The organism is Tamilnaduibacter salinus, from assembly GCF_003096655.1.
Taxonomy (GTDB): Bacteria; Pseudomonadota; Gammaproteobacteria; order Pseudomonadales; family Oleiphilaceae; genus Tamilnaduibacter; species Tamilnaduibacter salinus.
Genome location: NZ_QEKQ01000003.1, coordinates 57,672 through 113,186, shown reverse-complemented (window position 1 = coordinate 113,186; position 55,515 = coordinate 57,672). Strand labels below are relative to the sequence as shown.

The 55,515-nt window shown below is 62.4% G+C and carries 55 protein-coding genes (2 of these 55 running past the window's edge); 25 read left to right on the top strand and 30 right to left on the bottom strand.

Features of this window, described 5'->3' with window-relative positions; all coding sequences use genetic code 11:
• Positions 1-1,437, bottom strand: partial view of a flavin-containing monooxygenase gene (locus C8D92_RS05580; protein WP_116918688.1) — the 5' portion only. 60 nt of this gene lie to the left of the window's left edge; the window shows 1,437 of its 1,497 coding nt (coding positions 1-1,437); it begins with the start codon at positions 1,435-1,437; the stop codon falls past the left edge of the window.
• An 82-nt stretch (positions 1,438-1,519) separates the two neighbouring features.
• Positions 1,520-1,687, bottom strand: coding sequence for a hypothetical protein (locus C8D92_RS15650; protein ID WP_165819236.1), 168 nt, complete (start codon positions 1,685-1,687; stop codon positions 1,520-1,522).
• On the opposite strand from C8D92_RS15650, the gene C8D92_RS05575 reads away from it, so the two are divergent.
• Positions 1,676-1,855: a hypothetical protein gene (locus tag C8D92_RS05575; RefSeq protein ID WP_116918687.1), complete on the top strand. Its 180-nt coding sequence runs from the start codon at positions 1,676-1,678 to the stop codon at positions 1,853-1,855. The two genes, C8D92_RS15650 and C8D92_RS05575, sit on opposite strands and share 12 nt — an antisense overlap.
• Here the strand turns inward: C8D92_RS05575 and C8D92_RS05570 are convergent.
• The 6 genes from C8D92_RS05570 to C8D92_RS05545 all read right to left on the bottom strand — a co-directional run bounded on the left by C8D92_RS05570 (position 1,849) and on the right by C8D92_RS05545 (position 7,540).
• Positions 1,849-3,039: an MFS transporter gene (locus C8D92_RS05570; protein WP_116918686.1), complete on the bottom strand. Its 1,191-nt coding sequence runs from the start codon at positions 3,037-3,039 to the stop codon at positions 1,849-1,851. The genes C8D92_RS05575 and C8D92_RS05570 overlap by 7 nt on opposite strands.
• The gene (locus C8D92_RS05565; RefSeq protein ID WP_095611896.1) at positions 3,029-3,421 is read right to left on the bottom strand and encodes an ectoine synthase; all 393 of its coding nucleotides are present in this window, start codon (positions 3,419-3,421) and stop codon (positions 3,029-3,031) included. Before C8D92_RS05565 ends, C8D92_RS05570 begins: the two co-directional genes overlap by 11 nt.
• 73 nt (positions 3,422-3,494) lie before the next feature.
• Positions 3,495-4,379, bottom strand: a complete 885-nt coding sequence (locus C8D92_RS05560; RefSeq protein ID WP_116918685.1) for an alpha/beta hydrolase — start codon at positions 4,377-4,379, stop codon at positions 3,495-3,497.
• 166 nt (positions 4,380-4,545) lie between these two features.
• Positions 4,546-5,820: a DSD1 family PLP-dependent enzyme gene (locus C8D92_RS05555; RefSeq protein WP_116918684.1), complete on the bottom strand. Its 1,275-nt coding sequence runs from the start codon at positions 5,818-5,820 to the stop codon at positions 4,546-4,548.
• Positions 5,817-7,199, bottom strand: coding sequence for a D-arabinono-1,4-lactone oxidase (locus C8D92_RS05550; RefSeq protein WP_116918683.1), 1,383 nt, complete (start codon positions 7,197-7,199; stop codon positions 5,817-5,819). Before C8D92_RS05550 ends, C8D92_RS05555 begins: the two co-directional genes overlap by 4 nt.
• On the bottom strand, positions 7,196-7,540 hold the full coding sequence (locus tag C8D92_RS05545; protein WP_165819235.1) for a c-type cytochrome: 345 nt from the start codon (positions 7,538-7,540) through the stop codon (positions 7,196-7,198). The genes C8D92_RS05550 and C8D92_RS05545 overlap by 4 nt, the downstream gene beginning before the upstream one ends.
• A 145-nt stretch (positions 7,541-7,685) precedes the next feature.
• Here C8D92_RS05545 and C8D92_RS05540 point away from each other — a divergent pair, with 145 nt between their 5' ends.
• Both C8D92_RS05540 and C8D92_RS05535 read left to right on the top strand, forming a co-directional pair.
• Complete coding sequence (locus C8D92_RS05540) at positions 7,686-9,269, top strand: sensor domain-containing diguanylate cyclase (protein ID WP_243402373.1); 1,584 nt, start codon at positions 7,686-7,688, stop codon at positions 9,267-9,269.
• 98 nt (positions 9,270-9,367) lie between these two features.
• Positions 9,368-10,651, top strand: a complete 1,284-nt coding sequence (locus C8D92_RS05535) for a serine hydrolase domain-containing protein (protein WP_095611885.1) — start codon at positions 9,368-9,370, stop codon at positions 10,649-10,651.
• Between the two features lie 45 nt (positions 10,652-10,696).
• Here C8D92_RS05535 and C8D92_RS05530 read toward each other — a convergent pair whose 3' ends face one another.
• Positions 10,697-11,041: a hypothetical protein gene (locus C8D92_RS05530; RefSeq protein WP_095611884.1), complete on the bottom strand. Its 345-nt coding sequence runs from the start codon at positions 11,039-11,041 to the stop codon at positions 10,697-10,699.
• Between the two features lie 281 nt (positions 11,042-11,322).
• On the opposite strand from C8D92_RS05530, the gene C8D92_RS05525 reads away from it, so the two are divergent.
• On the top strand, positions 11,323-11,577 hold the full coding sequence (locus C8D92_RS05525; protein WP_095611883.1) for a hypothetical protein: 255 nt from the start codon (positions 11,323-11,325) through the stop codon (positions 11,575-11,577).
• A 143-nt stretch (positions 11,578-11,720) separates the two neighbouring features.
• On the opposite strand, the gene C8D92_RS05520 is transcribed toward C8D92_RS05525, so the two are convergent.
• Entirely contained in the window at positions 11,721-12,722 is a 1,002-nt protein-coding gene (locus C8D92_RS05520) for a hypothetical protein (protein ID WP_095611882.1), read from the bottom strand.
• A gap of 155 nt (positions 12,723-12,877) precedes the next feature.
• Here C8D92_RS05520 and C8D92_RS05515 point away from each other — a divergent pair, with 155 nt between their 5' ends.
• The 3 genes from C8D92_RS05515 (at position 12,878) to C8D92_RS05505 (ending at position 17,467) form a co-directional block, all read left to right on the top strand.
• Positions 12,878-16,423: a response regulator gene (locus C8D92_RS05515; protein ID WP_322852826.1), complete on the top strand. Its 3,546-nt coding sequence runs from the start codon at positions 12,878-12,880 to the stop codon at positions 16,421-16,423.
• An 18-nt stretch (positions 16,424-16,441) separates the two neighbouring features.
• A complete protein-coding gene (locus C8D92_RS05510) occupies positions 16,442-16,990 on the top strand; it encodes a hypothetical protein (RefSeq protein ID WP_243402372.1) in 549 nt (182 codons plus the stop codon).
• 63 nt (positions 16,991-17,053) lie between these two features.
• Entirely contained in the window at positions 17,054-17,467 is a 414-nt protein-coding gene (locus C8D92_RS05505; protein ID WP_116918680.1) for a response regulator, read from the top strand.
• 42 nt (positions 17,468-17,509) lie between these two features.
• Here the strand turns inward: C8D92_RS05505 and C8D92_RS05500 are convergent, their stop codons facing one another.
• Positions 17,510-17,770, bottom strand: coding sequence for a hypothetical protein (locus C8D92_RS05500; protein WP_095611880.1), 261 nt, complete (start codon positions 17,768-17,770; stop codon positions 17,510-17,512).
• 706 nt (positions 17,771-18,476) lie between these two features.
• Here C8D92_RS05500 and C8D92_RS05495 point away from each other — a divergent pair.
• Positions 18,477-18,710: a hypothetical protein gene (locus C8D92_RS05495; RefSeq protein ID WP_095611879.1), complete on the top strand. Its 234-nt coding sequence runs from the start codon at positions 18,477-18,479 to the stop codon at positions 18,708-18,710.
• Position 18,711: 1 nt separating this feature from the next.
• Here C8D92_RS05495 and C8D92_RS05490 read toward each other — a convergent pair whose 3' ends face one another.
• Complete coding sequence (locus C8D92_RS05490) at positions 18,712-19,227, bottom strand: 3'-5' exonuclease (RefSeq protein WP_095611878.1); 516 nt, start codon at positions 19,225-19,227, stop codon at positions 18,712-18,714.
• A gap of 156 nt (positions 19,228-19,383) precedes the next feature.
• Between C8D92_RS05490 and queC the strand changes: the two genes are divergently transcribed.
• Entirely contained in the window at positions 19,384-20,061 is a 678-nt protein-coding gene (gene queC / locus C8D92_RS05485; protein WP_095611877.1) for a 7-cyano-7-deazaguanine synthase QueC, read from the top strand.
• Positions 20,061-20,717 carry a 7-carboxy-7-deazaguanine synthase gene (queE, locus tag C8D92_RS05480; protein WP_116918679.1) on the top strand — a complete coding sequence of 219 codons (657 nt, stop codon included), beginning with the start codon at positions 20,061-20,063 and terminating at the stop codon, positions 20,715-20,717. Before queC ends, queE begins: the two co-directional genes overlap by 1 nt.
• Before the next feature lie 69 nt (positions 20,718-20,786).
• On the opposite strand, the gene C8D92_RS05475 is transcribed toward queE, so the two are convergent.
• A complete protein-coding gene (locus C8D92_RS05475) occupies positions 20,787-22,748 on the bottom strand; it encodes a methyl-accepting chemotaxis protein (protein WP_116918678.1) in 1,962 nt (653 codons plus the stop codon).
• Between the two features lie 72 nt (positions 22,749-22,820).
• On the bottom strand, positions 22,821-23,417 hold the full coding sequence (yfbR, locus tag C8D92_RS05470; RefSeq protein WP_116918677.1) for a 5'-deoxynucleotidase: 597 nt from the start codon (positions 23,415-23,417) through the stop codon (positions 22,821-22,823).
• Positions 23,418-23,520: 103 nt separating this feature from the next.
• On the opposite strand from yfbR, the gene C8D92_RS05465 reads away from it, so the two are divergent.
• The gene (locus C8D92_RS05465; protein ID WP_133243107.1) at positions 23,521-24,324 is read left to right on the top strand and encodes a substrate-binding periplasmic protein; all 804 of its coding nucleotides are present in this window, start codon (positions 23,521-23,523) and stop codon (positions 24,322-24,324) included.
• On the opposite strand, the gene C8D92_RS05460 is transcribed toward C8D92_RS05465, so the two are convergent.
• The gene (locus C8D92_RS05460) at positions 24,286-27,228 is read right to left on the bottom strand and encodes a DUF748 domain-containing protein (protein WP_116918675.1); all 2,943 of its coding nucleotides are present in this window, start codon (positions 27,226-27,228) and stop codon (positions 24,286-24,288) included. The genes C8D92_RS05465 and C8D92_RS05460 overlap by 39 nt on opposite strands.
• Before the next feature lie 145 nt (positions 27,229-27,373).
• On the opposite strand from C8D92_RS05460, the gene pdxH reads away from it, so the two are divergent.
• From pdxH to C8D92_RS05440, 4 genes are all read left to right on the top strand, one after another.
• Positions 27,374-28,015, top strand: a complete 642-nt coding sequence (pdxH, locus tag C8D92_RS05455; RefSeq protein ID WP_243402383.1) for a pyridoxamine 5'-phosphate oxidase — start codon at positions 27,374-27,376, stop codon at positions 28,013-28,015.
• Positions 28,012-28,620 carry a DNA-3-methyladenine glycosylase I gene (locus tag C8D92_RS05450; RefSeq protein ID WP_116918673.1) on the top strand — a complete coding sequence of 203 codons (609 nt, stop codon included), beginning with the start codon at positions 28,012-28,014 and terminating at the stop codon, positions 28,618-28,620. Before pdxH ends, C8D92_RS05450 begins: the two co-directional genes overlap by 4 nt.
• A gap of 94 nt (positions 28,621-28,714) precedes the next feature.
• On the top strand, positions 28,715-29,020 hold the full coding sequence (locus C8D92_RS05445; RefSeq protein ID WP_095612376.1) for a DUF6482 family protein: 306 nt from the start codon (positions 28,715-28,717) through the stop codon (positions 29,018-29,020).
• Entirely contained in the window at positions 29,017-29,466 is a 450-nt protein-coding gene (locus C8D92_RS05440) for a DUF3429 domain-containing protein (RefSeq protein ID WP_095612375.1), read from the top strand. The genes C8D92_RS05445 and C8D92_RS05440 overlap by 4 nt, the downstream gene beginning before the upstream one ends.
• Before the next feature lie 118 nt (positions 29,467-29,584).
• On the opposite strand, the gene C8D92_RS05435 is transcribed toward C8D92_RS05440, so the two are convergent.
• From C8D92_RS05435 to C8D92_RS05385, 11 genes are all read right to left on the bottom strand, one after another.
• Positions 29,585-30,634 carry a sigma-70 family RNA polymerase sigma factor gene (locus tag C8D92_RS05435; protein WP_116918672.1) on the bottom strand — a complete coding sequence of 350 codons (1,050 nt, stop codon included), beginning with the start codon at positions 30,632-30,634 and terminating at the stop codon, positions 29,585-29,587.
• Between the two features lie 192 nt (positions 30,635-30,826).
• Positions 30,827-32,269 carry an aspartate kinase gene (locus C8D92_RS05430; protein ID WP_116918671.1) on the bottom strand — a complete coding sequence of 481 codons (1,443 nt, stop codon included), beginning with the start codon at positions 32,267-32,269 and terminating at the stop codon, positions 30,827-30,829.
• Positions 32,270-32,377: 108 nt separating this feature from the next.
• Complete coding sequence (gene ectB / locus C8D92_RS05425; RefSeq protein WP_116918670.1) at positions 32,378-33,649, bottom strand: diaminobutyrate--2-oxoglutarate transaminase; 1,272 nt, start codon at positions 33,647-33,649, stop codon at positions 32,378-32,380.
• Between the two features lie 123 nt (positions 33,650-33,772).
• Entirely contained in the window at positions 33,773-34,294 is a 522-nt protein-coding gene (ectA, locus tag C8D92_RS05420) for a diaminobutyrate acetyltransferase (protein WP_095610606.1), read from the bottom strand.
• Between the two features lie 255 nt (positions 34,295-34,549).
• The gene (locus C8D92_RS05415; protein ID WP_243402371.1) at positions 34,550-35,503 is read right to left on the bottom strand and encodes a metallophosphoesterase family protein; all 954 of its coding nucleotides are present in this window, start codon (positions 35,501-35,503) and stop codon (positions 34,550-34,552) included.
• Positions 35,493-35,906 carry a hypothetical protein gene (locus tag C8D92_RS05410; RefSeq protein WP_133243106.1) on the bottom strand — a complete coding sequence of 138 codons (414 nt, stop codon included), beginning with the start codon at positions 35,904-35,906 and terminating at the stop codon, positions 35,493-35,495. Before C8D92_RS05410 ends, C8D92_RS05415 begins: the two co-directional genes overlap by 11 nt.
• Positions 35,907-35,909: 3 nt before the next feature.
• Positions 35,910-37,322 (bottom strand): sodium:solute symporter family transporter, encoded by a 1,413-nt coding sequence (locus C8D92_RS05405; RefSeq protein ID WP_116918667.1) that lies wholly within the window; start codon positions 37,320-37,322, stop codon positions 35,910-35,912.
• 26 nt (positions 37,323-37,348) lie between these two features.
• Entirely contained in the window at positions 37,349-38,311 is a 963-nt protein-coding gene (locus tag C8D92_RS05400; protein ID WP_095612203.1) for a radical SAM protein, read from the bottom strand.
• A gap of 12 nt (positions 38,312-38,323) precedes the next feature.
• Entirely contained in the window at positions 38,324-39,121 is a 798-nt protein-coding gene (locus tag C8D92_RS05395) for a DUF547 domain-containing protein (protein ID WP_095612204.1), read from the bottom strand.
• The gene (locus C8D92_RS05390; protein ID WP_116918666.1) at positions 39,118-41,313 is read right to left on the bottom strand and encodes an FAD-dependent oxidoreductase; all 2,196 of its coding nucleotides are present in this window, start codon (positions 41,311-41,313) and stop codon (positions 39,118-39,120) included. Before C8D92_RS05390 ends, C8D92_RS05395 begins: the two co-directional genes overlap by 4 nt.
• 229 nt (positions 41,314-41,542) lie before the next feature.
• Positions 41,543-41,836: an ArsR/SmtB family transcription factor gene (locus tag C8D92_RS05385; protein WP_095610818.1), complete on the bottom strand. Its 294-nt coding sequence runs from the start codon at positions 41,834-41,836 to the stop codon at positions 41,543-41,545.
• A gap of 105 nt (positions 41,837-41,941) precedes the next feature.
• Here C8D92_RS05385 and C8D92_RS05380 point away from each other — a divergent pair, with 105 nt between their 5' ends.
• The 4 genes from C8D92_RS05380 (at position 41,942) to C8D92_RS05365 (ending at position 44,841) form a co-directional block, all read left to right on the top strand.
• On the top strand, positions 41,942-43,177 hold the full coding sequence (locus C8D92_RS05380; protein WP_095610819.1) for an NADH:flavin oxidoreductase/NADH oxidase family protein: 1,236 nt from the start codon (positions 41,942-41,944) through the stop codon (positions 43,175-43,177).
• A 134-nt stretch (positions 43,178-43,311) separates the two neighbouring features.
• Positions 43,312-43,935, top strand: coding sequence for an RNA polymerase sigma factor (locus tag C8D92_RS05375; protein WP_228151156.1), 624 nt, complete (start codon positions 43,312-43,314; stop codon positions 43,933-43,935).
• Positions 43,929-44,174, top strand: a complete 246-nt coding sequence (locus C8D92_RS05370; protein WP_116918664.1) for an anti-sigma factor family protein — start codon at positions 43,929-43,931, stop codon at positions 44,172-44,174. The genes C8D92_RS05375 and C8D92_RS05370 overlap by 7 nt, the downstream gene beginning before the upstream one ends.
• Before the next feature lie 91 nt (positions 44,175-44,265).
• Complete coding sequence (locus tag C8D92_RS05365) at positions 44,266-44,841, top strand: manganese efflux pump MntP (protein ID WP_116918663.1); 576 nt, start codon at positions 44,266-44,268, stop codon at positions 44,839-44,841.
• 11 nt (positions 44,842-44,852) lie between these two features.
• Here C8D92_RS05365 and C8D92_RS05360 read toward each other — a convergent pair whose 3' ends face one another.
• From C8D92_RS05360 to C8D92_RS05350, 3 genes are all read right to left on the bottom strand, one after another.
• Positions 44,853-45,806: a DUF3179 domain-containing protein gene (locus C8D92_RS05360; protein ID WP_116918662.1), complete on the bottom strand. Its 954-nt coding sequence runs from the start codon at positions 45,804-45,806 to the stop codon at positions 44,853-44,855.
• 117 nt (positions 45,807-45,923) lie between these two features.
• Entirely contained in the window at positions 45,924-46,547 is a 624-nt protein-coding gene (locus C8D92_RS05355) for a YbhB/YbcL family Raf kinase inhibitor-like protein (RefSeq protein ID WP_095610826.1), read from the bottom strand.
• Between the two features lie 195 nt (positions 46,548-46,742).
• A complete protein-coding gene (locus tag C8D92_RS05350; RefSeq protein ID WP_116918661.1) occupies positions 46,743-47,198 on the bottom strand; it encodes a hypothetical protein in 456 nt (151 codons plus the stop codon).
• Between the two features lie 258 nt (positions 47,199-47,456).
• On the opposite strand from C8D92_RS05350, the gene C8D92_RS05345 reads away from it, so the two are divergent.
• Positions 47,457-47,924: a hypothetical protein gene (locus C8D92_RS05345; RefSeq protein WP_116918660.1), complete on the top strand. Its 468-nt coding sequence runs from the start codon at positions 47,457-47,459 to the stop codon at positions 47,922-47,924.
• A gap of 49 nt (positions 47,925-47,973) precedes the next feature.
• On the opposite strand, the gene C8D92_RS05340 is transcribed toward C8D92_RS05345, so the two are convergent.
• Positions 47,974-48,528, bottom strand: a complete 555-nt coding sequence (locus C8D92_RS05340) for a carboxymuconolactone decarboxylase family protein (protein ID WP_116918659.1) — start codon at positions 48,526-48,528, stop codon at positions 47,974-47,976.
• 107 nt (positions 48,529-48,635) lie between these two features.
• Between C8D92_RS05340 and C8D92_RS05335 the strand changes: the two genes are divergently transcribed.
• From C8D92_RS05335 to C8D92_RS05315, 5 genes are all read left to right on the top strand, one after another.
• The gene (locus tag C8D92_RS05335; protein WP_095610836.1) at positions 48,636-49,238 is read left to right on the top strand and encodes a TetR/AcrR family transcriptional regulator; all 603 of its coding nucleotides are present in this window, start codon (positions 48,636-48,638) and stop codon (positions 49,236-49,238) included.
• A gap of 282 nt (positions 49,239-49,520) precedes the next feature.
• Positions 49,521-52,610: a TonB-dependent receptor gene (locus tag C8D92_RS05330; protein WP_116918658.1), complete on the top strand. Its 3,090-nt coding sequence runs from the start codon at positions 49,521-49,523 to the stop codon at positions 52,608-52,610.
• Positions 52,611-52,673: 63 nt separating this feature from the next.
• Positions 52,674-54,083 carry a hypothetical protein gene (locus tag C8D92_RS05325; protein WP_116918657.1) on the top strand — a complete coding sequence of 470 codons (1,410 nt, stop codon included), beginning with the start codon at positions 52,674-52,676 and terminating at the stop codon, positions 54,081-54,083.
• A 228-nt stretch (positions 54,084-54,311) separates the two neighbouring features.
• Positions 54,312-55,106, top strand: a complete 795-nt coding sequence (locus C8D92_RS05320) for a DUF3450 domain-containing protein (RefSeq protein WP_116918656.1) — start codon at positions 54,312-54,314, stop codon at positions 55,104-55,106.
• Positions 55,103-55,515, top strand: partial view of a MotA/TolQ/ExbB proton channel family protein gene (locus C8D92_RS05315; RefSeq protein WP_095610840.1) — the beginning only. The gene runs 967 nt beyond the window's last position; the window shows 413 of its 1,380 coding nt (coding positions 1-413); the start codon lies at positions 55,103-55,105; its stop codon lies off the right edge, out of view. The genes C8D92_RS05320 and C8D92_RS05315 overlap by 4 nt, the downstream gene beginning before the upstream one ends.

Genomic DNA, 55,515 nt, shown 5'->3' with positions numbered 1-55,515 from the left:
CTGCATCGCCTTGTCCTTCAGTGGCCCGAAGCGCAGGTTGATCAGGTCCAGCGGGTAGTTCTGGTACAGCTTCCATGGCGCACGATCACCCTGCTTGGGCAGGTGGTCCAGCGCCCGCAACACGTAGTTGGCTTCCAGGTCGAGGAACGGCGCCTCTTTCACATCGTCGCCCACCACCGGCACGCAGTAGTCAACACCCTGTCGGTCCATATGGTTCAGCAGCCGACAGGTGTACTCGCTGGCCAGATCGGCCTTGAGCGTCCAGGAGGCGTTGGTGTACCCGACAATCATGGACATATTGGGCACATCGCTGAGCATCATGCCTTTGTAGCTCATGGTGTCGCTGGGGCGGATGTGCTGTCCATCCACGGAGATTTCCGCGCCCCCCAGCGTGACCAGGTTCAGCCCGGTGGCGCTGATGATGATGTCCGCTTCGAGCTCTTCCCCGGATTTGAGTCGGATACCGTTCTCGGTGAAGGTATCGATGTGGTCCGTCACGATGGACGCCTCGCCGCGGCGCAGCACCTTGAACAGATCGCCGTTCGGTACCAGGCAAAGGCGTTGATCCCACGGGTTGTAGCTCGGATTGAAGTGGGTATCGATGTCGAAGTCCTTGCCGAGCTGCTGTCGCAGGTGCAGACGCAGGATGCGTCGCATGGCCTTCGGGTAACGGCGACAGGCCTGATAGAACAGCGTCTGCAGGGAGACGTTTTTCCAGCGGGTGATCTGGTACGCGAGCCGCTTGGGAAGCAGCCGGTTCAGCGCGTTGGCGATCACGTCCGCATCCGGCTGGGAGATGATGTAGGTTGGCGACCGCTGCAGCATGGTGACGTGCGCGGCCTTGTCCGTCATGGACGGAATCAGAGTGACCGCTGTCGCGCCACTGCCGATCACCACGACCTTCTTCCCGGTGTAATCCAGGTCTTCCGGCCAGTGCTGCGGATGGATCAGTTGCCCCTGGAACTGGTCTTTCCCGGGGAAGTCCGGCATATAGCCCTGATCGTAGCGGTAGTAACCGCTGCAGTTCAGCAGGTAGTTGGCTGTGACGGTCTTCGTTTTTCCCGAAGGCAGCTTCGCCGTCACCGTCCAGGTAGCGTCCTCACTCGACCAGTCCATCTTCTCGACCCAGTGGTTGTAGTGGATCTTCTGGTCGATGTGGTTCTGTTCTGCGGTGTTGTGGATGTAGTTGAGGATCGACGGGCCGTCCGCAATGGCCTTGCCGTCGGTCCAGGGGCGGAAGTTGTAGCCCAGCGTGTACATGTCGGAGTCGGAGCGGATGCCCGGGTACCGGAACAGATCCCAGGTGCCGCCCATGGCGTCGCGCCCTTCCAGAATGGCAAAGGTCTTGCCCGGGCATTCGTTCAGCAGGTGCCATGCGGCACCCACGCCCGACAGACCGGCGCCCACAATCAACACATCATAGTCAGGCCTTGCCATAACACATCTCTCCCACCGGGTTGCCTGTTCTGGGAACCCGACCATCGGGCTCCTTTTCTGGACTCTATTGGACGGGTTTTGATCACACCCGGCAAGGGTCCGACAGGCCAGACCCTTTTTCACGAGGGTCAACTGTCGCGATGAGGAACACGAGCTGCAAGATGGACGTGCCCGGCTCCAGCCGTTTGATGAACACATCGTAGGCCAGTGCCATGGCATTGCCCTGACCAACGACTACATGCTCAGCCATCAGGACGACCGCGAATCGTTCGTGCGGTTGCCGGGACCTGTTCTGATCACTGGTGATCGTTTCTACATTGCCCACAAGACCAGTCGTCGGAATGAAAGCACCATCCGCCGACTTCGCCATTGGCTGATACAGGAAGCGACGGCCAGTGGCCTGATGTCCCCTCAGTGATTCCGGGAGGGCAGCTGCAGCGTCCAGGCGATGGGCATCACCAGCAGTCCGTAAATCAGCATCGCGAGTACCGCGTGATTGGCCTGGCCAGTCAGGTCCGCTACCAGCCCGCCCAGCATGGGCACGCCAAACGACAGCGTATAGCCGATGGTGAAGTTACCGGCGGCGAGTCGACCGGTCTCGCCCGCACGGGCCACCTGTGGCGGCAGCGCCACCAGCAGGATCAGCATGATGCCGGCGGTGAAACTCATCATGAACACGAAAACGATACTGGTAAGGCCCTCAGTCAGCAGGAACAGCGCCAGCGTGACGATGGCGATCATCAGCATGAGGAAAATCACCCGCGGCCGGCCGACCCACTGACGGGCCATTTTCAGCATTATCAGCGACGAGGCGACCTGGGCCAGGTTGAGCCAGAAAAGGGCCGAGTCCAACGCGTCCAGTGAACCGCGCTGCTCGAGGACATTGCCCATGTAGGCATTGGTACCGAAGAACAGGCCACCGGAGGCGCCCAGCAGGACGCCGAGCCGCCAGGTCAGTGGGTTCTTCCAGTCCGGTAACCACGGATCCGCCTCCGCGGTCCCGCCCGAGACCCGTTCACGGGGCAGGAACAGCGCGGCGGCGACCAGAAACGCCGGAACGGACCAGCCGATGAGCGTCCAGCGCCAGCTGTCGTCCATCAGCGGCATCATGACCGGCAGGGTCACCCCGGCGCCGATGAATTCGCCCATGAGCATGCCGTTCATGTACACGGCCGTGCCGAGTGCCAGACGATCCGGCGTCAGCCAGACGCGAAGCAGCGCGGGCAGGGCCGGCTGCATGGCGGCGATGCCCAGGCCCATGAGGGTGCTGGCTGCCATCAGCGTCATGGCTTCGGGGGCAAGGCCCCGCAGTGCGGACCCCAGCGCAGTCACCACCAGCGCAATGGCCAGGGTGGCCCGCGGTCCGATCCGGGAAATGGCCAGCGATCCGGGCATGGCGCCGACGGCCAGCATGAATACGGGAAGGGTGGTGAGGGCCCCGGTGAGTGCCTGGGAGAGGCCCAGGTCCTCCGCGACAAACGGGGCAAGGGCCGGCGCGACCAGCACCGGCACCCGCAGGTAGAGTCCGGCCAGCCAGAGCAGTGCCAGTAACGCGAGTCCGGATCGGGCCGTCGGGGTGGAGGGCGAGGCCTTACTCGTCATCCGGGATGTTGTAGGAGCCGTCCTCGTCGTGGGTCTCGCGGCCGGAAACCGGCGGATTGAACGTGCAGATCAGACGCATGTCCTCAGTACCACCACGCAGGGTGTGCCGATCGTTGTTGTCGAGCGCGTAGAGGATGCCATCGTAGATCTCGTGAACTTCGCCGGTGGCCTTGTCTTCGATAGACCCGTTGCCGGCCACACAGTAGACCGCTTCCAGATGGTTCTTGTACCACAGGTTCAGCTCGGCGCCCGCCGGAATGATGGTCTCGTGCATGGAGAAGCCCATGCCATCCTTTTTCAGCAGCATTCGGCGGCTGTTCCAGCCCGGTCCGTGCACGTCCTGGTCGGTTCCGATGATCTTGTTGACGTCGACAATCTTCATGGCGGTCTCCATTTCCGGGGTGACAGAAGCGGAAGTATAAACACGCTCTCTAAGCCCAGTTCAATTGTTTCTGCTATTGGTTCGACGGGGAGAGAGTGCGCCTGAGAAACCGCGCTCCGGCCTCGATCGCGCTTCCGCTGGTGAGGAAGCTGGCGATGTGGCCCCGCCCTCGCATCCGGTAGAGTTCGCTGTGCACGCCATGGGCCTGTAACGTGGCGTGGAAATCCGTGGCCTGATCGATCGGCACGAGCATGTCCCAGGTGCCGTGGAACAGGAAGAAAGGCGGATCATCGGAGTCCACGTGCACGACGGGGGAGGCCTGGTGGTAGGCGTCGGGCACCTCGTCGATGGTGCCGCCGAGCAGCTGCTCCACCAGCCTGCCGTCGCCGAACTTGCGCAGATCACTGGGTGTGCCCCCCGAGACCACCGCCGCCAGCCGGGTTTCGGGACCGCCCCAGGGCTGGTCCAGTGCCCCGTCGTCACCGGCGACCACGCCCAGCAGACTCACCAGATGTCCGCCGGATGAAAATCCCAGTGCGCCAATACGTTCCCGATCAATCGACAGCGCCTGCCGTCGGTCATGCAGCCAGTGCATGGCCACCTGAAGATCATGAAGCTGCGCAGGAAACCGGTGGGCTGGTGCGAACCGGTAATCGATATTCATCACGACGAAACCGACACTGGCGAGTGTTTCAGCGATGTCACTCATGTCGCCCCGGGAGCGCCGGGTCCAGCCACCCCCATGGGCCACCAGAACCGCCGGATGGGGACCGGCGGTGGTTGGCGTGTACACGTCAGCGTAAAGCGGTTCCGGCCAGCCGGACGGAGAATACCGTTGGTCGTACTGAGCGTTCCAGCCGGTCTCCGGCAGCGGTGTTGGCGCGGTCGGTGCGTTCTGATGGTGAGCGCATCCTGTCGATAGCCCGAGCAGGGAAAGGAACACAATGGATCGGATCACGTCAGCCTCGCAGGTTGGTCCGGTCCGGGTCAGTACGCACCTGGAAGGGGAACGGATGCCTCGTTCTGGTTGCGGTTTGACCAACTCGACAGCGCCCCCGGAAGGGCCCGGTCAGCCTGCCGCTGCGAGGTCCGCACGGGGAGCAGGCGGTGTCGTTCTGAGCGATCTAACCGCGCAGCACTGGCCAGCGGTCGGTCAGAGCCTGGCGGTCGGGGTCATAGAGCGCCAGGTCTCCGAATTGCAGGAAGACCGATTCGCTCTGGTGGGGGCGCAGGAACACCCAGTCGCCCGGAGCGATTGGGACGGCATCCGACCCATTGAGCATTTCCTGATTGGACGAGCGCCCGAAGACCGGGTTCGGGGACAGTCCGGGCGGAGAAACGGGCCGGGCTTTCCAATGACCGCCGTAGATGAAGAACGCCTGTTGGCGGTTGGGGTTCCACAGACGCATCAATGAAGCGAGCGCCTCGGGTCCCGGTAGCCTCGCCGGGGCCATCGTCTTGAGCACCGGCGTGGCGATGACACAGGCCGGGCGATGGCCGGACAATGTCGGGACATCAAAATTCGTTGGCATGACCAGTCCGGACCCCAGTGCGATTTCGTTGGCCGGCGTGTCCTGTCCCGGGTACAGCGTGTAGGTGCTGCTGCCGCCGGTATTGAACGTCAGGCCCGCCGGCAGCGTGCCGAATACGGCCCGCGCGGTGTGCACGGCCTCACGGTAGCGCGCCATGGCCTCGTCACGCAGCGCGTGATCGTCGCCGGGGACTTTCACGATATGGGGCTCATACCCCATGAACCCGCGGAATCGCAGGCGCTTGTCATCGCGTATCCGGGTCAGCATGGCGGCCAACCGGTCGCGGTCGGCCACGCCGCCGCGATGGAGGCCGATGTCCAGCTCCACGTTGATGCCAAGTGGCTGATCCCGCTCGGCGGCCAACTGCTGGTAGTCCAGCAGCCGTTGCGGGCTGTCGATCAGCCACTGGAGTTGTGTTTCCGGCTGAAAGCCGCCTGCCGGCTGCCACTCCTGGTAGAAGAGTCGGGCCTCATCAACCGGCATGGGTTTTCCCAGAAGGATGTCCGCATCCGGTCGGTGGGCGGCCACCTGGCTGACAAAGGGCCGATGGAACAGCATCAGCCGCCGGGTTCCGGCATGGTCCATCAGGTGGTCCAGTAAGGACAGTGAAGGGAGCGATTTGGCTACCAGCCGCAGGGCGTACTGATCACCAAGCCGCCGGGTGACGAGGTTGAGGTTGTGATGGAGCCGATCGCGGTCGATCACCATGGTCGGCCGGGCAAGCGGTTGCTCACTCAGACACCGCTGCAGGGACTGGAAATAGCGGTCGTGCGGTCCCCCCTGATCCGAGGGCCGCAGTAGGCCGAGTCCGACGGCGCCGGCCGTGGCGGCGCCGCCGATCAGGAGCTGGCGTCGGCTCAGGCTCATGAGGTCCCCTCTGCGAACAGACGCCGGAGGTGCTCGTTCAGAAATCGTCCCTCGGGGTCCATGGTCCGGCGCACGGCCTGGAAGTCCTCCCAGCGTGGATAGAGCGCGCGGGCCTCGGCGGCGGTCAGCGAGTGCATCTTGCCCCAGTGCGGTCGGCCGCCATGTTGGCGCAGGATGGGCTCGACCGCCCGGAACAGCGCGTCGTGGGGTTCGTCGTGAACCCGGTGGACGGCGATGGACATCGAGTCCTGACGGTAGAAGGGACTGAGCCAGGCATTGTCGCCCTTCACGTAGCGCACTTCGAACGGGAAGAAGACGTCCGGGAAGTCCTTTTCGACTTTCCGGCGTACGGCCCGTAACGCCGGCAGCCCCGCTTCCCGGGGCAGGTGATACTCCATTTCGTTGAACCGGACCTGGCGGCTGCTGGCGTAGTTGCGCCAGGCTGGCGCCACCCGTTCGGACCGGTCAATGGTTTTCATGTAGGTGCCCAGGGCCAGCTCCCGCAACCGGGGCGACCAGCCGAGCATGTCCCGGACGGTGCGCAGGGTTCGGGCGCCCTCGTTCTGGTCCAGCGATTCGGTGCTCGAGAGCGGCTCCTCCGTGATGTCCTGCCAGTCCATGAACCCCATGCCGGAGAAGGGAATGTAGAAGAATTCGAAGTTGCGGTGGCGATCGGCCATCTGCTCCGCCTGGTCCAGGATGGCCTCAATGGGATGCCACTCGGTGACCCGGCGCAGTCGGTAGGGGCGCCGGTTTTGGAGTGTGACTGACGTCACCAGGCCGAGGGCACCCAGTCCCACCCGGGCGGCGTCGAACAGATCCCGGTTGTGGTCGGCACTGCACCGATGCACCTCCCCGCGCCCGTCCACCAGTGTCAGGGCTGTGACCTGGTCCGACAGGCACGGCAGCCCGGCGCCGGTGCCGTGGGTGGCGGTGGCAATGGTGCCGGCCAGGGACTGCTCGTCGATGTCCGGCATGTTGACCAGTGCCTGACCGGCGTCGGCCAGTGGCTGACCGATCTGTTCCAGCCGGGTGCCGGCGCCGATGGTGGCCCGCATTTGTGGTTCGTCCACAGACTGGAGTCGGTTGAAGTGCGAGAGCGAGACAAGGGTGCCGTCCGTGGGTACCAGTGGCGCAAAGGAGTGGCCGGAACCGACCGGCCGGATGGTGTCACGACTGTCCCGCACCAGAGCCTGAAGGGCTTCGATCGTTTTTGGAGCAGCCCGGTGGCGAGGCTTGGCCTTGAGCGCGCCGGACCAGTTGTACCAGGCCATGGGTTCGCCATCGGTGTTCGTTGTGGTGGCGGCCGACACATCGGGGAGCCAGGGCGTCGCGGAGGCTGCCAGCAGCATCTGCAGGAAGTCACGTCGGCTGCTCATGCGTCGCCCCCAGATCCGCTCATGAAGCGGATCAACGCGCGGTGGTCGGAGCGATCACACTCGAGGCACTGACCGCCGGGGGGCATGGCCCCGTAGCCACGAACGACGCTCTCTACCAGTCGGTCCATGCCCTTGTTCAGGCGGGCAGCCCATTGGGACGGATGGGCGGTCAACGGTGCTCCGGTCCCGGGCCGGGCGTGACAGCCCTGGCAGGACTGCTGGTAGAGCGTCTGCAGGCGCTCGCTCTCGGGCAGCACGCTGCGGGCGCGTTCCGGGTCTGGCGGATCACTGCAACCGGTCAGCAACAGTGTGAGGCTCAGGAGTGCGACGGTCGGGCGCATAAAGACACTCATAACATAACAATGTGTCACGTATTGTGCGTCAAAGGGGGTTTCTCTGCAAGATGGTCGTTAAATGCTGCAATAATGAGCATTGCGATGGAATGCCTGCTCGACGCCGCCCGCTTCCCCGGCTAATGTGGAGTTGATGACGACTGGACAGGAACGTTTCCGCAGCATGGAGCCATTCGAGGAACTGCCGTCCCCCCTGCGGCGGGCGCTGACCATCAGCGGGGTCTATGCCCTTGTGGGGGTCCTCTGGATTCTCGGTAGTGACCAGCTCCTGCTTGTGTTCACCCGGGATGTGGATGCCGTGGCCGGACTCCAGACGTGGAAGGGGTGGGCCTTTGTGCTGATGACGTCGTGTCTGTTCTTCGGCCTGACCTTTCGGCAGTTCCGCCGCTATCAGGAGGTGATGGAAATCAATCGCCAGCAGGCGGAGCAGATACTGGATCTGAGCCAATTCCGAGAAAGCATCATCGACAATGCCAGCACCTGGATCAACGTTCTCGACACCGACGCCCGCGTCGTCGTCTGGAACAAGGCAGCAGAGCAGATCAGTGGTTATCCACGCGAGGAGATCGTCGGGCGCGACGATCTCTGGGAATGGCTGTATCCGGATGATGCCTATCGCCAGTCCATCGTTGAGCGGGCCCAGGAGATTCTGGACCACGGCCTGGAGCTGGAGGCATTCGAAACCTGTATCCGGACCCGGGAGGGCGGCTATCGACGCCTGTCCTGGAATTCCCGTCGTTTCTTTGATGGCGAGGGCCGCGTCAACGGCTCAATCGCGATCGCAACGGATGTGACTGAACAGCGTGCCGCGGAGCGGGAGCTGCAACAGCGCGAGCGCCAGCTGGCCAATCTTATGGACAATCTGCCGGGTATGGCCTATCGCAGCCTGTTCGACGAGCACTGGACGATGCGATTTGTCTCCAGCGGGTGCCGGGCTTTGACCGGCTACGAGCCGTCGGATCTGCTGGACAATCGGACCGTCAGCTGGGCGCAGTTGATTAACCCGGACGACAGTGCGCGCGTGACTCGGGAGGTTGAGGATGCCATCGGTCTTGGCGAGCCGTTTGCCGTTGAGTACCCCATCCGGCGCCGGGACGGTACGACAATCTGGGTCTGGGAAAAGGGCCGGGGGGTCGACGACAGCGGTCGTCTGGCCCTGGAAGGGCTGATACTGGACATCAACAGTCGCAAGCATCTGGAGGAGGAGCTGTCCGAGCTGGCGACCCATGATGCGCTCACCGGGCTGCTGAATCGTCGGGAGATGGAAGTGCGCCTGAAGGAAGAAGTCCAGCGGGCTGAACGGTATGGCCATTCCCTTGCTATGCTCTGGATTGACCTGGACCACTTCAAGGCCGTGAATGACGAGCACGGCCATGCGGCGGGCGATCACGTGTTGCGACGGTTGAGTGAGATGCTGGAAACGTCCGTCCGGGCGGTGGATCGGGTGGCCCGGTACGGTGGCGAGGAGTTCATCGTGCTGCTGCCCGAACGCAACCGCCTGGAGGCCTGGGAGACGGCCGAGCGCCTTCGTGAGCGGGTGTGTTCCCAGACCATCCGGGTGCCGGGCTCCGGTTCCGTGTCCCTGTCCATCAGTATCGGTCTGGCGGTCTTCCCGGAACACGGTACCAGTGGTGAGGCGCTGTGCGATGCCGCTGACCGCGCCATGTACCGGGCCAAGGACGCCGGTCGCAACCGTGTGTGCGTGGCGGGTGAATGACTCCAGCGACGCCGCTGTCCGGTCCCCGCGGTCGTGCGATGGTCAGGGCGAGTCGGTAGCATGATCGCCCTTACGGTATGATGGAGGAGTGTACGTCCATGAATGCAGTGGCGCGTCGTTTGCTCAATGCATCCCGGATTTCCCGGGACCTGGCCTCGGTCACTCACTATGCCGGGGACGAGGTGGCGCCGTCGTCGGTGGGGATGAGCCCGACATCAGTGGAGACCATCTGGCGCAGCGTGGAGCGTCTGTATCAGACGGGGACGCACCCGGGGATGCAGCTTCACGTCCGGCACCGGGGTGAAACCGTGATTCACCGGGCGATCGGTCACGCCAGCGGTAACGGACCCCATGACCCGAAAGGCACGCCGGTGGTTCCGATGACGACGGAAACGCCGATCTGCTACTTCTCCGCGTCCAAGGCGGTGACGGCACTGCTGATCCACATCCTGGCCGAACAGGGCCGGATCAACCTGCTGGATCCGGTGAGTGTCTATTGCCCTGAATTCGGCCGTAAGGGCAAGCGGACCATCACCATTCACCAGATCCTGTCCCACCGTGGCGGCATTCCGGCCATTCCACGGGACACCCCGCTGGATACCCTCTGGGACAGTGACGCCATCTGGGAGCTGCTGTGCGACCAGGTGCCGGTCGAGGTGGACGGCGCCAAAGTGGCCTATCACGCCATCACGGGGGGTTATGTGCTGCAGCGGGTACTGGAGACAGTGACCGGCGACAGCATCGAGGCGTTCCTCGACAGGCACATTCGCCAGCCGATGGGAATGACCTGGTTCACTTACGGCATCCAGCCCGACCGGCTGAATCAGCTCGCGACCAACTACGCCACCGGGCCGACGCCCGTATTCCCGGTATCCTGGGTGATCAAGCGGGCACTGGGCGGCGACATGGCGACCATCGAGGACGTCGTCAACGATCCGCGTTTCCAGGAAGCGGTGATACCGGCCGGCAATCTGTGTGGCACGGCCGAGGAAATGGGCCGATTCTTCCAGATGATGTTGAATGGCGGTGTCTGGGAGGGGCGGCGGATCTGCGATCCGGTCACCGTGCGTCGTGCCATTCAGCAGTACGGTTCCCTGCAGATCGACCGGACCATGATGGTACCCATGCGTTTCAGTGCCGGGTTCATGCTGGGAGGCGATCCGGTGGGGCTGTTCGGCCCCAACAGCCGGGAAGCGTTCGGTCACATCGGCTTGATCAATAAACTGTGCTGGGCGGATGCCTCGCGGGATATTGCGGTGAGTCTGGTGAATACCGGTATTCCCATCGTGGGCCATCATCTGCCGGCGCTGGCGCGGTTTGTGATGGCCACCTGTCGGGAGTTTCCCCGCCTTCCCGAAGAGCGCCGCCCGCTGGCGGCCTGACCCGTCCTCCGTGTGACGGCCGGCGCGTCGGGGACGCGTCGGTCGTCAGCAATCCCCGAGCTGTGCCTCCAGAATCGCGAATACAGAGGACTGTACCTCTTTCAGGTCAGTGAGCGTGGTGGTTCGCTGCACCGCCTCCTCATGTTCTTGCTCGAGCCGCTGCAATTTGGGCATCACACGCCGTATGCCCTCGGTGATCACTTCATAGGGGTAGTGATGATCGAGGATGCTGAGCTTGTTCAGCTCGGCGACCTCCTGATTAAAGATGCTGATGATGTCGTACAGCATGTCCTTGTGGCGGATGCTGCCTGCCTCCCAATAGGCATCATCCAGCAGGTCCAGCAGCGATAGATATTCTCGCAGGGTGTCAGCGACAGATGGAGCGGTCATGCCTTGGGCTCTCCTGATTCGGTGTCGTGCTAGTCAGCATAGCAGCTGCCCGACGTGGTCCGGATCACATTGGTCCGTCCTGTTTGTGAATGCGCGTTCATTTTTTGTTGAAGTGACTGATTCGAATCGGCACACTGTATTGGCTAGAATAACAATGCGTAATATCCGAGATCTGTCGTACGGTGGCCATACGCAGAATGGATAACAAAGGAACGGGCCTTCCCTGCCGGGGGATCAATGAAGATCCTGCACTCAGGGAAACGAGCACCAGGGAGAGAGACATGGCAGCCCTTGCCGGACATACCAAGGAACTGGACGATCCGATCGCGGCCCCATCACAGCCCGATCTGAATGAATACGAGAGCGTGCGCGACCATTTGCGTGAACGTCTGAGGCAGGAAGTGTCTGATCTGGAAGCGCGGGTCCGGCACCTTCACGCCCAGAACGCTCCCCATACGGCCATCATGCTCAACAGCTACCAGCGTGTGATCGAACGCAAGAAAGCGTTTCTCGACCGCTGGTGCGCCGACACCTGATCACGGGAACCGCGTATCACCCGTAGTCGATGTCTCCGACTTCGGAGTCGCCCGTGCGGGCGACCGGTGAACAGACGGTTAGCGCTGTACCTGGAAGCCGCTGGCCTGCGATCGCCCGCTCGGTGTCATGAGCCACTTTATCGCTATTGCTTCCGTTCACTGACGGGCTGGGTTGGGTAGTCATTGTCCGACTCGTCCATCGCCCGATTGCCACAGTACGCTGGACTGTCCGAAGGTTCGTCTGACGAGGTGAAGACGTACGCTTTCTGCATGTCGTAGTCGACAAGTACCCGCGCGCAGTCCACATCTGTCGCTCCGGCGAAGTCGAAGGTGGTACCGGTTGTGTCCGAGTACAGCCATTCGTCCTGACGGTCGTCTGGCTGATCGGGGTCGACGAATCGCTGGACGATAATCAGGCTCTGTTGGGAGTCTTCATCGTTGCTGTCAGCTGCAAAAGACGCTTCCACCCGCTGCGGCGCATTGTAGCCGGTGGTGGAGAAGGTACTGCTGGCAAAACTGCTGCCCACCGTCAGCCCATCTAAGAAGTCGCCCCCCTGATACCGGACGACCCGCTGTACAGTGTTGGTGGTCGCGGGCGTATAGACCCAGCGCAGTTGCGGATACCGGAACTGTTCGGTGGTGTTCTCGTTCTGTACCTCGTTGAACTGGATGGTGACGTTGTTGGCGCTGTTGCTGTACTCGGCCGGATTGCCGGCATCGATGCAGTCACTGATGTAGCCTCGTCCGGCGTTGAAGTTGTCCACCTCGCCAGAGGCGATCACTTTGTTCATGAGATCATAGGGGTTTCGAGCCTGGTTGTAGTCCTCATCACTGGTGGACCCGATAAACGGCTGGGACTGGGTTAGCAGATCGCTGTGGACCTGGTTTCCATAGTCCTGCTTGGCGGGTGTGGCGCTGCTGTTCGGTTGCGTGCCCTGCGCCAGGTCCGACAACAGTGTTTCCGACAACGGTTCGGGATCGCTGATGGTGAAATTGCCCAGGGACAGGCGCACCGTTGCCGCCGGATTGAACGCCGCGCCGCAGGAGCCACCGCTGCCGGTATCCAGGTTTTGACTCCCCCCGCCACAGGCGCTCAGCAGCGTCAGGGTGGTGATACAGGCCAGAACGGGAATGGTACGCGGCATGGCGACTCCTCCGGGATGCGAAACGCTTCAGTACAGGCTACAGTAACCGTTCGGGGATCGCGCGCCGGGGAACGGGCCGGGCCGCGATTGCTGATCGCCTGAAACCCCCAACAATACGTTAAACATCAGGCACACGCCCTCTCGGAGATCACATTTTGCATCGACTGTCCCTGTCCGGTTGCTGCTGGTTAACCGCCCTGACCCTGTTGCTCGGCCTGTGGTGCCTGCCGGCGTCTGCCGCGACCGACGATAGCGGTTGTCATGGTATGCCTCTGACAGTGGACCCGGGCAGCGACCGCGTCGATCTGGGCTCCTGTCTCTGGTTTCTTGAAGACCCGGAAGACACGCTGACGTTCGAGGCGATCCAGCAACGGGATGCCGATGGCGCGTTCCGCCGTCACGACGGCGGCATTCTCAATCTCGGCTACACGGAGTCCGTCTACTGGACGCGGCTGGATCTGGCGCTCGGCGAGGCGGACGCACCCGTCGGCCGGTTGCTGGAGCTCAGTCTGCCGCTGGTGGATGAGGCCACCCTGTACATTCTCCGGGATGGCGAGCTGACCGATACCCGGCGCATGGGGTATGACAGCCTCTGGAGCGACCGGGAGCTGAAGGTTCCGAATCCGGTCTACCAACTGACGCTGCGCCCCGAGGAGACCTTGCGCCTGTACCTTCGGGTGGAGACGGCCAACACCTTCCGCTTACCGTTAGTGCTCTGGAAGCCGTCGGCGTATCTCGAGCAGGTGGCGGTTGATGAACTGATTCAGGGTCTGTTCCTGGGCGCCATGCTGGCGATGATGGCCTACAACCTGTTCGTGGCAGTGTCGGTTCGCGAGCCGAGCAACGTCAACTACGTCCTCTTCCTGGTGTTCGGCACCCTTTTCTTGGTCACCGAACAGGTGCATGGGCTGCAGCTGTTCGAGTCCCGGCCCTGGTTTCTGGACAAACAGCTGCTGCATTACCAGATATTGCTCGCGTGGCTGTTCGGTTTGCAGATGGCCCGTCAGCTGCTCGAGCTTCCCGAGCGGGCACCTGGAATCGACAAGGCCGTGCGGGTCGGTATGGTCGGGGTGGGCGTTACCCTGCTCATGAGTCCGTTCATGCCATATCACACCGCCATGGAATGGACGGTGCTTGGTTCGATGCTGTTGGCGCTGTTCATGCTGGTGGTCAGCTTCTGGTTCTGGCGTAATGTGGATGGCAGCGCACGGAGCTACTTTCTGGCGTGGACATCCATTCATGTGGGTATCGGTGTCTACGCCCTCACCGTCACCGGCCACATCCCGCTCAACAGCGTCTCGGCTCATGCCCCTCACATCGGTTTTGCGCTCCAGGCCGTGCTGTTCTCCTTTGCGCTGGCCGACCGCATCAAGCTGATCCAGGCCGAGGCACTGGACTGGAATCGCCGTGCGCTTGCCAATCTGGGGCGCTACCAGTCCCTGTTCAACAACGCTGTCGAAGGGATTTTCCAGATGTCGCTGGAGCGGCGTTTCATCACCGTTAATCCGGCGCTGGCGCGAATGGTGGGGTATGCTTCGTCGAAACGTCTGCGGCGCGAGGTGCCGGATGTGCTGTCGCTGTTCTTCGCCGACCCGGAGCGCCGCGCCCAGGTGGTGGCGGCGCTCGAGCGTGATGGGGGCATCAAGGGCGTGGAGGCGCCCTGCCAGGTGGGTAACGGGAAAGAGCGATGGCTGAGCCTGTCGATCAATACCGTTTACGACGCCGAGGGCGAGCCGAGTCACCTGGAAGGAACCTGCATCGACATCACCGAGCGTAAGCAGCGTGAGCAGATGGAGCGTGAGCGGGAGAACGAGCGCCTGGAAAAGGACGTTGCCCGCAATGCCGCTGAAGCCAAGAGCCAGTTCCTGGCGAACATGAGTCATGAGATCCGCACGCCGCTTGCCGCGATCATCGGTTACGGTGAGAGCCTGCTCGACCCGGCACTGGATCGCGATGCCAAGGAAGCGAGTGCGGAAACCGTGGTGCGCAGCGGCCGGCACCTGCTGGATCTGGTCAACGATATTCTGGATCATTCGAAAATCGATGCCAACAAGCTCTCGGTGGACATCGTCACCGTTGACCTGCCGGAACTGCTGGACGAGGTCCGTGCCTTCTTCACGCCTCGTGCCCGCGAGAAGGGCATCGAATTCAGCGTCAACTGCGATTTCCCGCTGCCGGAGACCATCCAGACGGATCCCACGCGGCTGCGCCAGATCATCATCAACCTGTGTGGCAATGCCCTCAAATTCACGGAAAAGGGCGCGATTTCGGTCAGCATCCGTTGCCACCGCCCGACCGAAGAGTTGCTGATCCGCGTGGCCGACACCGGAATCGGTATGACGCCGGATCAGCTGAACCGGCTTTTTGACCCGTTTGCCCAGGGAGGAGCGGAAGTGACCCGCCAGTACGGCGGTACCGGCCTGGGGCTGAGCATCTCACGCCGGCTGGCGGAACTGCTCGGCGGGCGCATCAGCGTCAGCAGCACCTACGGTGAGGGCAGCGAGTTCGAGGTCCATGTCGCCACCGGTTCGCTCGAAGGCGTTCACCTGCTGCGTGACAGTTCGGAACTGACCCAGCGCAACCGGCTGCTGCCGGTGGTCAGTGCGCCCCAGCTGAAGGGTCGGATCCTCTGCGCGGAAGACAATGACGTGAATCGCCGGCTGGTGGGCCTGCTGATTGAGCGGACGGGCGCGGATGTGACCTATGTGGAGAACGGCGCCGAAGCCTTCGAGAAAGCGACCCGTGAGGATTGGGACCTGATCCTCATGGACATCCAGATGCCGGTGATGAACGGTCGGGATGCGGCCGCCGCCATCCGTAAGGCCGGCGTCAACACCCCCATCATCGCCCTGACGGCCAACGTCATGGGCGAAGATATCGAGGACTACCGGCGTGCCGGCTGCACGGACCACATCGCCAAGCCCATCGATCGCCGGCGGTTCTACGAGATGCTGGCCCGCTACCTGACGCTCGAGGACTGGCCAACGGCCGCGGAGGAGCAGCAGTATCAGGCGACGGTACTGGTGGTAGAGGATAATGAGGACAACCGGCGACTGGTCGAGCGGCTGCTGGCCCGCTTCGGCATTACCGTCATGGCCGTGACCAACGGCCGTGAGGCGGTCCAGAGGGCCCTGTCCGACACGGTGCACCTGGTTCTGATGGACCGGCACCTGCCGGAAATGGATGGGCCGGAGGCGACCCGTACGCTGCGCCAGACCGGTTTCCGGCGGCCGATTATCGCTTTCACGGCCGGGGATCAACAGGAGATTGATGCGCTGACCGATGCCGGCTGTGAGGGCGTGCTGACCAAGCCCATCGATACCGGCCATCTGGCATCCCTGCTGGATCGTTATCTTGCCGACTACCAGAGCAATACGTCCGCCCGGCAGACCGAATCCAGTGGTCTGGAGGCGTTGGTGGAACGATTCCGGCAAGGGCTGCCCGAGCGGCTTGAGGCACTGGAGGCGGCGTGGTCAGCGCAGGACTGGGTCGCGCTCCAGCGCCACGCCCATCAGGTCAAGGGGACAGCGGGCGCAATGGGCTATCCCGACATGACCGAACAGGCGGCCACTCTGGAGCGGCAATGCCGGCAGGAGGAGCCGGAGGCGATTGGCGCGGCTCTGGCTGCATTACGACCGATGCTTGAGGCGGCGAGCCGGGATCACGAGTTCCGGTCGTCGGGAGCAACATTCGATTCATAGTCTGGGAGACGGGGTATCATGGACCAGTCATCATCCAATGAAACGGCAACCCTGAACCGCATGTTCGGGACCTACGCGGACATTCTGTTCGTGCTGTTCCCGTTCCTGGTCATCATTATGCAGCACCTTTGGGACGGGAATATGGCGCAGGTCCTGCTGCGGCCCGATCTGAGTATCGCCTCGGCGATTCTGGCGGGGCTGGCGATTGGCAAGTTCGTGCTGGGGCTGGTGACCGATCCGGGGCTGGGCGACTACAAGGAACGGATCGTGTTCTTCATCGCTCTGACGTTGTTTCTGGTCATGGGTCCGGCACTGATACTGATCCTGAGTATCGAGGGGAATGAGGCGGTGCCGGGGTTCGTTGCGTTTCTGCAGCCGGTGCTGCTGATTGTTGCCATTTCCCTCTACACCACCGCCATCAGCATCAGTAACATGTTGAGTCGTCCGGGACGGGCCCTGGACGAACCGGATGCCGGGGAAACCGGGCATGAGATGGAGCAGGCGCCGGCCAGGCTGGTTGTTCCGCGCCGTGGTGGAGCGGACAATCGAGGGGCTGGGGCCGAGTAAACGCGATCACGTCCCGCGAGCTGTCATGGGTCCAGGGCCGGCCCTGAATGACCGGAGATCAACATGGAAAAGCTGAAAGTACTGGTAGTGGAAGACGAGGCCACGATGCGTGACCTGCTCCACGATATGCTGCTGGATGCCGGAGTCACCTGGGTGGATACCTGCGAGAATGGCCAGCAGGCCGAAGAACGGTATGCCCCGGGGTGTTATCACATTGTCATGCTGGATCTGGGGTTGCCGGATCTGGATGGCCATGACCTGATGAGGCGGATCAAGCGGCAGGACGAGCAGCAACACATTGTGCTGGTGACGGCCGATGATTCCATTGAGAGCATCCAGCGTGCCATCAGCGCCGGAGCCAATGGCTATGTGGTCAAGCCCTACTCCCGGGAGAAAATCCTGGATGTCGTCAATAACTACCTGACCGTCCACGGTGACCAGATCACTATGCCGGACGGTCTTCATCGCCGGCATTGAGGAACCGCCGGGCCGATCGCTGGCGGTTCCTCACTGTGGCGCTCAGGCCACCTGGCGGGCGATCCAGGAATTGTGCCGGCTCGCCAGCGCCCGGACATAGCGGGCCTCCTGTTCGCTCATCGTGGCGATGACGCCATTGAAGATCCAGCCTCGCTCATAGAGCCCCAACACGCTCTGTTCATTGTCGAAATTGACGCGTTGGTTCAGCCGCTTACAGATGGCATCCAGCAACGGCAGGCTGGACGGACGGCGCAGAGCGCCCTGGCCGGAACGTGGTGCGGAACGATGGTGCTGCTGTCTCATGACGCTCTCCTCATAGTTGCCGATACATGGACCGATGGCTGTGGCCCCGGGGCGTCACGTGGCTGGCGCGACCCGGAGCCTGACGGCGCCCGGGTCGGGACGGCCGTCAGCAAACAGGCATCACAATACCGTTCACACCCGCGCCCATGCGGGGGAGTGAACGGGCCTTCGCCCGTGGAAGGCGATGATGTACCTGAGGTGTGCGCGATCGATTCATCATGTCATTGCCATTAAAAAAGCCCGAAAGCGGGTCGCTTCCGGGCTTTTCAAGCCGATTCGGAAGGTCCCCGCCGGGAACCTTCCATTGAAGAAGGCTCCGGTGTCAGATCATTGTGGTCTGAACGGGCATCCCGATACTCATTGCGTTATGGGGGTTACTCTGTCTCATTGTCTTCCAGTGTATTCCCTGTATCGGAACATGCAAGCCTCCCGGAAAGCGCTGACTGATTGCGGAAACCCCGTACAGACCCGGATCGGGTACTGGCCCATCATAGACAGTGTCACATGTTCACGTTGTGTCTTCATCATCCTTCTCGGAAGCTCTCCGGATCGGTTGGCATGATGAATCTCTCCTTGATTGGGCGGCCATTTGGTCGCCTTTTTTTTCGTCTCCCGCCCGGGTCGGTTTCCTCGTACAGAAGCGTGCGCCCTCGTTGGTTATCATTTGATCGCATTCATAGAGAAACGAGGTCAATCCGAAACCACTATGCCTGACGAGTCAGGACTTACCGACAGACTGAAACTGGACGCCATAACCAATGGACTACTGGTTGTGGCTCTTGCCCTCTACTTCTTCTTTGCCCGCGGTCAGCAGGTGGGTGATGATCTGACGTTTACCGCGCTGGGGGCGACCCTGATGGTCTTCGCCACGTTTGCGGTACTCCACACGGCTCAGGATCTGATTGGGCTGGTGGCCCGCCGCCGCCCGACGCAATGCTGACTCAGGGTGACTGGTCTTCGGTCTCGGGGTCGGTGACCCGACGCCAGGTTTCCTGAAGAATCAACGCGTCGTTGGCCGCCCTGTGAACCGGTAGGCCCAGGCCCTCAATCACCGCCTGTCGGGTATCCGGCCAGAGCCGTATCTGCTCTGGTTCGAGAATGGCGGAGACCGATTCCAGCGTGAAGGCGGGCGTCACATTCGCGGCGCGGTAGAGCCGGTGCAGCCAGAAACTGTCGAACGTCCAGGCGTCGCAGTAGACAACGCCATTGAGTCGTTCGTTGAGAGCCTGTGCGACGTCCAGAACGTCGTGCCCCTCGCGCTGCAACTCGTCGCGGGGGATGCCGTGGATGGCTTCGGCACTGGTGGACCAGTCCTGCCAGAGGACGTGTGGGCGGATCAGCCAGCTGTGTAACACACCATCGGGGAGACTCAGCCCGACTTCAATCGGATAGCTGGCGATCAGATCCAGGCTGGATGCTTCGAAGTCGATAAAGGCCGGTGGCTCGGCGATGGTCATGGCATCGGCTCTTCTGCAACTGTTCCGGTGAGTTTAACCGCCCGAACCGGGAGACGCGAATCATCGGAGTGATAGCCTCGGGGAAGATCCTGACGGGCCTGTTACAATAGACCTCCGGACCCAATCTGATTCCCCCGAACCGGCTGGAGAGCGTTGATGTCCCAATCCGTCGTCGTTATCTATTCCGGTGGTATGGACTCCTTTACGTTGCTGCATCGTGCCCGGCGCGATGGCTACCGGGTCCATGCCATCTCGTTCGACTATGGCCAGCGCCATGTGCGTGAACTGACGGCGGCACGGGCAGTCTGTGAGCGTGAAGGCATCCCCCACCGAACGGTGGATCTGGCCGGCCTCGGGGGGCTGCTCAGTGGCTCCGCCCTGACGGACGACACCCCCGTGCCGGAAGGCCACTACGAAGAGGACACGATGAAGGCGACGGTGGTGCCCAACCGCAACATGATTCTGCTGTCGCTGGCGACGGGGTATGCGGTGACGGTCGGCGCGGACCGCGTCTGGTTCGGCGCACACGGAGGTGATCACGCCATCTATCCGGACTGTCGTCCCGAGTTTGTCGAGAAGATGGACGCCGCCTGTCGCGTTGCCAACTACGAGCCCGTTCAGGTTGAGGCGCCTTACCTCGCGCTGGACAAGACCGAGATCCTCTCCGAGGGACTCGCCATGGGACTGGACTACAGCCAGACCTGGACCTGCTACAACGGCCGTGAAGCGGCCTGTGGTCGCTGTGGCTCCTGCGTTGAGCGCTTGGAGGCCTTTGCACACCACGGCGTGAGTGACCCGCTGCCGTACGAGACCCGTCACGTGCCGGAGGCCTGATGTACCGGATCAAGGAAGCCTTTTACACCCTTCAGGGCGAAGGCGCCCAGGCCGGCCGGGCAGCCGTGTTCTGCCGGTTCAGCAAGTGCAATCTCTGGAACGGCCGGGAAAGTGGCCGCGCGACGGCGGTGTGCACCTTCTGCGATACGGATTTTGTCGGCACCGACGGTCAGAACGGCGGTCAATTCGAGACCGCCGGCGACCTTGCGGCGCATGTCGCTTCGCTCTGGCCTCACGACACCGGTCGCCCCTACGTGGTCTGTACCGGTGGCGAGCCCCTGTTGCAACTGGACGAGCCGCTGATTGCCGCCCTTCACCAACGCGGCTTCGAGGTCGGTGTGGAAACCAATGGGACATTGCCCGCACCGGACGGGATCGACTGGCTCTGTGTCAGCCCGAAGGCCACCGCTCCGGTGGTGATTGAGCAGTGTGACGAGTTGAAGCTTGTCTACCCCCAGACCGATGCAATGCCAGAGCGGTTCGAATCCATCCGGGCCCGGCACTTCTTCCTCTCGCCCATGGCCTCACCGGTCGCGCCGACCGAGGGTCCGGACCGCCTCAAGACCGCCAATACCCGCAAGGCGACCGAGTATTGCCTGGCGCATCCCCAGTGGCGACTGACGCTGCAGATGCATAAGATTGTCGGCATCGACTAGTGCCCCGTCGGGTTGCTTCACTGACACATAGCGCGGCTCCAGCGGGCGACGAACGTCTGTTCTGAGGCTCTATATACGGAAGCGCCCGACCACGTCCCGTAACCGCTCGGCCATTCGAGCCACCTCGTCGCTTGCCGAGTTGGTCTGTTCCGTGCCCGAGCTGCTGTGCTGCGCGGCCTCGACAATGCCCGTCACGTTCTGGTTGATCTCTTCAGCGGCCTGACTCTGTTCCTCGGCCGCGGTGGCGATCTGAGTCACCTGCTCATGAATGGTCGAGACGGAGCTTTCGATGTCCGTCAGCGCCTCGCTGGCCTTGGATGCTCGTTGCTGGCTTTCACCAGAGCGTTCCTTGGCCTGCTCCATGGAATGCACCGCTCGGTCGGTTTCGGTGATCAGGCCATCGATGATGGTCTGGATTTCATCGGCGGACTTGTTTGAGCGCTGGGCCAGCGAGCGCACCTCGTCGGCGACCACGGCAAAACCCCGACCCTGCTCGCCGGCACGGGCCGCTTCAATAGCGGCATTGAGCGCCAGGAGGTTGGTCTGTTCGGTAACCGAATGGATGACGTCCAGCACGGTCTTGATCTCCTGGCTGCGCTGGGCGAGCTGTCCGATGACGGTGGCCATATCATCCAGCTCGCCGATCAACGTTTCCATGGCGCGGGAGTTGTCGCCGACCACGGTGCCCCCCTCGCGCGCTTTCGTGTCCGCGTCCGAGGCGGCGTCGGCGACGCTGGTGGCATTCTGTGAGACCTCCTGAACCGTCGCGGTCATTTCGTTGATGGCCGTCGCGATCTGGTCCGTCTGACTGCTCTGCCGCTCCACGGACTGGCGGGTCTCGCTGGCGACCTGGTTGAGCTGCTCGGCCGCGGACGCAAGACTCTGGGTCGTACCATCCACATCCTGAATGGTCTGATGCATCCGTTCCACGAAGGCATTGAACTGTCGGGAGAGGTCGCCGATTTCGTCCGTGCCCTGCTCCGGCAGCCTCTGGGTCAGGTCGCCTTCGCCGGCGGCGATGTCGCGCATCTTGTCTGACACGGTGCGCAGCGGGCGGGTGAGCATGCGCCCCAGAACCACCGCCACCCCGATGGCAAGCGCGAGGAACAGCAGCCCAACAATGGCGATCGTCCAGCCCAGGTCCGTGGCGCTGGCCATCATTTTGTCCCGGGGCACGAGCCCGATGAAGGTCCAGCCAAGCTCCGGTGACGTGAATACCGTCGCCTCATACGTGGTTCCCGCGTACTCGATGGTTTGATTCCCCTCTCCCTGGGACTGAAGCGACGCCAGAATATCGGTCTCGAGCTCGTCAACGGACTGGAAATTGGTCTCCGGGGCGAGCGGGTTGGCCAGAATGGTGCCGGTGTCCTCGATCAGCAGGAGTTTGCCGGAGTCACCGATTTCCACGTCCCGGATCATGGCCGTCAATCCTTCCAGAGAGACGTCGATACCTACCGCACCGGCGGTGTTGCCGCGTTGATCGCGAACCTCATGGGTCACGCTGATGATGCTGGCGTCATCGGTTTCGAAATAGTAGGCATCGGTGATCGCGCCGCCTTCGCCGGCCTGCAGCGCGGCGTTATACCAGGGGCGTTCACGGGGGTCATAGGGGGCACCGCTTTCACCGAGGGGCCACTGGACGAACTCCCCTTCTTCCGTGCCGTAGTAGACATAGCGCAGACCGCCCTTGGCGTCGGCAAAGCTTTCGAAAAGCCGAAAGAGGGAGGCCTCAGTGGGGCTGTTTTTGAGCGGCGTCATCTGTCCGCCCTGACTGGGATCCAGGTAGGTGGTCAGCCGACCGACCGCCTCCGCCAGCTCCCGGTGGGAGGCCAGAAACTGTGCTTCGGCTTTCATGGCGCCGAAGAACTGGGCCACCGAGTACTCGATCTGCTCGATCTGGCGCAGGCTTGCCTGCTCCGAGTTGTGTTCTGCGGTCTGGCGGGCCTGTTGGATCGCAATCAACGACAGGCTCACGATCACGACCACCAGAATGGCAACAAACGTCAGAACCAGCTTTTTTGTAAACGTCACGGAACACCCCTCATCCAGTTACTCCCCAAAGCGTAGCAAATACACGCCAGGGGTGACGGACCGGGTAGGGCTTCAATCCCCCAGCAGATGGTCCAGCGGCGCGCTGTAATCCGGGGCGAATACCGCCAGAAAGTACCCCACTTCCGGCAGGGGGTCTTCATCCAGGCGCTGGCGGATCTTATGGGCAGCCGGTTCGAACTCACGGTTGCCGGCGTTGATCTCCGCCTGGCACTTGAGCCAGGCCGAGAGGCGGTCGGCGGCTTTGACCAGCGCCCGGGTATCGGCGTCCTGGACGCTTTCGGCCAGGTACGGTCGAAAACCGTCCCGGAGTGTTTCCGGCAGCAAGTCGAGCAGTTCAGTTTCGGCCCGGCTCTCGATATCGCCGAAAGCCTCGCGCATAACGGCCGAGTGGTATTTCACCGGTGTCGGCATATCGCCGGTAATCACTTCCGTCGCGTCGTGGTAGAGCGCCGCGGCCGCGACGCGGTCGGCATTCACATCGCCGTTGAAAACGTGGTTGCGGATCAGGGCCAGGCCGTGAGCAATGGTGGCCACCTCCCAGGAGTGGGTCGCGACGTTCTCTTCAATGGCATTGCGCATCAGGCCCCAGCGGCGGATCCATCGCAGGCGGGCGATGTAGGCAAAAAAGCGGCTGGCACTGTGTTTCATCGGAGTTTGCTTTCCTGTTCCATCAACGGACCCTGTCCGGTTTAACGACACTCCAGGGCCGTGATAATGTTGAGTGATTGTTCAGGCCTTGTCGGGTGGTGCCATGCGTGTCCTGCTGATCATTGTTCTGTTGTTCAGCCCGCTTGTCCAGGCGGCGTCCACGGTTCGTGTTGGCGCGTACCCGTTCCCACCGCTGGCGGGATTCGATGAACAGGGTGCGGTGAAAGGGCTGCTGTCTGATCTGCTGGATGAGCTGAACCGCCGACAGGACCGCTTCCGGTTCGAGGTGGTTGAGACCACGCCGAAACGACGGTATCGCGATTACGACGCGGGCCGGTTTGATGTGATTTTCTTTGAGTCGCCACGGTGGAGCTGGCAGGACCACGACATCGAATCCACTTTCGTGATCCTGCGTGATGCCGAGGTCTACATTGCGCTCGACAAACCTGACCGGGACCAGTCGTTTTTCGACAATCTGGCCGAGCGACAGATTGTCGGGGTTCTGGGGTATCACTACGGCTTTGCCGGGTTCGACCCGGTAGAGGGCGCACTCAAGAACCGGTTTAATATCACCATGTCACGGAGTCACGCCCGTAACCTCAAGCTGATCCAGGCCGATCGCCCTTCACTGGCGGAAGTGGCGGTGGTGACACGCTCCTACCTGTCCTTATACGCCGAACGCAACCCGGACCGGTACGATCGGCTGTTGGTCTCGGATAAGATCGACCAGGCCTACCGGCTCCGGGTGTTGGTCCGCCCGGGCATAGAGCCTTCAAAGCGTGCTCTGGAGGGCATCCTCAAGGACGTGATTGCCGACGGCACCTACCGGGCGCTGCTCTCACGGTACCATCTGCCCTTCCCCGAGTCCCTAGCGGGGCTTCAGACTGAACGGAACGACCACCGCTGAGCCATCTTCCTCGCCACTGGCGTCGGTCACCGGCGCCAGAGTGAAGACCTGGTCTTCATCAACGCCCTGTTCATCCACCAGTGCCCGGCGCAGCTTGCTGGCGCGTTGTCGGGCCAGTTGGGTCAGCGCATCCGGCGCCAGAGTCTGGCGCTCGGCCAGTGCGGTCATCAGCGTTTCGTGCCAGGCCGCCGGCGGCGGTGCGTCGGCCCCGTCCGGTGTGGCGGACTGGCGACGGGCCGATAGCGCCGACTCGCCCAGCCGGTCGCGGGCGAGGGCTTCCAGCGCCGCGATCCGTTCGGTCAGTGGCGTGTCGGCGGTGACGGGCAGTTGGTCGTTCACGGCCTGTTCACGCAGCGCGGCGCCGTCCAGTGACTCCGAAGTGTTCGCGCGGATGTTCAGAATCAGGCCCGGGCGTTGTGACAGCGCTTTTGCCAGCGCCGGCAATTTGGCCGCTTCACCATCCTGAAGCTCGGTGGTTCCTGGGACGAACAATGCCTGCCCGAGCTCTTCGCCGCTGAACCCGGCCAGATCCGCCAGCGAGCCGAGGGCGCTGAATGGTGAGGAGGCGGCTTTGACCAGCAGGGTGGTGAATGCCTCCATGAGGACGGGGCCGAGGCTGAACTCGGGGCTCGCCAGATCGCCTTGAACAGGCAGGGTGACGTCAATACGCCCGTCGGTGTCGCGCAGCAGCGCCAGGCCGAGTTTGATGGGCGCGTTGACGGCCTGCTCGCTCTCTATGGATGACCCGAGAACGAGTTGGTCCAACACCGCGTTATTGCTGGCATCAAGCTGGGTGCCGGTGAGTTGATAGTTCAGATCCAGGGCCAGTTTGCCGCTGTCGATGCCATACCCGAGATAGCGCCCGAAATACGGGGACAGCAACGGCAGGCCAAGATTGCTCAGTGCTACCGTGATCTGACTGGTGCTGCTGTCGTCGATGGCACCCAGCTGGCCATTCAGAGTCAGATCGGCCTGGTCGTTAACACGGCCCGTCAGCGAGAGGGTGCCCTCCTGGGGTGGTACGTTGCTGATGCCGGACACGGTGCCGCCCAGGTCATGAAGCCGGCTCCGGAACCTGGGCTCGATGGCCTCATCCGTGATCGACACCTGGGACCCGGCCAGACGGAACTGGTCGATCCGGAACACAAACCCTTCTCCGGACGCGGATTCGTCTGCTGTCGTGTCGCGATCACTGTTGCCCGAAGCGGGCGGTGTCAGCGCGTCGAGGCTGGTGTGGCCGTCGGCAAAGCGCTGGATGGCGGCGCTGGCGTCGGTCAGAGAGACGGTGCCGATTTCCAGCCGGGCAGGCTGGATATTGTACTCAACGGGCTCGAAAGCGAGCTGCTGCCAGCTTACCCAGGTGTCGTCGTGGTCGGGATGGTCCAGCGCCAGGTTGGTGAGCGCGCCGCGTCCGTTGAACGTGCCGGTCAACTGAGGCGTCTGGTCGTCGAGATCCAGATTGCCTTTCACGTCCAGTGTGCCGTCGGTGATGCTGACCGGTACCTGATTCTGCACGTAGGGTGACAAGGGGGACAGAGCGACGGCATCCACCCCGATCGCGGCTTCCAGTGTGAAGGGGGCGAGGGTGGTCTGCCCGTCAACGGTCACCGACCCGTCCGCTGGCGTGGCGAATCTCAGGGAATAGGGAACAGGTTCGCCAAGCCGGTGGCTGAGGTTGTCCAGCGACAGTGAAAGATCGGTCAGCGCCAGCGTGGCCGGTTGTGAGAGGCTGTCGTCCCGCCAGTTGATGCGGCTCCCGGCCAGCGTGATGGTTCCAATCGACCACTGGAAGCGGTCGGTGCCGCCCTGACTGGCCGGCGCCGGCTCCTGGGGCGCGGTGCCGCTGTCGCTTGCGCCGGCGAAGGGTGCAAGCAGGTTGATGGAACCATCGGACTGACGCGCCAGGTTCATAAGCAGACCCGACCCCTCAACCGTTTCGATCGTCAATTCGGGACGGGGCAGCTGGAAGCCAATGCCGGAGGCGGTCAGCGTGTCCAGTTGCGTCACGGGGCGGCCTTCGGCTTCCAGGCGCGTCTCCAGGCCAGTGAGCGTGATCCGGCCTTCGCGGACATCGAGAGACAGGCCATCCTCCAGGCTGACGGCATAGTCGCTTTCCAGCGATACCTCGCCCCCTGCCAGGTGATAGGGAATCCGCCCTTCGGCAAAGTGGGCGATGGTGTCATGCTGGACGCCGCCGATCGACAGGTGCCCTTTTGAACGGACCGGGGCGAGCCGCAGCTGGCCCTCCCACTCGATGGTCTGGTTGCCGACCGCGGCCGTGAGTCGGTCCTGACCGGCATTGCCCCTGTCCGGGCGTGAATAGGTGGCCAAGTCGTTGATCGCCAGGTCCAGCGGTTCGATTTCGAAGGTCTCGGAGGGAGATGCGGCCTGGTCCCGGAACCGGACATGGCCACCGGCGATGGCGATGCGCTCGAAAAGCAGTGGTACCGGCTCACTATCGGCTGGCCGGTTATCGCGGGGCTCCTGTGATGGTGGATTGTTCTCCAGCCAGTCCTGAACCAGTCCGATCCGGTTGTCTGGCAATCGATCCACCCTTACAAAGGGCTGTTCCACTTCAATGGTTTCGAGTGTTAACGGCCCGAACAGGGAGGCCCAGAAACCGACATTGACGTGCAGGGCGCCCAGTCCGGCAATGCGTGATTCGTCATCCGACGCGTCCAGCCCCTCAACGGAAAGTGACATCGAATAGGGGTTGAAGCGGATGTCCTCCACCGACCCCTGCCAGCCAAGCCGGGTCTGGAGCTCTCCGGGAACCTGCCGCTCCAGCCACCAGGGCAGCACGGCAAAGCCAGCCAGTGTGTAGAGCAGTACCAGCGCCGCGATCCAGACGCTGACCCGACGATGGTACGGTTTTCGCGGTCTTGGGGAGTCCTGTGTCATCATCCCTGTCCAAGGCCCCCGGCAGCGCTGGCGACATGTTGGCGAGTGCTGTGCCGGGATTGGTGACTGTTGTCAGCTATGATCGGCCAGAAAAGCCATGGCGTCCAGAGCCTGACTGGCCGGAGGCGCCGATCAGCACAGAGGGAGCATCACAGTGGATATTGGCGATATGCGTCGGGAATTCGAGAGCGATGGACTGAGTCGGACGGCCCTGGCCGACGACCCGGTCGCCCAGTTCGATGCCTGGTTCCGGCAGGCCCAGGCGGCGAACCTTCTGGAACCGAATGCCCTGTCGCTGGCGACGGCCGATGGCCATGGCCGGCCCGGCGTCCGCACCGTCCTGTTGAAGGCCTATGATGAGCATGGCTTTGTGTTCTTCACCAACTATGAAAGCACCAAGGCCCAGGCGTTGGCCGCCAACCCGCGCGCGGCCATGCTATTCCCCTGGCTCGACCTGAATCGGCAGGTGGTCATTGAGGGGCATGTCGAGAAGATCCCGGATGAGCAGTCCCAGGCCTATTTTGCCGCCCGCCCCCGAGGCAGCCGCGTTGGCGCCTGGGCGTCCCGGCAGAGCCAGACCATCGATTCCCGGGAGGCGCTTGAGCAACAGGTGGCACGGGAGAGCGAACGGTTCGGGGAAGGGGAGATACCTCGCCCGCCGTTCTGGGGTGGCTACCGCCTGGTGCCTGAGCGTTTTGAGTTCTGGCAGGGCCGCACCAGCCGGCTTCACGACCGGTTTGAGTATCGTCGCAATAATGGCGACTGGGTTATTCAGAGGCTGCAGCCGTGAGGACCGGGCCGACCGAGGACGGGCGCTGCGACTGGTGTGGCACTGATGCCTTGTACGTCGACTATCACGACACCGTCTGGGGGCGCCCGGTGGACGATGAGCGCGAGCTGTTCGAGAAGCTGTGTCTCGATGGCCAGCAGGCGGGTTTGAGCTGGTTGACCATTCTTCGCAAACAGTCGGGTTATCAGGCGGCGTTCGACGGCTTTGACCCGGAGGCGATCGCGCGGTACGACGACGCCGATATCGAGACCCTACTGACCAATCCGGCGATCGTCCGCAACCGTCGCAAAGTGGAGTCGATCATTCGCAATGCCCGGGCCCTGCTGGCGATGCGAGACGCCGGCGAGTCCTTCCCCGCCCTGCTCTGGTCCCATGTGGATTACCAGCCCATCCAGAATCGCTGGGTGACGATGGATGAGGTACCCGCTCACACGCCGCAGGCGAAGGCGCTCTCGGGGGCGCTCAAACGCCGCGGATTCAATTTCGTCGGGCCGACCATCGTTTATGCGTTTATGCAGGCGGTTGGGATGGTGAATGACCATCTCGTGGGTTGCCCCCTGCACGAGACCTGCCGAAAGCTGGGCGACGGGCGCCGTTTCGGGTAGATCCGGTCGCTGTTTTCCCCGCCGGCCTGATCCTTAGCGACTCCGGTGACGTAGGTTCAGGGACACCCAGGCCGAAGCGGGAGGGTCGACGCACGTGCGTATCACCACAGAGGAGCTCGCCAACGACGGTATCGTCATTGAGCGTCTCGAGATTCGATCAATCGAAGGCCAGTACTACATGGCGCGGCTGTGGGTGGCGCAGACGCCCCAGCCTCAGGTGCTGTCCGATCGCCACGGCACCACCATCCTCTTCCGCAGCGCCTGGCAGGCGCGGGATGCGTTGGCGGCCTTTCATATCGACGTGGTCGAGGAAGTCCATGACTCGGCCTACGATGAGATGATCGGCCTGCCCCAGAGCGGGGCGCAGCCAATGCGCCTGCGCCGTCGGGGGCCGTCATGATTTCCGCCGCCCGTCTGGCGATTGCGTTCGGCTTTGCCGGCCTGATCCCGTTTCTGGTGGGTACGTTGGCCGTCGCCACCTGCCCGGAGGCCGATACCGAATGGGTGGAACTGTTCTACATCTACAGCGCCGGAATTCTGGCCTTCATGGCGGGGGTGTACTGGCCGATCGCTCTCCAGCTTGATGATGGCTGCCATTATCCGCTGTCGCCGGTCTGGACGCTCCTCATCAGTCAGCTCTTCTTCCTGACGGCAGGCCTGGCGCTGTTGCTGCCGCTCCAGGGTCAGGCGATTTTCTACCCGATCAGCTATCTATTGCTCTATTTCGTCGACGTCCGGCTGATGCGGCTCTATTGGCCGACATGGTATCTGCGGTTGAGGCTGCTGCTGACCAGCGTCGCCTGTCTGTCACAGTTGGTCGTTGCTGCGTCCTTCGTGATGGGGTGATCTAAGGGGCTTCAAGCGTCCCGCGGCGTTGTCGGCCCTTGACCCCGCCTGCGGAGTGACGCCTTGCCCAGCGCCGTCACAGATACGCAGTCAGTTAGCGAATGAACCAGACGAGTCATTAGTTGCCCGTCAGATCGCCCAGATTGGTGTAGGCCTGGCGAAGCCGCTCCAGCGCCCGTTTTTCGATCTGCCGGATACGCTCCCGGCTCAGTCCGAGCTGATCGGAGATGATCTGGAGGGTTTCCGGCTCAGGCCGGTTCAGTCCGAAACGCCGGCTGAGCACATCCTGCTCACGCACTGTCAGGTGACTCAGGATGTCACTGACGATGCGGCGTTGGTCCCGCGGTTCGAGCAATGCATCCGGCTGCATCATCTCATCGCCGGCAAGGCGATCACCGACCACCAGGTCGTCACTGTCGGGCAGCGGTGTATCGGTGGAAATTTCCCCCAGGGACCGTCGCTGAAGCTGGCGGACATGCTGTGCCGACCAGCCGAGCGCGGCGGCCAGCGCATTGGCTTCCGGCGCACGGCCCAACTCACTCGACAGACGCTGCTGCACCGCGTTGAGCGCCCGCAGGTCGTCCACCATGTTCTCCGGTGTCCGCACGACCCCAGGCCCGCGCTTGAGACTGCGTTTGACCTCCTCGGAGACCCACCAATAGGCATAGGTCGTGAATCGGAACCCCCGCTCCGGATCGAAGCGTTCGACCGCCTTGATCAGACCAATGTTGGCCTCCTGGATCAGGTCCGTGAGTGGCAAGTGCCGGCCGTTGTGGCGGCGGGCGATATGGACGGCCAGTCGCAGGTTGCTCTGAATCAGCCTTTGGCGGCAGGCCTCGGCAATCCGGAAGCAGCGGCGTAGCCGTCGTGAGTCCAGTTCCTCTTCCCGGCGGTTGCCAATCACATCGCGCAGCGTCAGCGCGGTGTTGTCTGGATGACCCAATGCGATGCGTAGTGACGCGAGGGCGCGGGCCAGCTGACGACCGAGCTTTCGCTCGGCCCGCTCGCCCAGCACCGGATGTCGGGACGCTTCGGTGAAGTACCGGGTAACCAGCGACGGCGTCTCAGTGTCTTTTGACGCCTTCGCGCTCCAGGGAATGGGGGTTTCGCCAGTCGTGTCCAGCCCGGACACCGCCGGGGCCGGCTCGGTCCACGCTAAATCGGTCATAGTGATCGTCCAGTCGAACAGTATGGTATTTGTCTATTACTACGACTGGCGCGGTGGAGCAGATTGCCCGGGGGCGCTGGAGGAGGGTGACCGGCGCCGCCCAACCCGAGGGTCAGGCGGGACCGATCAGGAGGCAAGACGTCCTCCTATTTACCGGTGACGGGGGCGACCGATCCCCGACACCGATAACCGTTACGCCGCAACGATGGCGTATTCGTGGTTGTGCGGCTCAATCAGTGTGGCGTGCAGTTTGACGATCGCTTTCTCGTAATGCTCTTCGTCGATGACGAACTGCATGTCCACCTGCCGCATGCACTGGTGCAGGGCGAGGATGGAAATTTCCTCGTCCGCCAGGGCCTGGACGGTTTTCGCCAGAATGCCCGGTACCTGCATGTCGCTGCCAATCGCAGAGACCAGGGCCACCTTCCGGGTGCTGATTTCGGCGTTCGGGAACTCGTCTTTCAGCGCCCGGACCACCCGTTTGACGTGTTTCAGCGTACTGTCCACGTAATGGGTGATGGTGTTGGCGTTGGTGTCCTTGGAGACGCAGCGCATCTTGTACCGGGAAAGAACGTCCAACACGCGACGGTCCGAGCCGGGCTCGCCCTGCATATCCTGGTCAAACACCTCGATGGCGAACACGCCCTTCTGACCGGCCACGATCTCCACGCGCGGTTTCTCGCTGACGTAGTCGCGGGTGATCAGTGTGCCGGTGTGCTCCGGTTCAAAGGTGTTCTTGACGCGCAACGGAATGTCGCTCTGGCGCAGGCCCTTGCCGGCCTTGGGATGGATCGCCTCCATGCCGAGGTTTGCCAGCTGGTCGGCAACGTCGTAGTTGGTGCGGCCAAGCGGCACTACCTTGTCCTCACCGACTACCTTCGGGTCTGCCGAGCTCAGGTGGTATTCCTTGTGGATGATGGCTTCGCGCGCTTCGGTGATCACCGCGATGCGACTGAAGGTCATCTCACTGTAGCCCCGGTCGAAGGTCCGCATCAGGCCTTCCTGGCACTGGGCGTAGCCGGTACAGATGGGCAGTTCACGGGTCAGGTCGACGTTGTCGAACGCCTGCTGGAGTTTCTCGTCCAGTGGCAGTAGTTCGTTGTCACGCCAACCGGTCAGGTCCACGAAACGAGCGTTGATGCCCTCGGCCTGGAGCTTGAGTGCGGTGTTGAAGGCGCTGTGGGCCTCACCGATGCCGGCCAGCATTTCGCGGACCGTCAGCAGGTGTTCCTCCAACTGGAACTGCCCGTAGGAGCACAGGCGCTGGAGATCAATCAGGCAGCCGCGCACGCCTTCGACACGGTCCATGATGAACTGATCCGCCTGCTGCTGAAGCATCGGGTCGTCGAACAGTTCCTGGTTGATGTCGGTCAGCATGTGGGTGAGCTTGGTGAGGTCGTCGCCCCAGGCCCAGTCCGACTCGGCATCGGCAAACAGCGCGTAGACGCCCGGTTCACCGGTCTTCTTGTGTTCCAACAGCTCGTCGGTGACCCCACCGTATGCGGATACCACGAAGATGCGCTGGTACAGGTCGTCGGGCTCGCGGTTGCCCACCACCAGATTGTCACGGACGGCATTGTAGTCGCTCATGGACGTGCCGCCGATTTTCTCTACGGTGTGCTCTTGAGTAGTCATGGTTCTGTCTTCGGTCGCTTCACATGAATGCCGGGATCGGTCGTGAGCGCGGGGACCGGCCGGCTCTTGCGAGTTCCCGGCGGGCCGGCCCCCTCGGTCCCGATTGTCTCAGGAAGCCTGGCTCATGTCGTCCTTCATCACATCTGCCACACTTTCGGTCAGCAGGTCCAGACCCTTGGTCAGGTCTTCCTCGCTGATCGTCAGCGGCATCAGGCACTTGACCACTTCATCGTCCGGGCCGGCGGTTTCGATGATCAGGCCCTTCTTGAAGGCCTGCTTCGAAATGTCGTCCGCCAGCTCGCCGTCGCGGCAGGCGATGCCCTGCATCATGCCACGGCCCTTGCGCTGGAAGTTCTCCGCGCCGTACTGATCGCAGATGGCCTGCAGCTTGGTGCCCAGAATCTCAGACTTCTGTTTCACCTCGTTGGCAAAACTCTCGTCCTTCCAGTAGGTCTCGATGGCCGCCCGCGCGGTGACAAACGCCATGTTGTTGCCCCGGAAGGTGCCGTTGTGTTCACCCGGTGCCCAAGCGTCCAGATCACGGTGGAACAGCACCAGGGCCATCGGCAGGCCGTAGCCGCTCAGGGACTTGGACACGGTGACCATGTCCGGTTTGATGCCGGCCTGCTCAAAGCTGAAGAACTGACCGGTCCGGCCGTTGCCGGCCTGGATGTCGTCAATGATCAGCAGCATGTCGTGCTTGCGGCAGACCTTTTCCAGCTTCTGGAGCCATTCGGCGGTCGCCACGTTCAGGCCGCCTTCGCCCTGTACGGCTTCGGCGATGACCGCGGCCGGCGTTTCGATGCCGGAGGAGCCGTCGACGAGCATCTTGTCCATCGCTTCGATGGTGTCGACATGCTCGCCGAGATAATTGCAGTACGGCATGAAGTTGACGCCGCCCAGTGTCACGCCGGCGCCGCCACGGTGGTGCTTGTTGCCGGTGGTGGCGACCGCGCCCAGGGACACGCCGTGGAACCCGTTGGTGAACGAGATGATGGTGTCCCGCCCCTTCACCTTGCGGGCCAGCTTCAGCGCGGCTTCGACACAGTTGGTGCCGGTGGGCCCGGTGAACTGCATCTTGTAGTCCAGCCCACGCGGCTCAAGGATGTACTTCCGGTAGGTTTCCATGAAGTCATGCTTGGCGGTGGTGAACATGTCCAGGCCTTGGCTCACACCGTCATTCTCGATGTATTCGAGCAGTGCCTTTTTCAGGATGTCGTTGTTGTGACCATAGTTCAGCGAACCGGCCCCGGCCAGAAAGTCCAGGTAAGGGGTACCGTCCTCGGTGAACAGGTGCGCGTTTTTCGCCCGGTTGAAGATGACCGGGAACGAGCGGGAATAAACGCGGACTTCGGATTCGGTCGACTTGAAGATTTCCATGGTCTTGCCTCTTAGCATGTCAGGTTCGAGGTGAATGCGCTTCGCGACCCCATCAAGCGGCATGACGGCCAGCCGGGATCGAGAGCGCGGGAAACGGGCTTCCGTCAGCCAGCCGGTGCGGCGTCAGCCGTGCACCGGCTTGGTGAACGGACCAATGCGGAGGAGGTATTCGGAGTCATGATGGCCCCCGAAGTGGGCCTCTTTCTCGAAGTGCTCATGATCGGTGACCTCAGCACCCACATCCCGGGCGAAGGAGCGGAACAGCGCCCAGCTTGCTTCGTTATCAGCGGTTATGGTGGTTTCCATGTGGGTCACGTCACGGCAGGCCTCGCCACCGGCAATGGCCTTCAGCATCCGCTTGGCCAGGCCCTGGCCCCGGCCTTTCTCATGGACGGCCACCTGCCAGATGAAGATGGTGTCGGGCTGCTGGGGCGGAATGTAGCCGGAGATGAAACCGACGAGGTCGCCGTCCATTTCCGCGGCGATGCCGGTATCGGCAAAGTGGCTGCACTGCAGAAGGTTGCAGTAGATGGAGTTGGGATCCAGCGGCGGACACTGGTCCACCAGCCGGTTGAGCCGGTAGCCATCATCCTTGGTCGGCAGACGAAGGGTGATGGCGGTGGTATTCGAATCGTCAGGTGTCATGGTTGTCCTGATAGCACACTCTTTTAGAGTTAAATTGAATCGATCAACCCCTGGTGAGCAGTTCCTGATCGCCGGAAGCCGCCCTGAGCCAGCCAAGACGCTGAAAACACGTCGATATTGGATGGGAGTCGATCTCAACAAGAGCTTTAATTATATAGACCACAAAATAAAAATCAAATCGACTGCGGTTGCCGGTCCACGATGTGGCAACGTTTCGGCCCCCTGGGAAATCGCCCGGAACCGTGATTTTTGCCGTCAGATCAGGAGGTCCGACGGCGCGAGGGAGGTGCCGTTGACCAGCCGGTCCCGGTAGGAGATGGCGGCGGCAGTGCCGCTGGGCCACCACCGGTCGAACGACGTCAGCCAGTCGGTCAGGTCGAAGTCCAGTGGGACCAGTGATGCCCAGAGTTCGCCGCAACGGGCGTTCACGAGCGCTTCCGTGTGCGGTGTCGTGGCCAGACGGGTGATCAGTCCACGGGTATCCTGCCGGAGGTTGCCCATCCCGGCCGAGCCATTATTGATGACCAGGCGGCGACGCCCGTCCACCTCGCGTTGCCAGACGGCGGGCAGGCAGGTGTGTGTGCAGGCGATCACGTCGGCATCGGTTGCGCGGAACCAGTTGGCCACCACTTCGTCGTGCCCGGGCCGGGTCAGCGATTCGTGGGCCAGCCCCCAGCCGGCGAGGGATTCCGGATCTCCATGCAGAACAAGAATCCGTTGCCCGGCGAGGTGGTAGCATCGGTAGCGCGGCAGCCGGCCAAGTGCGGCGCTCAGGTCCGGAAAGTCGCGGGCCGTCTGCTGCAGCCGCTGGATGATGCGATTGGAGCGTTCGACCATGGCCTGCTCGACAAAATCCGGATAGGCGCAGCCGCAGCCGGCCTCCTCGTCCGGTTCCGCCAGTTCGTGCTCGACATTGCCCTGGATGGCGTCATGCCCGAGAACCGTGTGGTTGATCGTCGTAAAGGCGTCAGGGTCGATGTTGAACCAGTTGAAGTCGCCGTTGAAAACGAGCTGGGGGGCGGCGCCGGACGCCATGTCACCGTCGACCCGGCGGTCCAGTGTCGCCAGGGCAACGGTATTGCCATAGAGGCCGCCGATCACATACATCGTTTCGCTCTCGGCCGCCACCGGATCGGCGCACAACGCCTCCGGCCGGTAGCGGTAGTCGATTGGGCAACTTCGCCCCGGCATTCCGGAATCAACCGTCACAACCCGGTACCTCCCGCTCGCCACGACACCAGCGTATGCTATCGACAGTATCGAAGACGAGACTGATGCCATTGATGATCAGCAACAACGCCGCCAAGCTGGTTTCCGTGGCATCGACATAACCGGTCGTTGTCAGCCGCACCAGAAGATAGGCTTCCAGCGGGATCCAGGCGATCAGGTGTGGCAGAGACATCAGTCGACTCATTCCCCGACACGCGAGCATTATGGGAATGTTTGTCATCACGACGAACAGCGCGGCGACGGCGGCCCAGTACCCGGTCGGGGTGTCGAGAAATGCGAAAGGCAGGGCATTGGCCGGTACCAGAATGAGACCAACCCAGATCTGAACCCAGGTTGGCAGGCTACGGTATGAATGCCAGGTTTGCCGAAGTCTATCCATCACTCGTTAACTCCCTTCAGCGGGTCGGGATTCGGACGTCGGGCCGGCGATCTTCTGAAAGAGGATTGGCAAGAGGAAGCCGGCGCTGCAGATCAAAAAGCCCCAGGCGTTGGTGCCCAGCAGCGCCGCGTAAGCGCCCTCACCGATGTGCCAGCTCTGCGGGATCAGTCCCGCCGCCAGGAGGATGCCCAGTACCACCCCGCTCCAGAAGCTCAGGTGGAAACTCGCCGGCGACCACGGGGTGAACCGGTAGAACAGGAATACCGGTGCCAGGCCCATCACCATGGTGCCGGAGATGGTTGTGGCCTTGAGGATGTCGGTGCCGGCGAACATCGGCAGGTTGCCGAGGATGGCGAACAGCACCATCACCACCGCCCCGAGTCGCATCGACGGCAGTCTGTCACTGGCCCGGCGGGCCAGTTGCGGCAGATCCACGGCAATGGATTTTGACAACGATGTAAACGTTGAATCCAGCGTCGAGCCGGCGGAGGTCATCATTACCACGCTCATCAGAAACAGCGCCGTCAGCCCGAGGGACTGCCCGACGGCGGCCGGCGCATTGCCCATGGCCTCGATGCCGTTCAGGCGGGCGTGGACGCCTACCAGGCTGAAGATGAACACCGCGACGAAGCCCAGCAGCCCCGCTACCACGAAGCTCTTGAGCATCGTTTTTTCCCGGTTCACGAAGCCCCGGTCGGTCAGTACAGGGTCGTGGAACGGGTAGCTGAAGATCTGCAGCCCGGCCACCAGTAGCAGGTCGGCACCCGCATCCAGTCGCATGTCACCATTGCTCAGCAGCGCGCCGGTATCGTTGGCCGGAATGATCAGGAACAGCACGGCGCCGACGAAGAAGACGAACACGATCGCCTGGATGACGTCCGTGAATATTGAGCTGCGAAGCCCGCCCTTGAGGCTGTAGGCGAGCGTGAAGGCCGTGAAGAGAATGGCGGCCAGGTAATACTCCCACTGCCCGGCCACGCCGAAATAACCGCCCACCACTGCCGTATTGCTCCAGATCTCGTTATAGAGCCGGATCAGAACAGCGGCTGCAAAGCCCAGGGCGGCCAGCCGGCCGAACCGGGAGGTCAGGAAATCCTGCAGACTGGTGGCGCCGGTCTGGGTCCGGATCAGGTAGATGATGTACCCGGCCACCGGGATCGACAGCCAGTAGGTGGCGTATGCCAGGCCGCCGGTCACGCCGTAGGCCGCCCCGAGATTGGCGGCATTGGTGACCGATTTGGCAAAGATCCAGCTGATGAACACGCTGGCGGTGAGCGACCACTGGCTGACCGGGCGGCCGCTGTCGCTGGCGCCCCGGTAGAACGACGCCGCGTTGCGGCTACGCGGCGACAGCCAGTACATGATGATGCCGTAGACGAGCAGAAAGCCCCAGAACAAAGCGGCTTCAACGCCGGTCATGATGTCGTTTCCTTCTTCTGTCGTTGTCAGGAGGGCGCGCTACAGGAGGCGCCAAAGCGGTAGCAGGCAAAGCAGCGGTGGTGGCGCAGCATGATGCGCTCCTCCATGCTTTCCTTCAGCGATGTCCCCAGATCGTACTGGGGGTCGTCGTCCACCAGCGTGCAGGCAAAGATCCGGACCTCGTCGTCCTTTTTCACCAGCATGCGGGTATAGGTGCACATGAAGTGGGACCGGCTCTGCTCGGTCGGGTACTTCTCCATGCAGGACTCGGTGATTTCCGGACTGCCGTCGTCGGTGCCCGGCGTGCCCAGGTCCGGGAAGGCGGTGAACGCGAGTGTGTCGGGTATGCCCCAGTCCCGGAAGATCGCACGGAAGGCGTCCTCGACCGCCTCCGGGTCCTCATTATCGTCGATCTGACGGGCAATCGAGACCTCGAAGCCCTGATCCACCAGCCAGCGGATGCCTTCCAGCGCCTTGTTGAAGCTGCCTGCGCCCCGGTCATGGTCGTGCCGGGCCTCGTCCGGAAAGTCGAGGCTGACCCGGAAGTGGATCGGGTAGGCATTGTGCAGCAGCGGCTCGACCTGATGACGGCGCTTGAGCAGCGGGTCCGTCGCGTTGGTCAGCACGAAGCAGGGCCGGTGCTGACTGGCGTAATCGAGAATGTTGACGAAATCGCGGATGACGAAAGGCTCGCCACCGGTAAAGGAAAACTGCTCGACGCCCAGGTCCATGGCCTCGTGCAGGTAACCGCGCACATCGTCCAGCTTCATGCCGGGAATCCGTCCGTCACCCGGGTGTGAGCCCTCCAGGCAGAACGGGCAGGAGAGGTTACAGGCGGTTCCGGTGTGAATCCACAACTCCCGGAGCTGCTGCGGATCGATGTAGCCTCGCGGTTCGCCGGAGCGGGTATGGGTCCAGCTCTCGGTGGCCCGGGGTTCCACGATTTCCGTGACCGGAATGCGATCGGCGCTTTGCGCTTGAGCGGTCATGGTCCTACCTCATCATGATTGGTCGTTATCGTTCAGTGCCCAGTCGTAATCCAGGAACCGAAGCGTTGCGTTCAGTGTGTCCGACTGGTCCGTCGGCGGTGTCTCGAAAGCCGATCGGTATTGCCAGAGGAAGCCGCGGACGCCGTTGGGGTATCCGCTGGCCTCGTTCCAGTCCTCGCCGTACCAGTCAAAGATGGACGATACGGCAAAGGTGTTGGTGTCCGGGGCGTAGCGGTTACGGGAGGCGTCGGACAGAAAAGCCCGCACGGCGGCATCGAGCTGGCTGTCCAGCCGGCCGGCGACATAGGCCTCGTCCGCAAGCGCCGGGCACCCGACCGACGCACAATTGACCGCCATGTGGATACGGGGCTCGTTGAACTCCACGCGGATCATCTCGTGTTCCAGTTCATCGAGCGTGCGTTGCTGTCCCCGGAGTTCGAAAAACGCCTTATCCCAGGGTGAGGTGAACAACCCACCCAGGTCCTTGATGGAATCGAGCTGGGGATACTCGCTGAGGATCAGCTTCACCGTGAAGGCGTTGTAGGCATTGATCAGGAACGCCAGCTGCTGGTCCGGCCCCCAGGACTGATACTGCGATTCGCTCACCTGCGACAGGCTTGCCAGGTATTGGTTCAGCGTCGGCCGATCCTCGCGAAAGCCGGCGTAGTCGACAACGCTTGCGGTGTGATCGCTGACCCAGGTGACGTGCCGCTCAACAAGCGCGTCCCAGGGCTTATGCTGGTGGTCGAAGGAGGCCCCGGAGGCGGCGACCGACGCGATCATGCCCAGAGCAAACAGCAGACGTCTCATGGCCGGCCCTCCGCGGGATCGACACTTGTGGATGGATGGGAACCGCCACGGCGCCAGGTGTGCAGCTTTTCCAGCAGGGCGAGAACGCCCTGCGGTGCGTGATCCTGCTTCCACTGTCCGGCGGTGAATTTGGCCGCTTCCGTCCAGGTCGGATAGGGATGAATCGTGCCGAGAATCTTGTTCAGTCCCAGGCCGTGTTTCATGGCCAGCGTGAACTCGGCCAGGATTTCACCCGCTTGCGGACCAACCACCACCGCACCCAGGATTTTGTCCTTCCCCGGCGGGGTCAGGACCTTGATCAGCCCCGGGCCGCCGCTCTCGGCAATGGACCGGTCCAGATCGCCCAGGTCATACCGGGTGACTTCGTGTGCCACGCCCTGCTCGGTTGCCTCGGCTTCACTCAGGCCGACGCGTGCCACTTCCGGGGCGGTAAACGTCACCCAGGGCATGATGCGGTAATCCACCCGGAAGCGTTTGAAGGTGCCGAACAGGCCATTGACGGCCGCGTGCCAGGCCTGATGCGCCGCCGCATGAGTGAACTGATAGGGGCCCGCCACATCCCCGCAGGCATAGATGTTCGGGTATGTCATGCTGAGATCCTCGTTGACCGGGACAGTGCCATTGCGCTCAGGTTCAATGCCCAGTGTCTCCAGGCCCAGCCCGTTGGTATTGCCGGTCCGGCCAACCGCGACCAGGACCTGATCAAAGGGAATGCGCACCTCGGCGCCGTCACGGTCGCAGTAGAGCACTTTCTCGCCGGACTCGATCGCGAAGCGGGCAGCACGGTGTCCGAGCCGCACATCCACGCCGTCTTCGTGGAACTGCTCCAGCACGTAGGCCGCCACGTCCTCATCTTCTTTTGCCAGCAGCCGGTTCCCCATTTCCACCTGCGTCACGTGTGAGCCCAGTCGCGTGAAAGCCTGTGTCAGCTCACAGCCAATCGGTCCGCCACCGAGAACCAGCAGGCGCTCCGGCCGTTCCTGCAGAGACCAGAGATTGTCCGAAGTCAGTGGCGCCATGTCCGCGATTCCCTCAATCGGCGGCATGGCCGGGCGTCCGCCGGTGGCGACGACGATGCTACGGGCGGTTAGTCGGCGCTGCGTGCCGTCGTTTTCGGTGACCAAAACCTCCCAGGGGGATACGAAGGTGGCCGTCCCGGAGATGCAGTCCACACCCAGCTGTCGATAGCGCTCCGGCGAGTCGTGGGGCTCGACGGTGTCGATCACCCGCTTCACGCGCGCCATGATCTGGCGGAACTGGCCTTTGACCGGCACGCTCTCCAGGCCGTACCGGTCGGCATGGCGCATCGTGTCCGCCGCCTTGGCGCTGCGGATCAGGGCTTTCGAGGGAACGCAGCCGGTGTTGAGGCAGTCGCCGCCCATTTTGTCTTTTTCAATCAGCGCCACCCGGGCCTTGACCGCCGCGCCAATGTAGGCGGACACCAGACCGGCCGAGCCGCCGCCGATCACCAGCAGGTTGTAGTCGAAGGACGGGGGTTTCTCGAACCCCCGATAGACGCGACGCCGCTGGATCAGGCCGATCACCGCCTTGGCGATCAGCGGGAACACGCCCAGCAGCGCGAAGGCGCCCAGCACTTCTAAAGAGACGATGTCGCCCATGGACTGGATCTGGGCCAACTGGGTGCCCGCGTTCACGTACACGAAGGTGCCTGGAATCATGAAGATCCAGCTCACGAGCGCGTAGGTGCGCAGCGGCATGGCCGTCAGGCCCATGGCCAGGTTGATCAGGAAGAACGGGAAGACCGGTACCAGACGGAGCGTGGCGAGATAGAAGGCGCCGTCTTTTTCAATACCCCGATCAATGCGTTGAATTGTCTCGCCGTAGCGCCCTTTGAGCGTATCGCGTAGCAGGAAACGGGCGACCAGAAAGGCGACGGACGCGCCGGTGGTGGACGCGATGGAGGCCGCCAAGACACCGTAGATGTTGCCGAAAAAGGCGCCTGCACCCAGCGTCATTATAGCGGCTCCGGGCAGTGACAGCGCCGTCACAACCACATAGATCGCCATAAAGGCGAGAAGGGCAATCGTCAGGTTGTTGTCGATCCAGATACCCAAATCGGCCTGGTGTCGCTGGAGGTTGTCCAGGGTCAGAACGTCCTGGCCTCCAAAACTGATGAACAGAGTGACCAGAATCGCTATTGCGGCGATGACAATCAGTTTGCCTCGATTCATTATGATGTCCCGTTATCTGGTGAAGGTGTCGAATGACCGCCCCCGCTCGATCGGTTGGCGGACACCGTCAAAGACACGAAAACGTCGGTACCGTTACAGGTGGATGTCGGGAGAAGACGGTACGTCGCCAGACGGCGTTCAGACGATGTTGTTATCCAGCATAGTGAGTGGACACCAGGAATGTGTCCCAAAACCGTAACGAAGCGATAAAAAGGCGTGATCGGCCCGTTTACCGGAAGAAACCGCGCAGCTCATCGCGCATGGCGTCATTGACATGGCAGGTCACAAAGCGGCCCTGTCGTTCAACCCGGATCAGATCGGCATTGGCCAGCTCTTTGACGTGATGGGAAATGGTTGGGGCACCGATTTTCAACGAGTTGATCACATCGACAAGCTTGCAGCCGCTATTGGTCAGCGGATCAATCTGTTGATCGACCAGTTCCTGATAGATGCGCAGGCGGTTTGGGTTGGACAGGGCCTTAAAGGCTTTGGTCAGCGCGTCGGCGTCACCACGGGGCGTCATTCGGTGTTCCATTCCGGGAAGTGTGCCGGCCATCTTAGTATAGTTTGACGTCGGTCGAAATATCGAATAGTTTGATGACTTTCGAAGTGATCACAGGAGCGACCCATGACGGCGGCCAACACCCTGAATCAGCCCCTGACCCTGGCTAATGGCATCCGGATTCCCAATCGCATTGCCAAGCCCGCCATGAGCGAGACCATGGGGACGATTGATAATCGCGTGACCCCGGAGCTGGCGACGCTGTACGAAACCTGGTCCCGGGGCGGTGCCGGCCTGTTGATTACCGGCAACGTGATGGTGGACCGCCGCCACCTGGGTGAGCCCAAGAACGTGGTGCTGGAAGACGACCGTGACATGGAGCGCCTCAAGCGCTGGGCGGCGGCCGGCTCGCGCCATGGGAACCAGCACTGGATGCAGCTCAATCACCCGGGCAAGCAGAGCCCGAAAATGCTCAACAGTGACCCGGTATCCCCGAGTGCGGTGCCCTTCCGGAAGGAAATGCAGAGCATGTTCGGCACGCCCCGGGCGCTCACGGTCCCGGAGATCGAGAACATCGTCGAGCGGTTTGCCCGCAGTGCCGCGCTGGCGGAAGAGGCTGGGTTCGATGGCGTCCAGATTCACGGGGCGCATGGGTATCTGGTCAGTCAGTTTCTCTCGCCGCACCACAATCAGCGTCAGGACGACTGGGGCGGCTCGCCGGAGAACCGGCGCCGGTTCGTGGTGGCGATCTACGAAGCGATCCGGGCGGCAACCAGCGACCGGTTCTGCGTCGGCATCAAGCTCAACTCGGCCGACTTCCAGCGCGGTGGCTTCACGGAGGAGGAATCGCTGGAAGTCATTGAAACGCTCGCGAAACTGGGCATCGATCTGATCGAAATCTCCGGTGGCAACTACGAAAACCCGGCCATGGCCAAGGGCACCAAGGCCAGTACCCGGGCACGGGAAGCGTACTTTCTGGCGTTTGCCGAAAAAGTCCGTGAGCGAGTGGATGTCCCACTGATGGTGACCGGCGGTTTCCGGACCAGCGAGGGTATGGCCGAGGCGGTCGACTCCGGTGCCACCGATCTGGTGGGGACGGCTCGGGCGCTGGCCATTGAGCCGGACTTCCCGCAACGTATCCTGGCCGGAGAGTCGTTCACCAGCGCTGTCCGGCCGATTAAAACCGGCATCAAGCTGGTGGACCGTCTGGCGTTGATGGAAGTGGCCTGGTACACCCGCCAACTCGCACGGATGGGTAAGGGAAAGCCACCGCGTCAGCACGACCGGGGCGTCCTGTCGCTGGTCGAGGTCATCGCGGTGATGAGCAGCCGGGGTGCCTGGACGCGTCTGCGAGCGTCCTAGGAGCCTGCGCGGTAGACATCGTGCCAGACGAGGCATTAGTGCCCGGGACCGACCTCCGGGTCTCCCCATTGCCCTCATCCCAGTCTTTGTGTAGCGTGCGTTCAAGAACCTTTCAGACAGGGATGACGCCCGTCATGACCGCATTGCCACCGGAACAGGACGACGAAACGGCGCTCATCGAGGCGCTCAGACGCGGGGATGAAGCGGCTTTCCGTGACGCGGTCCGGCTTCATACTCCCGGTATGCTGGCGGTTGCGCGCTATTATCTGGACTCTGCCAGTGCCGAAGAAGTGGTCCAGGACTGCTGGATCAAGGTCGTCACGGCCATTGGCGGCTTTCAGGGGCGCTCGGGCCTGAAGACCTGGCTGCATCGGATTGTGTCGAATCAGTGTCGCAACCGGCTTCGCGACCGTAAACGCGAATCCGATGTCTCCGTCGATGACATGCTTGACCCGGAACTGGCAAGCCGGTTCGGCGAGAACCGACGCTGGTCCGTCCCGCCCACGCTGCAGCACGTGGAAACGGCGGACCGGCTACTGGAAAGCGACGCCCTGCGGGACTGCCTGGATCACCATCTCTCGGCCCTGCCCGAGCAGCAACGCTCGGCGCTGATTCTTTACGAAGCCCACCAGCATCAGTCCAGTGAAGTCTGTAACATTCTCGAAGTGAGTGCATCTAACCTGAGAGTGCTGCTGCATCGGGCGCGGCAGAAGATCTTCCTCATGGTGGAACGATTCCAGGAGACCGGCGAATGCTGATGTGCCAGGACCTGGCGGCAATCGCCAGTGATTATATCGAAGGGCGGCTCGGTGTCATGGAGCGCCTGTCTGTGAAGAGCCATCTGATGATGTGCCGCCACTGCCGGAGCTTTGTCGGTAATTTGCGCGAGAGTATGGAGCTGATCCGGCGTGAATCCGCCGACCCCCTGGATGAGGCCTACGCCCGCCGGATTGATGAGGCGATTGAAAGGGCCCTGAAAGACAGTGCCGGGCGTTAAGGAATTGATCAGCACTTCCTCAAGAGCGTGATTGAGGTCATTCGGGAGCAGGAGTAGACTCGCTTCCGTCATCGACCGATAATCCTGCCCTATGACGCCATTAACCACCCTTCTCCTTGCCTTTTCCATGTCCGCCGACGCCTTTGCCGCGTCCATTGGCAGCGGAGCCCGCATGGGCCAGCCGCATCCACTGCATGCCCTTCGCCGGGGGCTGGTGTTTGGTGTTGTCGAGACCATCGCGCCGCTGGTCGGATGGACCCTGGGCATGGGCGCGGCCCAGTACGTGGATACCTGGGATCACTGGATTGTGTTCAGCCTCCTACTGCTGATCGGCGGCCACATGATGTATGCCAGCTTCGCGGCGGATGGCGAGGGTCGCTCCAGTGCGGCAACCCGGCACCGCAGAGGCTGGTGGTTATTGCTGGCGACGGCCTTCGCGACCAGCATTGATGCCCTCGCGGTGGGCGTCGGGCTTGCGCTGATGGACGTGAACATCGTCACGACGGCGCTGGCCATCGGCGCGGCGACGACGCTGATGGCGACCCTCGGTACTCTCTTTGGCCGTTGGCTCACGGACAGGGTCGGCCGGCCCGTGGAATTCCTGGGTGGCCTGATCCTGATCGGTATCGGCAGCGGAATTCTGACGCAGCATCTTGGGCTTTGGTGACCACGACTGATTTACTCGGGGTTGCCCGAGTCATGTGTATGAATCGTGGTTTCCGGATGAAACGCATACCAGGCGAACCAATAGGCCTGGGTTGCGGGCAACGGTTCGCCATCTGGCCCGATCACCTGTGCTGAGGGTGTTTCCGCGTCGAACACGATCCGCACCGTCATGCCGCCCACCTTGTCCCGAATCTCTTTCGGCCCCTCGGCCAGCTCCGGAAACGGCCAGACCCGGCTTTCACCATTGTGCGTCAGCCCGACCACCCATGTTTTGGGGTGATACTGGCGGCTCTCGGCGGATGTCGGGAAGTAGACTGTCCGCGATGTTTCGTAGTTGCCGTACGGAGACTGGCTGTAGTCCCGTCGGTGACCGGTTTGCCGGGTGAGAACCTGGCCGTCCGGGTAGCGGGACCGCCATTGCGCCCAACTGACGTAGTCCGTGGGAAGACGCTCCAGTGCTTCACCGGCCATCGGCCCGGAGACGGCCCTGCCGGGAATCTGGGACCAGAGCGATTCGGTCTCCCGGTCGTACATCAACAGGTCGCTGTTGTGGAGCAGGCCGGAGACGCCGAAGCTCAGCGTTCGTCCGTCGACCTTGCGATTGAACGCCATACCGGTGCCACACAACGGACAGTAGGTCAGCAATATTGACTGCCCCCCGTCGGTAAAGTTGACGATTTCATGCCAGTTCATGATGCCGCGGGGAAAGCCGTAATTGGTACCGTTGACACGAAGGCGGATCAGCAGGTGGTCGTCGGGCCAGGGCTGGACGTCGTCCGTCGGCCGGAATGCCGGATCCGTCAACGCCGGAATGCCGTCCCGGGGTGGCCCGCCGGAGAGAATGCTCTGCGCCGGAATCGTGGCATTGGACAGATCAAAGCCGTTCTTTGAGATGGCGGCCGCATTCAGGGCGTAGGCCAGAAGACCCGCTACCAGTGTGCAGAAAAAGACGCGTGAAATGATCATAACCCTCTCCGTATTCCGCTCCATGAAGTGAGAGACACCCACGAGCCAGGCTTGTTACAGAGGGGAGTGAAGGAAGGTTGCTGCGGGCCCGGTCGGGCCCGCAGCCCGGCGCTGGTGTTACATCAGGTCGGGGTTCAGCGTGTAGGTACCAGTGACCCGGGCGCTGTCGAGCACGTGCCCTTTCATGGCCTCGCGTACCGCATCGCCTTCGAACGGTCCGGACAGGCCCAGTGACGGTACGTCCAGCGCATAGACCTCGAAGTGGTAATGGTGCATCAGCTCATCGTTCCACGGCGGGCAGGGCCCGTCGTAACCGCCGTAGGTGCCCGCCATGTCGGGGTTACCCGCGAGAAAGTGCGTGAAGGTGTTCACGCCCCGCAGACCAATGGTGCCCGGTCCCGGCTCTTTACCCTTGGGAATCACGCCATCGCTGTCAGCCGCTTCCGGGACCCGCGTGATGTCGCCGGGAATGTCGACGAGCAGCCAGTGGAAGAAATCCACGCGCGGCAGATCCTTCGGCACCACCTTGCCCTCCTGGTTCACGTCGTCCGCCTTGCTGGGCACATCCGGGTCAAACATCAGCACCACATAGCTCTTGGTGCCGTCCGGCGCGTCGCTCCAGGACAGGTCCGGGTTCCGGTTGGGCCCGAAACTCATATGGTCCTCGTCGCTGTAGACGCCAAAAGCGAATTTGTCCGGGATGCGTTCACCCTCGGTAATCCCTTTCACGTGTAGTTTCACGGTCCGCTCCTCTGCTGTGAGTACGTCAGCCTTCGATGATAGGCCTCAGAATAGCAGACGCAAGCGTTTATCAGGGGGCTGGCCGGACTCTCTACCGGGCAATGCGGAGACTCTTAATCTCGTCGCGTCGTTCGAAAAAAAGCCGCAAGGGAACGGATTCCCCAGCGGCAGAGGATCGTCTGATCTTCCCGGGGATCAGTCTTTCGGCATCAGCCAGCGGCTGCTGCCCCAGAGCGCCAGGCCAAAGAGCAGGTGTGGAATGAACGAGGCGGGGATCAGCTTCACGCTGACTGACGTACCGGCGAGGCCCCAGCCAAATAGAGGAAAGAAGACGAACAGCACGCCAACCCAGAGCAGCCCCGCCAGGCCAAGCGCGGCCTTCAGAGAGCCGGGTTTGAGGAACAGGACGTAGACGATCGTCCAGAGCATGACATAGAGCAGATGAAAGAGCAGGCCGACAGGCATGGGCAGATCCCGGCCCAGCACCATCTCGGCAAACTCGAGGCTGGGCGGGGCTGGCATGGGAGACAGGCCCAGTTTGAACATCGGCACCATGAACAGTGACGGAATCACAGCGGTGATCAGGCCGACCACCACCGTGCGGGGCCAGGAAAGAGTCGGTGTTGATGTTGTGGCTGATTGAGCTGTCATGGAAGTGACCTCCATTAACTGAGTGGTGACTGTTCTGTCATACCGACACGGCGGAGGTCGATCCGTTACAGCGTTGGCGGACTCGCATGGGGCTGGGTTTTGGGGCCAGTCACGAAGCCGGGCGGGACACCGGATTGCAGACACTTGCATCGGCCCGGGCACTCCGCTATCGTTTCATTGAATGAGAACGATTATCACTTAAATTAGTGTGCCATCCCGGGGTCAGAGGTTGGCATTGGATCACGGAAGGAGCCTGCCATGTTTTTTCTATGCCCACGCCATCGGCAACACGTCGCCGGCCTGCCGCTGAAGGACCAGCAGGATCTCTGGTTCCGCTGGCTCGGTCATGGCGGTCTGTTCTATGACCTTGGCGTCTGGCACGACGCGATCCCCTATCTGGGCTGCGCCTACGACCTCGCCGAGGAGCGGGTGTTCCAGACCACGGGCGGTCAGGAGCCCCCGCTGCTGCAGCTCACCCTGTCGGCGATCTATCTGGTGAATGCCTGCCGGCATCAGGGGGATACGTATCGGGCCCGGTGCGCCGAACGGCGGGCCTTGACCAGCCTGCATCTGGCGGAAGGGGGGACCTGGGAGAACCAGTCGCTGCGGGAACACTACGCGTCAATCATTCGCGATACAGGCCGTCATGAGGCATTTTTCCGGGATTATCTGAATCTGCCGTTCGAGCCATTCGATACCATGGCAAGCGTTGCCCGGCGTCACTGACTGCGGTCGGCGTCGGCCGCCGGGACAGAACGCCGGCGGCCGGAACCGGTTACGGCTTTTTCGTCCAGAGGAAATCCTGGAAGGGTGCGTCGACCGGCGTCTCGGCGATGTGGTTGATGTAGTTGGACAGAACCTTCTGGGCCGTTCCCAGCACCACTTCCAGAACCTGGCGATGTCCGTAGCCGGCCTCGTAGAACGCGTTCAGATCGTCTGGCGAGACATTGCCCCTTTTGCGGACCACGGCGAGCACGAACGTCCTCAGCGCCTCGAGCTTCGCGTCCGGCAACGCCGTTTCGTCCCGAAGGGCGTTGGTGATCTCATCGGAAACGCCCATCGATTTGGCAATGCCGGTATGCGCCGGTACGCAGTAATGGCAAGCGTGTTCGACATTGATGGTCTGCCACAGGACGGTCTGCTCGTCCTTATCGAACGACGAGTTCATGACCAGATCGTGGAGTGTCTGATAGGCCTCCAGTGTCTGCGGTGACTCCGCCATCACACCATGCAGGCTCGGAATCATGCCCATGGCTTTTTGGGAGTCTTCCACCAACGGCCGGGACTCCTCGGGTGCGGTGTTCTCATCATGAATCGGAAAATCACTCATCGTGCCCCTCCTTTTTGAAGGATTGCTCAATTTAAGGCGACTCTAGCTATAAATGAGTGATCGTTCAAATTAGAATGAATGGACTCGATTGAAAGAGGCTGTCATCCATGCCCCGCGCTGCCCGATACGACCGGAACCAAGCGATTGAGCGTGCCGTGCGACTCTTCTGGGAGCGCGGCTATGCCGGTTCGTCCATGAAACAGATCGAACAGGCGCTGGACATGCGCCCCGGCAGCCTTTACGCCACCTTTGGCAGTAAAGACGGGCTTTTTCATGAGGCGCTGGATCACTATGCCGGACAGATGAGTGCCGCGCTTGACGAGCAACTGGCCGCTGGCGAGACGCCGCTCGAGGGGCTCAAACGCTATCTGCGGGAAGCCGGTCGACAGTTGTTGGCGCCGAAAACCCCGGCGCGCGCCTGCATGATGGTCAAAACGCTTCTGGAGGCGAATCGGGACCAGCCGATGATCCGTGACCGGGTGAATGAACTGCTGGCGCGGACCGAGGCCCGGTTTGCGGACATTCTCCAGGCGTCCGTTCGTTCCGGGGAGTTGCCCGCCGGCACGGACTGCCAGCGCCTGGCCCGGTTGCTTCAGGCCCAGATCATGGGGTTGCGCTCGTTCGCGCAGCGCGACGTGCCGGCCAGCACCATCACGGAGCTGGTGGAGGACATGATCGCCATTCTGGACTCCTACCGCTCGCTCTCCTGAGCATCCCCGCTTTCCGGCCGGAGTGTGATTCCGGACCGTTTCCCGAGTGTCCCGGCATGACCGTCACCTGAACGGCGCGTCCGGGCCGGTCATACGACCGTCATGTGGCTGACACGTATTCTTAAACTGTCAGTAACCCTTCCGTCATCTGCGCTCCCTAACCTCCTCCGCAAGTCAATGTCTTTCAGGGCGAATTCCGTCCGATGCATCCGGCGCGTCAAACCGGGTGCGGAGGGGCTAAGGCTGCGGAGTCGCCAAAACCACGACAGATAAGGGTGCGAAATGAGGAAGCCAACGCCAGGTCTCTGGAGTTTGCTGGCGCTGATGCTGCTCTCCCAGAGTGCAGCCGCCAGTGAGTTGCTGTTGTACGTGTTTCAGAACACGTCGCCTGTGGCCGATGTTCAGGTTCGCCTGGACGGGGAGGCCACGAAAACCACCGGAGCCGACGGATCGGCCACATTCGAACTGGTTCAGGGTCAACACCGGGTAGTGCTGGAGCAGGGGGGCAGCACGCTGCATCAGTTCCGTTTTTCCAGCGGCGCGGGCCAGAACGCCGATGTGTCCGTGACCCTGCCAACGGACGATGGCGAGACACCCCAGGTTGCGGTGGAGACCTATAACGCGCGGGAAAACCTGAGCGAACGCGAGGGTGAGGCGGTCGGCCTGCTGGCCGGGACGGTCTCCTCTCAGGAAACCGGTGCCGTCATCAGTGGCGCCCGGGTTTCTGTGCCGGGCAGTGACTATGCCGCCACGACGAACGCCCAGGGCCGTTTCCAGCTGGAGTTGCCGCGCGGTCAGTACGAGCTGCAGATGGCGCACCCGGAATACGGTAACCGGACCATCGATTCGGTGCGGGTTGTTGCCAACGTGACCCGTGAAGCGCGCTACACCATGAGCCTGAGCGGTGATGGTGGTGCGGTCGAGGAAGTCGTCGCCACCGGCAGTTACATTCCGGACACCGCCTCCGAGCAGCAGCGCTCGGCCGAGTCGGTTCTGGACGTCATTGGCACGGAACAGCTCGCCCGCTTTGGTGACAGCAACGCCGCGGAGGCGGTGAAGCGCAGCGTCGGTGTGAATGTGTCCGACGGCAAATTCGTGTTCGTTCGCGGCCTGGGCGGACGCTACAACACCACCACACTGAACGGCGCCTCCCTGCCGAGCACCGACCCCAGCCGCCGCACCACGCCGCTGGATCTGTTCCCGGCCGGTGTCCTGGATCAGGTGGAAGTCCGCAAGGCCTTCACACCGGACATGCCCGGTGACAGCTCCGCCGGTAACGTCCAGCTGCAGACCCGGTCCTTTCCGGATGAGCCGTTCTTCAAGATCTCCGGTTCACTGGGCGGCAATACCCGAATCACGGGTGACGATGTGATCACCGATCCGGCCGATGGCGACTTCGATGCCTTCGGTTTCGATGATGGCACCCGCGAACTGCCGGCGCTGGTCGATGGCGCCACCGCCTTCGGTCGGGTGGATCCGAGCGCCACGAACGGGTTCCCGCCCGCGCTGGTGGAGCTGATGGGCCAGTTGTTCGAGCCAACGCTCGCGCCGGAGACCTCAACAGCCTACCCCGATGGCAAGTTCGGCCTCAGCGGCGGCACCAGTTTTGAGCGTGGCGAGAACCTTTACGGCATCTACGCCGCGGCCACCTACAAAAGTGGCTGGGACGTGAAAGACGAGGGTGAGCAGAACACCTACAAGTTCGTCGGTGGCTCGCTGAACCAGAATGACGACTTCACCTTCTTTGAAGCGGAGCGCAACGTCGAGATCGGCGGGATGGTGACCCTGGGAGCCGAGCTGGGTCTGGACCACACGCTGGAAGCGACCACGCTGGTCTCGCGCAAGACTGAGAACAGCGCCCGCGTCGAGGAAGGCGTCGGCGGTGAGAACGGGCTTGAGATCAAGGAGTACACGTTCGACTACGAAGAGCGCCAGTTCTTCTCCCAGCAGTTTGCCGGCGAGCATTACTTCCCGAGCGCCCGAAACCTCAAGGCGGAATGGCAGTACACCTACTCCCAGGCGGACCGCTACGCGCCGGATCGTCGCACCGTGCGGTTTGACGACGACAAGTCGACCTCCGACGCCCTGGTGTTCAACGATTCCGGTTTCGAGCGCCGCTACGCGGACCTGACGGACGAGAACAACGACCTCAGCGCCGACCTGACGCTGCCGGTCGCCCAGGACAGCATGATGCCGACCGACCTGAAAGGCGGCGTCCAGATCATCCGCCGGGACCGGGATTCCGAAACGGCCCGCTTCAGCTACGACTACCTGGGTTCGATCAGTGACGAGGGCGCGGTGATCAACCAGGACCCGACGCCAAACGCCAACGAGGTGCTCTCCCCGGGGAACATCGGTCCCGACGCCTTCACCCTGCGCAACAACACGGCGCCTTCGGACCGCTATGACGCCAGCCTGGACCTGAATGCCGGTTACCTGATGGCGGATTCCGACATCGGCGCCGACTTCCGCGTCGTGGCTGGTGCCCGGGTGGAGCAGGCCGAGCAGACCGTCAACACCTTCGACAACAGTGAAGACCCGGTCGAGGGCGGCTTCGATCAGACTGACGTCCTGCCCTCGCTGAACGGCACCTGGTACATGAACCCGGACATGCAGATCCGGGCCGGATACAGCCAGACCGTGTCACGTCCGGACTTCAAGGAAACGGCCAACGCCACCTTCTTCGATCCGGTGTTCGGCTTCACCGTGCGCGGTAATCCGGATCTGGAGATCGCCGAGATCGACAACTTCGACCTGCGCTGGGAGTACTACCTGTCGTCGACCGAAACGCTTACGGTGGGCGCCTTCTACAAGGACATCACCGCACCGATCGAGCGGGTGCTGATTCCGAGCGGTGGCTCTGGCGGCGGTGTGCGCAGCTACGACAACGCCGAGTCCGGCGAGATTCAGGGCATTGAAGTGGACGTCCGCAAGGAGTTCGCCCTGGACGACAGCTTCAGCCAGACCGTCTTCGTTCAGGTGAACGGCGCCCTGATCGACTCAGAAGTCACGTTGCCGGAGGGCACCTCCGAAAGCAGCCGGACCCGCAAGCTGCAGGGTCAGGCGGACTATACCTTCAACCTGGCCACCGGTTACGACCACCTCGACAGCGGCCAGAAAGTCACCCTGCTGTTCAATCGCAACGGTGAAAGCATTGAGGACGCGGGCCGTGGCGCACTCCCCAAAGTCATCGAAGAACCCATGAACCAGGTCGACCTGACCTACGAGAAGACCTTCACGGCCGATCTGGTCATGAACCTGAAGGTGGAGAACCTGCTGGACGCAGAGAAAGAGTTCACCCAGGGCGGGGAAACCTACTTCAGCTACTACCCGGGCGTGTCCGTCTCGGTTGGTGCTGACTGGACCTTCTGAATGAGCAAACCCAACGCAACCTGTAACCCATCGAACGACACCGCAATCATGCGAGGAGCAATCATGAAACAGAAAAAACTGATTACCGCAATCGCCCTGGCCGGCTCAGCGGCCCTGCTCGCGGGCTGTAACGGCGGCGATGACGTCAACGTGGACCTCGGCGGCAACGGCAGCGGCGGTGCCACCGGCGGCGGTGGTTCCAATAACGCTGCAGCGCCGGATAACTGCCCGAGCTGGACCACACCGGCCGTGACCCAGGGTCTGGGCGTCTGCCAGATCCGCGACGACATCACTCAGGACCGGACCCTGACCAGCGACATCACCTGGCAGTTTGTGGGCCAGATTCTGGTTGGTGACGGTAACGTCGAGCTGGCGGCGCCGGGCGATGCCTCCGACGTCACACTGACGATTGAGCCGGGCACAGACATCCGCTCAGACGTCGGCGGCTACGTTGTCGTCACGCGTGGCGCCACGCTTGACGCCGCCGGGACCGAAAGCAACCCGATCACGTTCTCCTCCGTGGATGAGGGCATCGACGGCTCTGGCGAGTGGGGCGGCGTTGTGGTTCAGGGCTTCGCCCAAACGAACCAGAACCAGGGCAGCGGCCCGATCAACGTGGACGCCGAAGCCGGGCTTGGCTTTTACGCGGGGAATGACGACGCGGACAACAGCGGCACGATCCAATACGTCCGCATCGCCGAGGGCGGCTTTGAAATCGCCCCAGGCGAGGAGATTAACGGTCTGAGCCTGTTCGCAGTCGGGCACGAAACCACGATCGACCACGTTCAGGTGCACGGCAACCAGGACGACGGTATCGAGTTCTTCGGCGGTGCGGCGCAGGTGAACAACCTCGTCCTCACCGAAAACCTCGACGACAGCATCGACTGGGACCTCGGCTTCCGCGGTAATGTCCAGTACGCGCTGGTGACCAGGGTCGCTGAAAGCGGCTATGGCATGGAGACCGACAACTTCGGTGACAACGCCGACGCCACACCGCGCTCACAGCCGACGCTGGGCAACGTGACCATCATTGGTGCGTCCGGTGCCGATGCCAGCGCCAAGCACCGTGAAGGCACGGGTGGTTTCGTTCACAACTCGATCTACACGGGCGATGACGCGTGCCTCGATGTGGACGGCCAGAACAATGAGATCACCAACGGCGATCTGCTTTACAACAAAGTCGGCTTCAACTGCACGGACGACACCACGCAGGATGGCGGTGAAGGCACGCAGGGCGAGTTCGCGGTTGAACTCGTGAACGCCTCAACCATCTCCAACTTCGATCCGCTGCTGGACGGCAACTATGCCTCGCAGGCCGCTGACGCTCAGCTGGGCCAGACAACAACGGACATCAAGGCAACGGCCGTCGTCGACGACACGTCCCTGACCAACACGAATTACCTTGGCGCGGTCGATCCAAACGCCTCAGCCCCGTTCTGGTACGAAGGCTGGACGCTGGAAGGCACTCTGTAAGAGCCATCCGGGGGTGACGGCCTTCCGGGTTGGCCGGAGCCCCCGATCACCACCCATCAAACCCGGATGCGCACTGAGTTGAGTCTTTTATACCCGCCAGGGACTGGCGGGTTTTTTCGTTCTGTCATCCAGCTGTAAGCCCGCCGTCACGTCGCTGACATCTTTCCCTGCCAATCTGCCCCTCCAACGATCTGGAACGCCCCTAATAGAGAGTCGAGAGGAGTTTTCATGCCCAGTCCGAGCAGTCGTTACCGGCGGTACGGCCTGTCGCTGGCGATCTGTGGTGCCCTTCTTTGCGCCCCGGTCACCGCCAGCGCCCAGGACCCCGGTGTCGACGATGTCGTCAACGCCGGTGTGGACCGCCTGGAGAAGAATCAGGCCTTCCAGCAGCGCATCAATGAGCTGGATGAGGCCATCCGCGACAAGGTCGAGCGCTATCGCGAGGTCAACAAGGAGATCGAAGGCCTCGAAGTGTATCTGGATCAGCTCCAGAGTCAGGTCAGCAGCCAGGACGCGGAGAAGACGGACCTCAACGAATCCATTGATCGTGTGACGCAGATTGAGCGCCAGATCACGCCGCTGATGCTCAAGATGATCAAAGGGCTGGAGCGGTTCGTGTCCCTCGACAAGCCCTTCCTCCAGAAAGAACGTGAAAAGCGGATTGCCCGTCTGCAGGACATGATGGGGCGCTCCGATGTGTCCGTGGCGGAGAAGTTCCGCAACGTGCTGGAGGCCTACCAGACCGAGGTGGACTACGGACGCACCATCGAAGCCTACCGTGGTTCGCTCGCCAGCGGCGATCAGCCCCGCGAGGTGGATTTTCTGCGCATCGGCCGTATCGCCCTGCTCTATCAGACGCTGGATGATACCGAAACCGGCGTCTGGAACCCGAACAGCGAGCAGTGGGAGACCCTGCCCGCCACCTACAACAGTCAGATCAGCGAAGGCCTGCGCATCGCGCGCGAGCAGGCCGCACCGAGCCTGATCTCTCTGCCGCTGAACACCCCGGAGGAGACCCAATGATGCGACGCATGTGGATGGTGATCGTCCTGTTGTTGCTGCCGCTGACCGTTCAGGCACAGAGCGGCGACGGGTCCCGTGAGACGCAGCTTCGGGAGCTGTTGCAACTGGTCGAGCAGGGCATGGTTCAGGATGCCCGTGAGCAGCGCGAGCGGATCAACCGGTTCATCGAGCAGCGCAACGAGCAGGATCAGATGCTGGAGCAGCGTCAGGCCCGGCTGGCGGAACTCGAAGCGCAGACCGAAACGCTTGAGGGCCGGTTCGAGACCAACGAAACCGAGATCGCCGAGCTGGAAACGCGCCTGGATGATCGTCTCGGGACGCTCAAGGAGCTCTTCGGTGTGCTCCAGCAGACCGCCAGTGACTTCAAGGGCGTCGTGGCGGCCTCTCCGACCAGCTCCCAGTACACCGA

What these genes read in the sequence shown, in the direction of transcription:
- C8D92_RS05380 (WP_095610819.1), top strand. Translation starts at nt 41,942, where the DNA reads ATGACGGCGGCCAACACCCTGAATCAGCCCCTGACCCTGGCTAATGGC.
- C8D92_RS05550 (WP_116918683.1), bottom strand. Translation starts at nt 7,199, where the DNA reads ATGAGCAGCCGACGTGACTTCCTGCAGATGCTGCTGGCAGCCTCCGCG.
- C8D92_RS05345 (WP_116918660.1), top strand. Translation starts at nt 47,457, where the DNA reads ATGTTTTTTCTATGCCCACGCCATCGGCAACACGTCGCCGGCCTGCCG.
- C8D92_RS05375 (WP_228151156.1), top strand. Translation starts at nt 43,312, where the DNA reads ATGACCGCATTGCCACCGGAACAGGACGACGAAACGGCGCTCATCGAG.
- C8D92_RS05570 (WP_116918686.1), bottom strand. Translation starts at nt 3,039, where the DNA reads ATGACGAGTAAGGCCTCGCCCTCCACCCCGACGGCCCGATCCGGACTC.
- C8D92_RS05510 (WP_243402372.1), top strand. Translation starts at nt 16,442, where the DNA reads ATGGACCAGTCATCATCCAATGAAACGGCAACCCTGAACCGCATGTTC.
- C8D92_RS05365 (WP_116918663.1), top strand. Translation starts at nt 44,266, where the DNA reads ATGACGCCATTAACCACCCTTCTCCTTGCCTTTTCCATGTCCGCCGAC.
- C8D92_RS05530 (WP_095611884.1), bottom strand. Translation starts at nt 11,041, where the DNA reads ATGACCGCTCCATCTGTCGCTGACACCCTGCGAGAATATCTATCGCTG.
- C8D92_RS05320 (WP_116918656.1), top strand. Translation starts at nt 54,312, where the DNA reads ATGCCCAGTCCGAGCAGTCGTTACCGGCGGTACGGCCTGTCGCTGGCG.
- C8D92_RS05430 (WP_116918671.1), bottom strand. Translation starts at nt 32,269, where the DNA reads ATGACTACTCAAGAGCACACCGTAGAGAAAATCGGCGGCACGTCCATG.
- ectA (WP_095610606.1), bottom strand. Translation starts at nt 34,294, where the DNA reads ATGACACCTGACGATTCGAATACCACCGCCATCACCCTTCGTCTGCCG.
- C8D92_RS05440 (WP_095612375.1), top strand. Translation starts at nt 29,017, where the DNA reads ATGATTTCCGCCGCCCGTCTGGCGATTGCGTTCGGCTTTGCCGGCCTG.
- C8D92_RS15650 (WP_165819236.1), bottom strand. Translation starts at nt 1,687, where the DNA reads ATGGCTGAGCATGTAGTCGTTGGTCAGGGCAATGCCATGGCACTGGCC.
- C8D92_RS05400 (WP_095612203.1), bottom strand. Translation starts at nt 38,311, where the DNA reads ATGACCGCTCAAGCGCAAAGCGCCGATCGCATTCCGGTCACGGAAATC.
- C8D92_RS05505 (WP_116918680.1), top strand. Translation starts at nt 17,054, where the DNA reads ATGGAAAAGCTGAAAGTACTGGTAGTGGAAGACGAGGCCACGATGCGT.
- C8D92_RS05555 (WP_116918684.1), bottom strand. Translation starts at nt 5,820, where the DNA reads ATGAGCCTGAGCCGACGCCAGCTCCTGATCGGCGGCGCCGCCACGGCC.
- C8D92_RS05335 (WP_095610836.1), top strand. Translation starts at nt 48,636, where the DNA reads ATGCCCCGCGCTGCCCGATACGACCGGAACCAAGCGATTGAGCGTGCC.
- C8D92_RS05350 (WP_116918661.1), bottom strand. Translation starts at nt 47,198, where the DNA reads ATGACAGCTCAATCAGCCACAACATCAACACCGACTCTTTCCTGGCCC.
- queE (WP_116918679.1), top strand. Translation starts at nt 20,061, where the DNA reads ATGTACCGGATCAAGGAAGCCTTTTACACCCTTCAGGGCGAAGGCGCC.
- C8D92_RS05390 (WP_116918666.1), bottom strand. Translation starts at nt 41,313, where the DNA reads ATGAATCGAGGCAAACTGATTGTCATCGCCGCAATAGCGATTCTGGTC.
- C8D92_RS05340 (WP_116918659.1), bottom strand. Translation starts at nt 48,528, where the DNA reads ATGAGTGATTTTCCGATTCATGATGAGAACACCGCACCCGAGGAGTCC.
- C8D92_RS05360 (WP_116918662.1), bottom strand. Translation starts at nt 45,806, where the DNA reads ATGATCATTTCACGCGTCTTTTTCTGCACACTGGTAGCGGGTCTTCTG.
- ectB (WP_116918670.1), bottom strand. Translation starts at nt 33,649, where the DNA reads ATGGAAATCTTCAAGTCGACCGAATCCGAAGTCCGCGTTTATTCCCGC.
- C8D92_RS05370 (WP_116918664.1), top strand. Translation starts at nt 43,929, where the DNA reads ATGCTGATGTGCCAGGACCTGGCGGCAATCGCCAGTGATTATATCGAA.
- C8D92_RS05465 (WP_133243107.1), top strand. Translation starts at nt 23,521, where the DNA reads ATGCGTGTCCTGCTGATCATTGTTCTGTTGTTCAGCCCGCTTGTCCAG.
- C8D92_RS05500 (WP_095611880.1), bottom strand. Translation starts at nt 17,770, where the DNA reads ATGAGACAGCAGCACCATCGTTCCGCACCACGTTCCGGCCAGGGCGCT.
- C8D92_RS05460 (WP_116918675.1), bottom strand. Translation starts at nt 27,228, where the DNA reads ATGATGACACAGGACTCCCCAAGACCGCGAAAACCGTACCATCGTCGG.
- C8D92_RS05540 (WP_243402373.1), top strand. Translation starts at nt 7,686, where the DNA reads ATGACGACTGGACAGGAACGTTTCCGCAGCATGGAGCCATTCGAGGAA.
- C8D92_RS05520 (WP_095611882.1), bottom strand. Translation starts at nt 12,722, where the DNA reads ATGCCGCGTACCATTCCCGTTCTGGCCTGTATCACCACCCTGACGCTG.
- C8D92_RS05565 (WP_095611896.1), bottom strand. Translation starts at nt 3,421, where the DNA reads ATGAAGATTGTCGACGTCAACAAGATCATCGGAACCGACCAGGACGTG.
- C8D92_RS05525 (WP_095611883.1), top strand. Translation starts at nt 11,323, where the DNA reads ATGGCAGCCCTTGCCGGACATACCAAGGAACTGGACGATCCGATCGCG.
- C8D92_RS05385 (WP_095610818.1), bottom strand. Translation starts at nt 41,836, where the DNA reads ATGACGCCCCGTGGTGACGCCGACGCGCTGACCAAAGCCTTTAAGGCC.
- C8D92_RS05490 (WP_095611878.1), bottom strand. Translation starts at nt 19,227, where the DNA reads ATGACCATCGCCGAGCCACCGGCCTTTATCGACTTCGAAGCATCCAGC.
- C8D92_RS05330 (WP_116918658.1), top strand. Translation starts at nt 49,521, where the DNA reads ATGAGGAAGCCAACGCCAGGTCTCTGGAGTTTGCTGGCGCTGATGCTG.
- C8D92_RS05545 (WP_165819235.1), bottom strand. Translation starts at nt 7,540, where the DNA reads ATGCGCCCGACCGTCGCACTCCTGAGCCTCACACTGTTGCTGACCGGT.
- C8D92_RS05495 (WP_095611879.1), top strand. Translation starts at nt 18,477, where the DNA reads ATGCCTGACGAGTCAGGACTTACCGACAGACTGAAACTGGACGCCATA.
- C8D92_RS05535 (WP_095611885.1), top strand. Translation starts at nt 9,368, where the DNA reads ATGAATGCAGTGGCGCGTCGTTTGCTCAATGCATCCCGGATTTCCCGG.
- yfbR (WP_116918677.1), bottom strand. Translation starts at nt 23,417, where the DNA reads ATGAAACACAGTGCCAGCCGCTTTTTTGCCTACATCGCCCGCCTGCGA.
- C8D92_RS05395 (WP_095612204.1), bottom strand. Translation starts at nt 39,121, where the DNA reads ATGAGACGTCTGCTGTTTGCTCTGGGCATGATCGCGTCGGTCGCCGCC.
- C8D92_RS05325 (WP_116918657.1), top strand. Translation starts at nt 52,674, where the DNA reads ATGAAACAGAAAAAACTGATTACCGCAATCGCCCTGGCCGGCTCAGCG.
- queC (WP_095611877.1), top strand. Translation starts at nt 19,384, where the DNA reads ATGTCCCAATCCGTCGTCGTTATCTATTCCGGTGGTATGGACTCCTTT.
- C8D92_RS05405 (WP_116918667.1), bottom strand. Translation starts at nt 37,322, where the DNA reads ATGACCGGCGTTGAAGCCGCTTTGTTCTGGGGCTTTCTGCTCGTCTAC.
- C8D92_RS05575 (WP_116918687.1), top strand. Translation starts at nt 1,676, where the DNA reads ATGCTCAGCCATCAGGACGACCGCGAATCGTTCGTGCGGTTGCCGGGA.
- C8D92_RS05435 (WP_116918672.1), bottom strand. Translation starts at nt 30,634, where the DNA reads ATGACCGATTTAGCGTGGACCGAGCCGGCCCCGGCGGTGTCCGGGCTG.